54 protein-coding genes, 1 pseudogene and 1 riboswitch are annotated in these 56,738 nt (G+C 33.1%); of the genes and pseudogenes, 40 read left to right on the top strand and 15 right to left on the bottom strand.

Annotated features, from left to right (window positions below):
- A partial coding sequence (locus TA89_RS18575) for a diacylglycerol/lipid kinase family protein (protein WP_423219499.1) occupies positions 1 to 367 on the top strand: 367 nt, incomplete at its 5' end.
- 179 nt (positions 368 to 546) lie between these two features.
- On the opposite strand, the gene TA89_RS07800 is transcribed toward TA89_RS18575, so the two are convergent.
- Entirely contained in the window at positions 547 to 1,032 is a 486-nt protein-coding gene (locus tag TA89_RS07800; protein WP_040212293.1) for a hypothetical protein, read from the bottom strand.
- A 225-nt stretch (positions 1,033 to 1,257) separates the two neighbouring features.
- Here TA89_RS07800 and TA89_RS07795 point away from each other — a divergent pair, with 225 nt between their 5' ends.
- From TA89_RS07795 to TA89_RS07765, 7 genes are all read left to right on the top strand, one after another.
- Positions 1,258 to 1,764: a LytTR family DNA-binding domain-containing protein gene (locus tag TA89_RS07795; RefSeq protein WP_052447369.1), complete on the top strand. Its 507-nt coding sequence runs from the start codon at positions 1,258 to 1,260 to the stop codon at positions 1,762 to 1,764.
- 122 nt (positions 1,765 to 1,886) lie between these two features.
- Positions 1,887 to 3,908, top strand: coding sequence for a urocanate hydratase (locus TA89_RS07790; protein WP_040212292.1), 2,022 nt, complete (start codon positions 1,887 to 1,889; stop codon positions 3,906 to 3,908).
- Positions 3,909 to 3,926: 18 nt separating this feature from the next.
- On the top strand, positions 3,927 to 4,829 hold the full coding sequence (gene ftcD, locus TA89_RS07785; RefSeq protein ID WP_040212291.1) for a glutamate formimidoyltransferase: 903 nt from the start codon (positions 3,927 to 3,929) through the stop codon (positions 4,827 to 4,829).
- A 9-nt stretch (positions 4,830 to 4,838) separates the two neighbouring features.
- A complete protein-coding gene (gene hutI / locus TA89_RS07780) occupies positions 4,839 to 6,086 on the top strand; it encodes an imidazolonepropionase (RefSeq protein WP_040212289.1) in 1,248 nt (415 codons plus the stop codon).
- A gap of 112 nt (positions 6,087 to 6,198) precedes the next feature.
- Positions 6,199 to 6,918, top strand: coding sequence for an ATP-binding protein (locus TA89_RS07775; RefSeq protein ID WP_040212288.1), 720 nt, complete (start codon positions 6,199 to 6,201; stop codon positions 6,916 to 6,918).
- Positions 6,919 to 6,983: 65 nt separating this feature from the next.
- Entirely contained in the window at positions 6,984 to 7,178 is a 195-nt protein-coding gene (locus TA89_RS07770) for a hypothetical protein (protein ID WP_040212287.1), read from the top strand.
- Between the two features lie 112 nt (positions 7,179 to 7,290).
- Complete coding sequence (locus TA89_RS07765) at positions 7,291 to 8,271, top strand: NAD(P)/FAD-dependent oxidoreductase (RefSeq protein WP_040212302.1); 981 nt, start codon at positions 7,291 to 7,293, stop codon at positions 8,269 to 8,271.
- Positions 8,272 to 8,382: 111 nt separating this feature from the next.
- On the opposite strand, the gene TA89_RS07760 is transcribed toward TA89_RS07765, so the two are convergent.
- Both TA89_RS07760 and TA89_RS07755 read right to left on the bottom strand, forming a co-directional pair.
- On the bottom strand, positions 8,383 to 8,967 hold the full coding sequence (locus TA89_RS07760; protein ID WP_052447368.1) for a GDSL-type esterase/lipase family protein: 585 nt from the start codon (positions 8,965 to 8,967) through the stop codon (positions 8,383 to 8,385).
- 9 nt (positions 8,968 to 8,976) lie between these two features.
- A complete protein-coding gene (locus TA89_RS07755; RefSeq protein ID WP_040212286.1) occupies positions 8,977 to 9,600 on the bottom strand; it encodes a RusA family crossover junction endodeoxyribonuclease in 624 nt (207 codons plus the stop codon).
- A 163-nt stretch (positions 9,601 to 9,763) separates the two neighbouring features.
- Here TA89_RS07755 and tsaD point away from each other — a divergent pair, with 163 nt between their 5' ends.
- From tsaD to TA89_RS07740, 3 genes are all read left to right on the top strand, one after another.
- A complete protein-coding gene (gene tsaD, locus TA89_RS07750; protein ID WP_040212284.1) occupies positions 9,764 to 10,786 on the top strand; it encodes a tRNA (adenosine(37)-N6)-threonylcarbamoyltransferase complex transferase subunit TsaD in 1,023 nt (340 codons plus the stop codon).
- A 60-nt stretch (positions 10,787 to 10,846) separates the two neighbouring features.
- Positions 10,847 to 11,830 (top strand): alpha/beta fold hydrolase, encoded by a 984-nt coding sequence (locus TA89_RS07745; RefSeq protein ID WP_207642847.1) that lies wholly within the window; start codon positions 10,847 to 10,849, stop codon positions 11,828 to 11,830.
- Between the two features lie 97 nt (positions 11,831 to 11,927).
- Positions 11,928 to 13,127 (top strand): S1C family serine protease, encoded by a 1,200-nt coding sequence (locus TA89_RS07740; RefSeq protein ID WP_040212282.1) that lies wholly within the window; start codon positions 11,928 to 11,930, stop codon positions 13,125 to 13,127.
- A gap of 71 nt (positions 13,128 to 13,198) precedes the next feature.
- Here the strand turns inward: TA89_RS07740 and abc-f are convergent, their stop codons facing one another.
- Positions 13,199 to 15,115, bottom strand: a complete 1,917-nt coding sequence (gene abc-f, locus TA89_RS07735) for a ribosomal protection-like ABC-F family protein (RefSeq protein ID WP_040212281.1) — start codon at positions 15,113 to 15,115, stop codon at positions 13,199 to 13,201.
- Between the two features lie 185 nt (positions 15,116 to 15,300).
- On the opposite strand from abc-f, the gene TA89_RS17990 reads away from it, so the two are divergent.
- Both TA89_RS17990 and TA89_RS07730 read left to right on the top strand, forming a co-directional pair.
- Positions 15,301 to 15,453, top strand: coding sequence for a small, acid-soluble spore protein, alpha/beta type (locus tag TA89_RS17990; protein ID WP_082023875.1), 153 nt, complete (start codon positions 15,301 to 15,303; stop codon positions 15,451 to 15,453).
- Between the two features lie 118 nt (positions 15,454 to 15,571).
- Positions 15,572 to 15,738: riboswitch (Lysine riboswitch) on the top strand.
- A 103-nt stretch (positions 15,739 to 15,841) separates the two neighbouring features.
- Positions 15,842 to 17,380, top strand: coding sequence for a Na+/H+ antiporter NhaC family protein (locus TA89_RS07730; protein WP_040212280.1), 1,539 nt, complete (start codon positions 15,842 to 15,844; stop codon positions 17,378 to 17,380).
- Positions 17,381 to 17,410: 30 nt separating this feature from the next.
- Here TA89_RS07730 and TA89_RS07725 read toward each other — a convergent pair whose 3' ends face one another.
- Positions 17,411 to 18,076 (bottom strand): DUF4397 domain-containing protein, encoded by a 666-nt coding sequence (locus TA89_RS07725; protein ID WP_052447367.1) that lies wholly within the window; start codon positions 18,074 to 18,076, stop codon positions 17,411 to 17,413.
- Between the two features lie 11 nt (positions 18,077 to 18,087).
- A complete protein-coding gene (locus TA89_RS17670; RefSeq protein ID WP_052447366.1) occupies positions 18,088 to 18,672 on the bottom strand; it encodes a hypothetical protein in 585 nt (194 codons plus the stop codon).
- Positions 18,673 to 18,792: 120 nt separating this feature from the next.
- Here TA89_RS17670 and TA89_RS07715 point away from each other — a divergent pair, with 120 nt between their 5' ends.
- Positions 18,793 to 20,103 (top strand): aminotransferase class V-fold PLP-dependent enzyme, encoded by a 1,311-nt coding sequence (locus tag TA89_RS07715; protein WP_040212278.1) that lies wholly within the window; start codon positions 18,793 to 18,795, stop codon positions 20,101 to 20,103.
- Positions 20,104 to 20,144: 41 nt separating this feature from the next.
- Here the strand turns inward: TA89_RS07715 and TA89_RS07710 are convergent, their stop codons facing one another.
- A complete protein-coding gene (locus TA89_RS07710) occupies positions 20,145 to 21,365 on the bottom strand; it encodes a 6-phosphofructokinase (RefSeq protein ID WP_040212277.1) in 1,221 nt (406 codons plus the stop codon).
- Between the two features lie 289 nt (positions 21,366 to 21,654).
- Here TA89_RS07710 and TA89_RS07705 point away from each other — a divergent pair, with 289 nt between their 5' ends.
- Both TA89_RS07705 and TA89_RS07700 read left to right on the top strand, forming a co-directional pair.
- Positions 21,655 to 22,206 (top strand): manganese efflux pump MntP, encoded by a 552-nt coding sequence (locus tag TA89_RS07705; RefSeq protein ID WP_040212276.1) that lies wholly within the window; start codon positions 21,655 to 21,657, stop codon positions 22,204 to 22,206.
- 73 nt (positions 22,207 to 22,279) lie between these two features.
- A complete protein-coding gene (locus TA89_RS07700; RefSeq protein WP_040212275.1) occupies positions 22,280 to 22,696 on the top strand; it encodes a Fur family transcriptional regulator in 417 nt (138 codons plus the stop codon).
- Positions 22,697 to 22,706: 10 nt separating this feature from the next.
- On the opposite strand, the gene TA89_RS07695 is transcribed toward TA89_RS07700, so the two are convergent.
- Positions 22,707 to 23,504 (bottom strand): metal ABC transporter permease, encoded by a 798-nt coding sequence (locus tag TA89_RS07695; RefSeq protein ID WP_040212274.1) that lies wholly within the window; start codon positions 23,502 to 23,504, stop codon positions 22,707 to 22,709.
- A gap of 2 nt (positions 23,505 to 23,506) precedes the next feature.
- Positions 23,507 to 24,184 (bottom strand): metal ABC transporter ATP-binding protein, encoded by a 678-nt coding sequence (locus TA89_RS07690; RefSeq protein WP_040212273.1) that lies wholly within the window; start codon positions 24,182 to 24,184, stop codon positions 23,507 to 23,509.
- 191 nt (positions 24,185 to 24,375) lie between these two features.
- On the opposite strand from TA89_RS07690, the gene TA89_RS07685 reads away from it, so the two are divergent.
- The 4 genes from TA89_RS07685 to TA89_RS07670 all read left to right on the top strand — a co-directional run bounded on the left by TA89_RS07685 (position 24,376) and on the right by TA89_RS07670 (position 28,813).
- Positions 24,376 to 24,774 carry a DUF6762 family protein gene (locus TA89_RS07685; RefSeq protein WP_040212271.1) on the top strand — a complete coding sequence of 133 codons (399 nt, stop codon included), beginning with the start codon at positions 24,376 to 24,378 and terminating at the stop codon, positions 24,772 to 24,774.
- A gap of 19 nt (positions 24,775 to 24,793) precedes the next feature.
- Positions 24,794 to 26,593, top strand: coding sequence for an oligoendopeptidase F (pepF, locus tag TA89_RS07680; protein ID WP_040212270.1), 1,800 nt, complete (start codon positions 24,794 to 24,796; stop codon positions 26,591 to 26,593).
- A 116-nt stretch (positions 26,594 to 26,709) separates the two neighbouring features.
- On the top strand, positions 26,710 to 27,768 hold the full coding sequence (locus TA89_RS07675; protein ID WP_040212269.1) for an HD-GYP domain-containing protein: 1,059 nt from the start codon (positions 26,710 to 26,712) through the stop codon (positions 27,766 to 27,768).
- Between the two features lie 82 nt (positions 27,769 to 27,850).
- Positions 27,851 to 28,813 (top strand): rhomboid family intramembrane serine protease, encoded by a 963-nt coding sequence (locus TA89_RS07670; protein WP_040212268.1) that lies wholly within the window; start codon positions 27,851 to 27,853, stop codon positions 28,811 to 28,813.
- A gap of 17 nt (positions 28,814 to 28,830) precedes the next feature.
- Here the strand turns inward: TA89_RS07670 and TA89_RS07665 are convergent, their stop codons facing one another.
- Positions 28,831 to 30,588 carry an ATP-dependent metallopeptidase FtsH/Yme1/Tma family protein gene (locus TA89_RS07665; protein WP_040212267.1) on the bottom strand — a complete coding sequence of 586 codons (1,758 nt, stop codon included), beginning with the start codon at positions 30,586 to 30,588 and terminating at the stop codon, positions 28,831 to 28,833.
- Positions 30,589 to 30,820: 232 nt separating this feature from the next.
- Here TA89_RS07665 and TA89_RS07660 point away from each other — a divergent pair, with 232 nt between their 5' ends.
- From TA89_RS07660 to TA89_RS07645, 5 genes are all read left to right on the top strand, one after another.
- On the top strand, positions 30,821 to 31,828 hold the full coding sequence (locus TA89_RS07660) for a YkvA family protein (protein ID WP_040212266.1): 1,008 nt from the start codon (positions 30,821 to 30,823) through the stop codon (positions 31,826 to 31,828).
- 12 nt (positions 31,829 to 31,840) lie between these two features.
- Positions 31,841 to 32,458: a ribonuclease H1 domain-containing protein gene (locus TA89_RS07655; RefSeq protein WP_040212265.1), complete on the top strand. Its 618-nt coding sequence runs from the start codon at positions 31,841 to 31,843 to the stop codon at positions 32,456 to 32,458.
- A gap of 84 nt (positions 32,459 to 32,542) precedes the next feature.
- Complete coding sequence (locus TA89_RS18225) at positions 32,543 to 32,716, top strand: YtxH domain-containing protein (protein ID WP_147590094.1); 174 nt, start codon at positions 32,543 to 32,545, stop codon at positions 32,714 to 32,716.
- Between the two features lie 195 nt (positions 32,717 to 32,911).
- Positions 32,912 to 34,213, top strand: a complete 1,302-nt coding sequence (locus tag TA89_RS07650) for a helix-turn-helix domain-containing protein (RefSeq protein ID WP_040212264.1) — start codon at positions 32,912 to 32,914, stop codon at positions 34,211 to 34,213.
- Positions 34,214 to 34,232: 19 nt separating this feature from the next.
- A complete protein-coding gene (locus tag TA89_RS07645) occupies positions 34,233 to 35,492 on the top strand; it encodes a helix-turn-helix domain-containing protein (RefSeq protein ID WP_040212263.1) in 1,260 nt (419 codons plus the stop codon).
- 36 nt (positions 35,493 to 35,528) lie between these two features.
- Here the strand turns inward: TA89_RS07645 and TA89_RS07640 are convergent, their stop codons facing one another.
- From TA89_RS07640 to TA89_RS07630, 3 genes and pseudogenes are all read right to left on the bottom strand, one after another.
- Positions 35,529 to 35,711 carry an alpha/beta-type small acid-soluble spore protein gene (locus TA89_RS07640; protein ID WP_040212262.1) on the bottom strand — a complete coding sequence of 61 codons (183 nt, stop codon included), beginning with the start codon at positions 35,709 to 35,711 and terminating at the stop codon, positions 35,529 to 35,531.
- A gap of 139 nt (positions 35,712 to 35,850) precedes the next feature.
- Positions 35,851 to 36,824 (bottom strand): annotated as a pseudogene (locus TA89_RS07635) (P1 family peptidase).
- 60 nt (positions 36,825 to 36,884) lie between these two features.
- The gene (locus TA89_RS07630) at positions 36,885 to 37,475 is read right to left on the bottom strand and encodes an ECF transporter S component (protein WP_040212261.1); all 591 of its coding nucleotides are present in this window, start codon (positions 37,473 to 37,475) and stop codon (positions 36,885 to 36,887) included.
- 226 nt (positions 37,476 to 37,701) lie between these two features.
- On the opposite strand from TA89_RS07630, the gene TA89_RS07625 reads away from it, so the two are divergent.
- Complete coding sequence (locus TA89_RS07625) at positions 37,702 to 38,352, top strand: HDIG domain-containing metalloprotein (RefSeq protein ID WP_040212260.1); 651 nt, start codon at positions 37,702 to 37,704, stop codon at positions 38,350 to 38,352.
- On the opposite strand, the gene TA89_RS07620 is transcribed toward TA89_RS07625, so the two are convergent.
- Entirely contained in the window at positions 38,342 to 38,941 is a 600-nt protein-coding gene (locus TA89_RS07620; RefSeq protein WP_040212259.1) for a hypothetical protein, read from the bottom strand. The genes TA89_RS07625 and TA89_RS07620 overlap by 11 nt on opposite strands.
- A 182-nt stretch (positions 38,942 to 39,123) precedes the next feature.
- On the opposite strand from TA89_RS07620, the gene TA89_RS07615 reads away from it, so the two are divergent.
- Positions 39,124 to 40,263, top strand: coding sequence for a cysteine desulfurase family protein (locus TA89_RS07615; protein WP_040212257.1), 1,140 nt, complete (start codon positions 39,124 to 39,126; stop codon positions 40,261 to 40,263).
- Positions 40,260 to 41,411 (top strand): tRNA uracil 4-sulfurtransferase ThiI, encoded by a 1,152-nt coding sequence (gene thiI, locus TA89_RS07610; protein ID WP_040212256.1) that lies wholly within the window; start codon positions 40,260 to 40,262, stop codon positions 41,409 to 41,411. The genes TA89_RS07615 and thiI overlap by 4 nt, the downstream gene beginning before the upstream one ends.
- A 32-nt stretch (positions 41,412 to 41,443) precedes the next feature.
- Here the strand turns inward: thiI and TA89_RS07605 are convergent, their stop codons facing one another.
- Entirely contained in the window at positions 41,444 to 42,706 is a 1,263-nt protein-coding gene (locus tag TA89_RS07605) for a zinc ribbon domain-containing protein (RefSeq protein WP_040212254.1), read from the bottom strand.
- Between the two features lie 248 nt (positions 42,707 to 42,954).
- On the opposite strand from TA89_RS07605, the gene speD reads away from it, so the two are divergent.
- From speD to TA89_RS07550, 12 genes are all read left to right on the top strand, one after another.
- Entirely contained in the window at positions 42,955 to 43,758 is an 804-nt protein-coding gene (gene speD, locus TA89_RS07600; RefSeq protein WP_242850104.1) for an adenosylmethionine decarboxylase, read from the top strand.
- A 341-nt stretch (positions 43,759 to 44,099) separates the two neighbouring features.
- On the top strand, positions 44,100 to 44,711 hold the full coding sequence (locus tag TA89_RS07595; RefSeq protein WP_040212251.1) for a hypothetical protein: 612 nt from the start codon (positions 44,100 to 44,102) through the stop codon (positions 44,709 to 44,711).
- 107 nt (positions 44,712 to 44,818) lie between these two features.
- Positions 44,819 to 45,895 (top strand): DUF871 domain-containing protein, encoded by a 1,077-nt coding sequence (locus TA89_RS07590; RefSeq protein ID WP_040212250.1) that lies wholly within the window; start codon positions 44,819 to 44,821, stop codon positions 45,893 to 45,895.
- 26 nt (positions 45,896 to 45,921) lie between these two features.
- Positions 45,922 to 46,833: an N-acetylmuramic acid 6-phosphate etherase gene (gene murQ / locus TA89_RS07585; protein WP_040212249.1), complete on the top strand. Its 912-nt coding sequence runs from the start codon at positions 45,922 to 45,924 to the stop codon at positions 46,831 to 46,833.
- Between the two features lie 343 nt (positions 46,834 to 47,176).
- Positions 47,177 to 48,481 carry a murein hydrolase activator EnvC family protein gene (locus tag TA89_RS17665; protein ID WP_052447365.1) on the top strand — a complete coding sequence of 435 codons (1,305 nt, stop codon included), beginning with the start codon at positions 47,177 to 47,179 and terminating at the stop codon, positions 48,479 to 48,481.
- A 134-nt stretch (positions 48,482 to 48,615) separates the two neighbouring features.
- Positions 48,616 to 48,786: a hypothetical protein gene (locus tag TA89_RS18570; protein WP_187119278.1), complete on the top strand. Its 171-nt coding sequence runs from the start codon at positions 48,616 to 48,618 to the stop codon at positions 48,784 to 48,786.
- Between the two features lie 213 nt (positions 48,787 to 48,999).
- Positions 49,000 to 49,803, top strand: coding sequence for a hypothetical protein (locus TA89_RS07575; RefSeq protein WP_040212248.1), 804 nt, complete (start codon positions 49,000 to 49,002; stop codon positions 49,801 to 49,803).
- A gap of 116 nt (positions 49,804 to 49,919) precedes the next feature.
- Positions 49,920 to 51,212 (top strand): trigger factor, encoded by a 1,293-nt coding sequence (gene tig / locus TA89_RS07570; RefSeq protein WP_040212246.1) that lies wholly within the window; start codon positions 49,920 to 49,922, stop codon positions 51,210 to 51,212.
- 175 nt (positions 51,213 to 51,387) lie between these two features.
- On the top strand, positions 51,388 to 51,999 hold the full coding sequence (gene clpP, locus TA89_RS07565; RefSeq protein ID WP_040212245.1) for an ATP-dependent Clp endopeptidase proteolytic subunit ClpP: 612 nt from the start codon (positions 51,388 to 51,390) through the stop codon (positions 51,997 to 51,999).
- 33 nt (positions 52,000 to 52,032) lie between these two features.
- Positions 52,033 to 53,322, top strand: coding sequence for an ATP-dependent Clp protease ATP-binding subunit ClpX (gene clpX, locus TA89_RS07560; RefSeq protein WP_040212244.1), 1,290 nt, complete (start codon positions 52,033 to 52,035; stop codon positions 53,320 to 53,322).
- Between the two features lie 168 nt (positions 53,323 to 53,490).
- Positions 53,491 to 55,206, top strand: coding sequence for an ATP-dependent protease LonB (gene lonB, locus TA89_RS07555; RefSeq protein ID WP_040212294.1), 1,716 nt, complete (start codon positions 53,491 to 53,493; stop codon positions 55,204 to 55,206).
- A 149-nt stretch (positions 55,207 to 55,355) separates the two neighbouring features.
- Positions 55,356 to 56,738 (top strand): LON peptidase substrate-binding domain-containing protein (locus TA89_RS07550; RefSeq protein WP_040212242.1); only part of this gene is annotated, 1,383 nt, incomplete at its 3' end.

The raw sequence follows: 56,738 nt of genomic DNA, 5'->3' as shown, positions 1-56,738 counted from the left end.
ATATTTTATAAACATATCTTCTATTGGCTTTGACTCTGAAGTTACATATCAATCTAGGAGTTTTAAAAAGATTAAATTCATCTCCGGATCCTTTGCATACATATTAGGTATTATCAAAACTTTATTCAGTTTTAATTTTATTGATGGAGAAATTGAATTAGATGGGATAAAATATAATAAAAAGATATTATTAGCTGCTATAGCCAATGGAAAGTATTATGGCGGAGGTATAAAGATATCTCCTAAATCCGATATTTTTGATGGAATATTTGATGTCTGTATAATAGATAAACTGTCAAAGATTAAGGTTTTTCGGTTATTTCCTCAGGTAATAAAGGGAAGACATGAAAATATAAAAGAAGTTTAGTTTTATAAAGCAAGAAAGATATCTATTAAAAGTTCTAAAGATTTTATTATAAATGTAGATGGTGAAATTATAAAAGATAATAGTATAGTTTTAGACATGATTCATAAAGGTATTAGAGTTGTTGTTCCTTAAGACCTTATAATTTATCATCAATCTAATAAAAGCGGCAGACGCCGCTTTTATTTTTTAAAAATTACAATTACTCCAATGGCAATAAGCAGAATTGGAAATATTAAACTACCTGAAATCCATGGAACTAATCCTTTTAGTAAATTTGACAGGAAGGATACCATAAAGATTATTAAAAATACCATTCCAAAAAGAAGTATAGCTCTATCCTTCTTATAAAAAAAATAGTATTGAAGGAAACCTGCTGAAAGGGAAAATATATAAAAAGGCCAAATATATTGAGAAAATCTATAGCCTGTAATCTTTTGGAACGCCAGTACTAAACCAATAACCATGAATATTCCTCCAGGGATTAAATTTCCTCCCCAGCTTCTATCTCTAAAAAATTTTACCTCAAACATTACTCCTATGAAAAACACTATTCCAGGCCATAGAGTAGAAAAACTGAAGAAATTCAAATTTAAAGTAACTTTAAGGAAATAAGCAAATCCAATTATGATTAGCAATACTCCTAAAATAATATTATTTTTACGCATTTTTTTCCTCCTAGCTATTTTAAAGGAAGCATTTTTTACTCATGTCATGTATTTAGAAATACCCTTATTAATTCGATAGTATAAGTGATTAATTAAAATAATCTATTAGCATTTTAATAATTACTTATATGTTTATAATATCATTTTTGTAGCTTTTTTAATACATTATATAGTTTAAAAATAATTAGGTCAGTGGTAAGTAATAATATTTTAGAAGGTGGTACTATGCAAAAGATAATGGTGTTAAGTGTAAATGAAGAAGATATTAAATATGTAGAAAACCATAAGGAGATTAAGGATAAAATTGAAGTTCTCGGAGTTTATACCTACAAGAATCAAGAGGATAATTACAGGATTGAAAGTACAGAAGGGTTAATTAATAAAAATTTATCAGTAAAAGGTATAAATAAGCTGCCAATTTCAAAAAACGGAGAGGTATATTTCATAGATTATGAAAATATAATCTATGTAAGAGTCAAGGGAAGAGAGTCTGAAGTGATAACTCACAGCGGAGTATATTCCTTTGATGAAAGCCTGGGAAGAATACTAAATAAACTTAGAAGAGGTTCCTTCCTTAAATGCCACAGAAGCTATATAGTAAATTTAAATAAAATAGTTAAGATAACTCATTGGGTAAATGGGGTATATTTATTGACCTTAAAAGGGACGGATGAAAACATACCTGTAAGCAGGAGCTACTATAAGGATTTAAAGAACACTTTATTGTTATAAAGGGGGCTTATGCTTCCTTTTTTTTTGATTTATCGTAATAAAGTGATAACCTGGAAAAATATAGATTATTACTTAATTTAAAGGTACAATATAGATATAGTTAGTACAAAGGGGGATTAGGAATGATCAATAACAGTATTATAAAGGAAGCTATGAAAATAAAATTAGATCCTGTTCTTCCATCATATCCTAAATTTATTGAAGGGATAAGAAGAGCACCGGATAGAGGCTTTACCTTAAATCAAAGTCACACGGAAACAGCTTTGAAGAATGCATTAAGGTATATTCCAGAAGAATTTCATAAAGAGATGGCTGAAGAGTTTATGGAAGAGCTTAAAACCAGAGGGAGAATTTATGGATATCGGTTTAGGCCAGAAGGAAGGATTTACGGCAAGCCTATAGATGAATATAAAGGGAATTGTATTGAAGGTAAAGCTTTTCAGGTTATGATTGATAATAATCTTGATTTTGAAATAGCTTTATACCCTTATGAGCTTGTAACCTACGGAGAAACTGGACAGGTGTGCCAAAACTGGATGCAGTATAGGCTTATCAAGAAGTACCTTGAGAATTTAACTGAAAACCAAACTCTGGTAATAGAGTCGGGACATCCTGTGGGACTATTTAAATCAAGACCGGAATCTCCTAGAGTAATTATAACCAATGCCTTAATGGTGGGAATGTTTGACAATCTAGAGGATTGGCATTATGCAATGCAGATGGGAGTAGCAAATTATGGACAGATGACTGCGGGAGGATGGATGTACATAGGACCTCAGGGGATTGTACATGGAACCTTCAATACTCTTTTAAATGCAGGCAGAAAGAAATTTGGACTAAATTGTAATGAGGATTTAAAAGGGTATTTGTTTATAAGTTCCGGTTTAGGAGGAATGAGTGGAGCTCAGCCAAAAGCCATAGAAATAGCAGGAGGGGTTGGAATAATAGCAGAGGTTGATTATTCTAGAATACTAACAAGGTATGATCAGGGATGGGTAAAGCATGTGAGTTCTGACCTGGAGGAAGTATTTAGAATAGCACAGGAGTATATTGATAAGAAAGAAGCTGCATCTATTGCATATCATGGTAATATTGTAGACCTTTTAGAGTACGTTGTAGAAAAGGATATTAAGGTTCCTCTATTGTCAGATCAAACCTCTTGTCATGCTGTTTACGAGGGGGGATACTGCCCTCAAGGAATAACATTTGAAGAAAGAACGGAGCTTTTAAAGAAGGATAGAGATAAATTTGCGGAATTAGTAGATAAGACTCTTGTGAGACATTTTAATATGATTAAGATACTGGTAGAGAGGGGAACATATTTCTTCGATTACGGCAACTCATTTATGAAGGCAGTTTATGATGCTGGAGTTAAGGAGATATCCAAAAATAAAGAGGATGAAAAAGATGGATTTATCTTCCCTTCATATGTCGAGGATATAATGGGACCAGAACTTTTTGATTATGGATACGGCCCTTTCAGGTGGGTATGCTTAAGCGGTAAAAATGAAGATTTAATAAAAACTGATAAAGCAGCTATGGATTGCATAAATCCGGATAGGAGAGGACAGGATAGAGATAATTATGTATGGATAAGAGATGCAGAAAAAAATAAACTGGTGGTAGGCACAAAGGCAAGAATATTATATCAGGATGCCTGGGGAAGAACTAAAATAGCGTTAAAATTCAATGAAATGGTTAGAAATGGAGAGGTTGGTCCCATAATGTTGGGAAGAGACCATCATGATGTAAGCGGAACGGATTCTCCTTTCAGAGAAACTGCAAATATTAAAGATGGAAGCAATATTATGGCTGACATGGCTGTTCAGTGCTTTGCAGGAAATGCTGCCAGAGGTATGAGTCTTATAGCTCTGCATAATGGAGGTGGAGTAGGAATAGGTAAAGCTATTAACGGAGGTTTTGGACTTGTACTTGATGGAAGCTCACGAATAGATGAGGTTATTCAGTCAGCTATGCTCTGGGATGTTATGGGTGGAGTAGCAAGAAGAGCCTGGGCAAGAAATGAAAATTCTATAGAAACCAGTATAGAATATAATAGGACAAGAGAAGATTCAGACCATATAACTTTACCTTATTTAGTTGATGAAGATACCATTAGAGAGACAGTAAATAAATATTTTTAATATACTGAGGTGTTTATAATGTTGACAAATAAATTAATTGAATGTGTTCCAAATTTCAGTGAAGGAAGAGATCTTAATAAAATAGAAAGCATAATAAATGTTTTCAGAGCTAAGGAGGGAGTAAAACTTTTAGACTACTCCTCAGACAAGGATCATAACAGAACAGTGGTTACTTTAGTAGGAGAAATTGAACCAATTAAAAGCTGTATTATAGAATTCATGGAAAAAGCTATTGAGCTTATAGATTTAAGAACTCATCAGGGACAGCATCCTAGGATGGGAGCAGTGGACGTGGTTCCTTTTATACCTATTAGAAATGTTACTATGGAAGAAGCAGTGGAACTTTCAAAGGAAATTGCACAAACTGCTGCTGAAAAATTCAATCTTCCAATATTTTTATATGAAAAATCTGCATCTGTTCCTGAGAGAGAAAACCTTGCGGTGGTAAGGAAAGGAGAATTTGAAGGAATGGCTGAAAAGCTAAAGAAGCCTGAATGGAAACCTGACTTTGGCCCTGAAGCCCCTCATCAAAGCGCAGGAGTTACTGCCATAGGTGCCAGAATGCCTTTGGTTGCATTTAATGTGAATCTTGACACAGCTAATCTTGAAATAGCTTCAGCTATAGGAAAGAAGGTAAGATTCATAGGTGGGGGATTGAGATTCTGTAAAGCCATGGGAGTTAAACTTGAGGATAGGAATATAACCCAGGTATCCATGAATATGACTGATTATACAAAGACAGCATTATATAGAAGCCTTGAAATGATAAGAATGGAAGCTAAACGATATGGAGTAAATGTAGTAGGAAGCGAAATAGTAGGACTAGTACCTATGCAGGCTCTCATAGATTGTGCTGAATATTACATGGGCATAGAGAACTTTTCAATTAATCAAGTATTAGAATCTAAGCTTATGGAATAGGTAGAAAGCATGAGAAATAATTTAATTATTAAAAATATAGGAGAGCTTGTTACATGCAGCGGTTTTACTTCTAAAAAAGGAAGTGAAATGCAAGAGCTTCATATTTTAAAGGATGTTTCCATAATCGTTGAAAAAGGTGTTATAAAAGAAATAATAAGTTCAAAGGAACAATTAGGCTGTGACTTTGAAAATTATGAGATTATAGATGCAGAAGGCTGTTGTGTACTGCCGGGATTTGTTGATTCTCACACCCACTTTATTTTTTCTGGCTACAGAGAAGAAGAATTTTATCTAAGGGTTAAAGGTACAAGCTATATGGAAATAATGAAGAGAGGCGGAGGAATAGCGAATACAGTTAATAATACGAGAGAAGCCTCAAAGGAAGAACTTATTGAGCTTGGGAAAAGACGACTGGATGATATGCTTAAAATGGGAATAACCACTGTGGAAGGAAAAAGTGGCTATGGTCTAGATCTTAATACTGAGGTTTTACAGTTAAAGGCTATGAAGGACCTTGATAAATCTCATGCTGTAGATATAGTATCTACCTTCTTAGGAGCTCATGCTTTACCTAAAGAATATACAGGAAGAAAAAAGGAGTACTTAGACTTTATAATTAATGAGGTGCTTCCTATAGTAACCAATGAAGAACTGGCAGAATTTTGTGATGTTTTTTGTGAAAAGAATGTCTTCGAAGTTGATGAATCCAGATATCTTTTGGAGAGAGCTAAATCTATGGGGATGAAACTTAAGCTTCATGCCGATGAAATAGAAGGAATAGGTGGCACTGAGCTTGCCTGCGAATTAAAGGCGGTTTCTGCTGATCATCTTCTTCAAGCTTCTGATAATGGAATTAAGGCTCTGGCAGCTTCAAACACAATAGCCACATTGCTTCCATGTACAGCCTTTAGTTTAAAGGAAAGTTATGCAAGAGGAAGAAAAATGATAGATGAGGGATGTGCTGTAGCTCTTGCTACTGATTTTAATCCAGGCTCCTGCTTTACCCAAAGCATCCCACTATTAATAGCATTGGCATGCTATAATATGAATTTGTCTCTAGAAGAGGTTATAAACGCTCTTACCATAAATGGTGCAGCAGCCTTAAACAGAGAGAAAATCATAGGGAGTATAGATAAGGGTAAGCAGGCGGATTTAATAATTCTTAAATATCCAAGTTATAAATTTATGCTTTATAATCTGGGTACAAATATAGTAAATAAGGTTATTAAAAAAGGTGTTTTAGTTAAAGAGAATTAAATTTTATGTAACAGAGAATAATGCTTAATAGTGTAACTTAGGTTACTGAAATTATTTTGATAACTCATTATAATTTATCTGTAACCTAAGTTTTTTTGTGGGAGTAGATAATATGATAAGAAAGATAGTTAATATTGATAAAGAATTGTGTAATGGATGCGGAATATGTATAAATGCATGTCACGAAGCTGCAATTGTACTAAGGAACGGAAAAGCTGAGCTTTTAAAAGATATTTACTGTGATGGTCTTGGTGACTGTCTTTCAGGATGTCCTACCAGTTCAATAACCATAATCGAGAGAGAAGCTGATGAATATGACGATGCAGCTGTAAAGGAAAGAGTGGAAGGATTAAATAATAAAAAAAAGTATAATAAGACATTGAATTTAGGCTGCATGGGAGGTCCATCTCAAAGTATAAGCAGAGAGTATAAAGATACTGGAAACAAAAGCTTCGAACATAATACCTCTCAGCTTATGCAGTGGCCGGTTCAGCTCAGATTAGTTAACAGTGAAGCTCCATTTTTTAAAAATGCTGATCTGCTTATTGCTGCAGACTGCACTGCCTACGCTTATGGAAATTTCCATAATGATTTCATAAAGAACAAAATCACTTTAATAGCATGTCCTAAATTGGATAATAATGAGCACAATAAAGAAAAAATAACTGATATACTCCTTGGTAATGAAATTAAAAGCATTACTCTGGTAAGAATGGAAGTTCCCTGCTGCAGAGGATTATCAAAGGCTGTTAAAGAGGCTTTAGAGGAATCAGGAGACTTATTGGATTTTAAAGAAGCGGTAATTTCTTCACAGGGTGAAATCATAGATTAAATTCATAAGTTTCTTCAGGATAAATCTCTTCTAAATGGTAAAAATATATTTAAGGAGGGATTGCCGTGAAATTAAATACTGTAGATATTATAAAACAAAAGGTTTTGGATGCTCAGGAAAATGTAAGGGATTATGAGGAGTATTCCGATAAGGTAGATGACCAGGAGGTAAGGATTGCTTTTAAACATTTTGCAGAAGAATCTGCTCTTCAGGCAAGTAAGCTCCAGGAGCTCTTAAGCAAATACGAACCTCTAAAATAAACTGACATTGCTGTCAGTTTATTTTTTAAAATTACATCTTAACCGGCTTTATTATGGTAAAATAGTAATTGGGTTAGATTATTTTATCATTACGTAAAGTGGAGGGGATGACATGAAAAACTACGATATTATAATAATTGGTGGAGGACTCTCCGGTATGACTGCTGCGTTATCTGCTCGTGAAAAGGGCATAAAGGATATACTTATACTTGAAAGAGAAGATTATCTTGGAGGAATTTTAGTTCAATGCATTCATCACGGCTTTGGTGAAAATATATTGGAGGAAACCCTCACAGGTCCGGAATTTGCCCAGTATTTTATAAACAGGATAGAAGCAGATAATATTGAATATAGATTAAATACAATGGTATTGGATTTAAACAAAGATAAGGTAGTCACCGCTGTAAATCCAGAAGAGGGTATAGTAGAATTTAAAGGGAAAGCGATAATACTGGCTACCGGGTGCAGAGAAAAATATAATGGTAACATTAATGTTCCTATGAATAAATATGCAGGAATATATACCGTAGGATCTGCTCATAAATTTATTAATTTTCAGGGTTATCTCCCTGGTAAAAACGTAGTTATACTAGGCTCCAGCGATATTGCCTTAATCGTTTCCAGAAGGCTTATATTAGAAGGAGCAAAAGTAAAAGCAATAGTAGAAAAACAGCCATATATTCATTCTCATAGGAAAAACCTTGCTAAGTGCATTGAAGACTTTAACCTTCCCTTAAAGCTTGGCTACTCAATTACAGATGTATTAGGAAATGAACGCATAAAGGGAGTAAAAATAGCTGAAGTGGATGAAAACGGCAGGTTTATAAAGGATACAGAAGAATACATAGAATGCGATACACTGCTGCTTTCTGTAGGGTGGATGCCTGAAAGCGATTTGGCGGAAAAAGCAAAAATTAAATTATCTCAATCCACAGGAGGACCTGAGGTGAATGATAATTATGAGACCACCCAAGGAGGAGTTTTTGCTTGCGGAAATTTAATTCATACTTACAGCTGGGCAAATGATGTGGCTATAGAAGGCGGAACCACAGGTGTAAAGGCTGCTGATTTTATAGAAAATTACTTAAAATAATCCAAAGCTGAAGCATAGCTTTTATATGGGAAATAAAATAAGAATTTAAATTATATAAAAAAGGAGGAAACTATCTTATACAATAGATTTACCTCCCTTTTTATATTGGAACTATACATTAAAACAGCATTGTTTTATCCTTTCAAAAGTAAAAACAGCAATACGTTTGTGACCTGAAGAATTAAGATGTATTCCGTCAAGATAATATCTGGAAGGAATCTCTGTGTTCTCCGAAAACAAATCATAATAATCTAAAGTATTTATTGAATTTATGCTGCAGTAATCTTTCAACATTTCTCTCAGTTCATAAATCTTTTTATTTACCGTTAAATAATCAACATTAGAGTCCCATAACTTTGAAGCCATTTGAGGTATTATCTTAGGGGGAAAAGCAACAATAGGAAGAAGATTACTGGACTGAATATCTTCAATGACCAGAATTATATTTTCTGAAGTGTTTGACACAGACCTATTCATTATCATATCATTGGTACCTATGAATATTATTACTGCATCAGGCTTTACAGAGTCTATATCACTAGAGGATCTTGTTAGAAGCCCTATAGATGTATCACCGTTTACACCTCCATTAATCACATGAATTCCTGATATGGACTGAAGCACGAAGCACCAGCTTTCATTTCTTGAAACACCGTAGCCTGTGGTTAAGCTGTCACCTAAACATAAAATCTTCATTTGTCCTCCTTAAAAAAGCTTTTTAAAGCATTGCCTGCATATAAGTATTTTTCCTCTGTTAGCTGATACAGCATCTTCTTCCTTCAACGACGTTCCACAGATATCACAATACAGTTTTGATGAATCAGTTTTAGGCTTTGAAGATTCCTTTGTTAATGGGTTTTTCTTATTGCAGGGCGGAAGATATTCTATTTTTTTGTCTGGTTTGTCCCTTTTAAGTATGGAATAATCCATTGAATAAATGCTTTCAGCAAAGAGCTCTAGTTCAAACCTGGGATTCTCTCTGTCATAAAACTCTTCAATTATCAATCTCCTAACTTGAGCATCATTAACTATAACACCGCTTTTTTCTATACCATCAAATATACTTTTAGTTATATTGTTAGTATCGGGATGGCGTTTTTCACTTTTATAGTATACCTTTAGAACTGCTATTAAAGCTTCGCTGAGCACTGTGTCAGGGTTTTGAAGGCGTGCTTCATAAGCTATCTCCTCTTCATAAAGGGCGTACCTATCATGGTATTTTCCGGATTTATATGGAAGAATAGCTCTACCCTGAACATTGAAAAGCTTAAAGTTAGATTTGGATATGGGAGAACCTTTAACCACGATTTTGGCATAATTTTTAGTCATAGAAAATCTCCTCTTATAGAAATATATGTTCGCATAAATTATAACATTGTAATATACAAAATACAACTGAAGCAATTTTAAAAAAAGCTATAAATGCATTGAATATCAAAGGTTTATAAAGTATAATACTATGTGTTATGAAAACTGTTGGAGAGGCGATTTAATGATAGAAAACACTGTTATTTTAGGAATTGAAACCAGCTGCGATGAAACCTCAGCTTCAGTGGTTATAAATGGCAGAGAGGTATTGTCGAACATAATATCATCGCAGATAAATATACATAAAAAGTTTGGAGGGGTAGTTCCTGAGGTTGCTTCCAGAAAGCATATAGAAGTTATCAATGCTGTGGTGGAGGAAGCTTTAAAGGAAGCGAAAATAACCCTTAATGAAATAGATGCAGTGGCTGTAACTTATGGACCGGGGCTTGTAGGAGCACTGCTGGTGGGAGTACAGTATGCTAAAGGATTAGCTTATTCCCTGGAAAAACCTCTTATAGGGGTTAATCATATTGAAGGGCATATAAGTGCCAATTATATAGAACATAATAAGCTGGAACCGCCCTTTATATGCCTTGTGGTATCCGGAGGACATACCTTTATAGTTTATGTTAAAGATTATGGCTTATATGAGGTTATAGGAGAAACAAGAGATGATGCAGCAGGGGAGGCTTATGATAAAGTAGCGCGTTCCATAGGACTCGGCTATCCAGGAGGACCTAAAATCGATAAGCTTGCCAAGGAAGGAAATGAAAATGCTATCAAGTTCCCCAGAGCTAATTTCCATGATGATTCTCTGGATTTTTCCTTCAGCGGATTAAAATCAGCAGTTTTAAATTACCTAAACAAAGCTAAAATGACCGGAGAAGAAATAAATGATGCGGATGTGGCAGCTTCCTTTCAAAAGGCTGTAATTGATGTTTTATCAGATAATGTAATAGCTACATGCAAAAAATACCAGGTGGATAAGATTGCAATAGCAGGGGGAGTTGCTTCAAACTCAGCTCTGAGAAACCGGCTGATAAAGGAGGGGGGGGATTTGAACATTGAAGTTTTATTTCCTTCACCTATATTATGCACTGACAATGCAGCTATGATTGCAAGCGCAGCATATTTTAAATTTATAAAAAATGAATTTTCTTCTATGGATTTAAATGCAAAACCAAATCTCAAGCTGGGAGAAAAATAATTATAAAAGGTGAAAAGAATGAAATTATTAACCAATTCCAATTCGCTGCATAAAGTTAATATGAAGAAAAAAATAAAACCTAAAAAAATAATCAATACTATTTTGATATTTTTGCTTTTAGTTACCGCAGGAGGGTTTATTTACGAAAAAATCAGCTACTCAAAAGAAATAGGAGAATTAAAAACTAAAACTAAATATGCAACCCTTCATGGTAATAAGATTCATTATACTTTATCGGGAAAAGGAAAGTATACTGTGGTTTTTGAATCTGAGATGGGATATACTTCTTATGAATGGGAAAAGGTTATTAAGAATATGCCTAAAAATCTTGAGGTTAAAACCTTCACTTATGACAGATCCGGTTATGGTTATAGTGATAAAACTGACTATCAGAACCCGGAAAAACAAGCGAGAGATCTTCATCTTTTTTTTAGGAAGATAGGTCTGGAAGGACCGTATATTCTTGTGGGAGATGGATATGGAAGCCTTGTAATGAGCAATTTTGCTAAAATATATCCAGATGATGTTGCGGGTATGATACTCATAAGTCCTATTAATGAAAATAAAATGAAATCACCGGAATTTATTAAAGCGGTATCTAAAGGAAAAACATCAAAAAAAGTAGAACAGCTAGGGTCTTATGTTGGGCTGACAAGAGTACTGGACAACCTAGGGCTGGTAGATTATCCTCAGGGACTTTTAGATAAGGTTTCCGATGTTTATGCAGAAGATATAAAAGCACACAGGGTAGCTAATAATTATGCCACAGCCATTTGGAATGAAACAAAGGTGCTTATTGACGGAGACAGTACCTCTCAGCATCAGGGGATGCTGGGTAATAAGCCTTTAGCTATTTTAGTAAACGAAAACAGAAATGCTGAAAGTCAAAAAGAACTCGAGATGCTTTCTAAAGAAGATGTAACGGTAGTTCAGGAGCTAAAACCCCAAGGGGATGTTATTCCGTTAGAGTATTATGAAAGTATTCACGATGCGTTGAAGTTTGTAACAAAGCAAAGTGAAATGCAAAACGCAGCAAATAATTAGCTATTTATAGCTAATTATTTTTTTTGTCACAAATCTGTCACATTAATGTTTTATTATTTAATCAATGGGAAATATAATTTATGAAGGAGGAGATAATATGGAATTTAATAATGAAAATAAAACAAATACTGATAATACAGAAAAATCATATAACGAATATAAGCCTAATAGTGAAAATTCACATAATTCGTCACATCAAGGTAGAAAAAAAGGAAAAATGGGCAGGATTTTAGGTTTAACTGCATTAGCTTTAGTTTTTACCATTTTAGGAGGTGCAGTGGGAGCCTACGGGGTTCTCAAATTCACAAATAATAATATAAGCGAAATAAATAATAAATACAGTCAGTATTTAAATTATAATCCACCAGGCTTTGCTGAGAATAAGGATGCTTTATCCGTTACGGAAATAGTTAAGAAGGTGGCTCCTGCGGTAGTAGGTGTTTCCACAAAAAGCAGAGTGAACATGGGATTTGGTCAATCTATTCAGGAGGGCATAGGAACAGGTTTTATAATTAACGACGAAGGTTATATACTTACAAATCAGCATGTTATACAGGGAGCACAATCCGTTAAGGTTATTCTGGTAGATGGAACTGAAGTAAACGCTAAAGTCATAAATTATGATGCCAGTCAGGATTTAGCGGTTATCAAGATTACAGATGAGGTCAAGATACCGGGAAAAGTTGAGCTTGGAGATACAGACAGCATTCAGGCTGGTGAACAGGTAGTGGCTATAGGAAATCCTTTAGGAAAGGAATTCTTAGGAAGCGTAACTACAGGGGTAATCAGTGCAGTAAACAGAGAAATATCCATAGATGGTAAGACACTTAAATATATTCAGACAGATGCAGCTATAAATCCGGGAAACAGTGGAGGTCCTCTGGTAAATTCACGAGGTCAGGTTATAGGAATAAACACTGCAAAAATAAAGATGGAGGGTGTAGAAGGAATAGGCTTTTCCATTCCTATAAACAGCGTGAAAAATAGGCTCACAGCCCTTTCTAAACCAATATTGAGAATAGGGATTTATGCCAGGGATATAACAACAGAGGTTGCAAAAAAGAACAATCTGCCTGAAGGAGAATATGTATTAATCGTAGATGTTGTTGAATTCAGTCCTGCAGAAAAAGCTGGAATAAGACCTGGAGATATGGTAACAAAATTTGATGGAAAACCTGTTAAAACCGTTGAAGATATCAATAAGATTAAAGAAACCCATAATTCCGGTGATACGGTAAAGGTGAATGTAACCAGAGATGGAAAGGAAAAAGTTTTAGATCTTGTACTTTCTGAATAAAAATTAGCTAACCCCTTTATTTTTATTATGGCGGTAGTAGAAAAACATTTTCTACTGCCGCCATAAAATATTTATATATATTCTTCCCATTCACTATATAGCTTTTCAAGGATATTTTGCAAATGGGATATAGTCTGTTGTGTTTCCTGAGCTTTCTGAGGATCGGAATAAACCTCTTCTAAACAAAGCATTGCATTTAGTTTTGAAATTTCTGATTCTGTGTGAGAGATGTCGGCTTCTAGTTTTTTAATTTTTTCGGCTATAGCTTTAGCTTCTCTCTCTGCTTCCCTCTTTTTTCTTTTTTCTTCCTGAATTTGAGTTTTTGTTTTTCCGGATTTGTCCTCTTCAACACCTTCGTATCTGTTAGGATTTTTCTTTTTATCAACATAATAATTGTAATTTCCTAAATAGGTTTTTATTCCCTCTTGCTCAAGTTCAAATATCTTATCAACTACTTTATTTAAAAAATATCTATCGTGAGAAATAATTAAAAGAGTTCCATCATAGTTTAATATAGCATCTTCTAAGGCTTCTCTAGACATTATATCCAGGTGATTGGTCGGTTCGTCTAAAAGAAGAAAGTTTGATTTGGAAAGCATGAGTTTTAAAAGATTAATTCTGCATTTTTCGCCTCCGCTTAAAAGTTCAATCTTCTTAAATACCGAATCACCTGTAAAGAGAAAAGAAGCAAGAGCATTTCTTATCTCCGTTGTAGTAAGTTTAGGAAATGCGTCCCATACTTCGTTTATTATCTCCTTATCCTCGTCAAGGTCAGACTGCTCCTGGTCATAATAACCTGTAATTACATTTCTTCCTAAGGTTAAAGCGCCTTCATCAGCTTTAACCTTTCCAAGGATTATTTTAAAGAGAGTTGTCTTGCCTCTTCCGTTTTCTCCGATTAAAGCTATTTTATTTCCCTTTTTTATATCCATGCTCACATTTTCAAAAAGGAGTTTATCTCCATAGCTCTTTTTTAAATTTTCTGCCCACAAAACATCATTACCACTTTTAATTTCTGAATGGAACTGTATTCTGGAAGCTTTGGCTTCAGCATCGGGAGCGGATATTTTTTCCATCTTTTCCAGGGCTTTCTCTCTACTTTCTGCAGCTTTAATGCTTTTTTCTCTATTGAAGGATCTGAATCTTTCAATAATCTGTTCCTGCCTTCTAATTTCTGACTGTTGAAGATTGTAAGCTTTCAGCTGGACTTCATAATTCTGCTTTTTTAATTCTATGTATTTGGAGTAGTTTACATTATAGCAGTTTATATGTCCGTTAATCAGTTCAAAGGTACGGTTTGTTATACTATCTAAGAAATATCTGTCGTGAGATATTAAAAGAACAGTACCCTTGTAGTTTCTTAGATATTCCTCCAGCCATTCAATAGCATTTAAATCCAGATGGTTAGTAGGCTCATCCAGAAGCAGAAGTTCCGGCTTTTTTAATAATAGCTTGCATAACGCAACCCTGGTTTTCTGTCCTCCGCTTAAATTTTTAATATAAGAATTATAATCCTTTTCCTGAAATCCTAAACCCTTAAGCACTCGAGATATCTCACCTCTAAAGGTATAACCTCCTCTATGGGAATATAATTCCTGGCTTATGGTATAATCCTTTAATACTTTTTCGTGAAATGCCTTATTTTCTTCAGTATAAGGCATACTCATCTTTTCTTCCAAAGCCTGAATCTTATTTTCAAGTGCTATGAGGTCATTAAACACCTCAAGCATTTCATCATAAATAACATTCTCACTTTCCAAATCAAGACGCTGAGAAAGGTAACCTGTGCTATAACCTTTGTCCTGATATATTTCACCGCTATCAGCTGACAATTCCTTAATCAATATTTTAAAAAGTGTTGATTTACCTTCTCCATTAGCACCTATCAATCCGACTTTATCGCCTTCATTTATGTTGAAGGTTACATCCTTCAAAACCTCATGTATACCATAACTCTTAGCTATGCCTTTACCACTTAAAACAATCATATTATTACCGCCTTTACTTCTTTCTATAAAGGTTTATAGCTATTTTATTATACTATAAAAGTACAGAGTTTTGTAGTAAAGGAGAATTATGAATATACCTTCAGTTAATATATACCATGTATTAAAAGATAAGTATGTTTATATAATATGAATGATTCAATATACTTAAGGGAGGTTTATAAGTCATGGCTCATAAAAATAATAAAAACAGTAAAGATAACAAAAAGTCCAGACAGAAAACGCGAAAAGAAGTGGAAAATATGAAGGTGGAAACTGCAAATGAAGTGGGCTATTCAAAAGAATCCAGAAAGCTTGGGAAGGATAAACCAAGAGCCTAACTATATAATAAAAAGCTAAAAAAAACTTCGTGTTTTTGTTGACTCTTAAAGTCACAATATGCTATAATGAGTCGAAAGTAAAAATCTAATATTTATTGTTTTGAAGATTGATCTTTGAAACAATGATAGAGGCGCAATTATTAAGAGTAACTTAAAGCAATGCAGGCAGCAGTTTTAAGTGAAAGGGATAATTGCCGAAGTGTCAGCTTTATGCCTTAAGAGTTGATGCTGGACCGTTGTAAAATATGCAGCGGGCTGTCACTTATGTGGAGAGCTATCATTGGAGAAAACATCGTATATTTATTATGTGTATTAACCATGAGTGCATTCATACATTAAGTGCATTCATGGTTTTTTATTTATCACAAAAGAAAGGAAAGTGAATTTTATGGAAGGATTAGAGGCTATTAATTCAGGGTGGTTTTCAATACTGCCTCCGGTAATAGCAATAGTATTAGCACTTATTACTAAGGAGGTTTTTTCCTCACTTTTAGTTGGTATTTTTTCCGGAATGCTTATTTATACTGTTTTTACAGGAGAACATTTATTTAAATCCGTATATTATATTTTTCAAATGATGTCTGAAAAACTTGGTGATAATGCTTTTATGATATTATTTCTAGGGCTTTTAGGTGCTCTGGTAGTTGTTGTTACTATGGCAGGAGGTTCTCGTGCTTATGGAAAGTGGGCAAGCACTAAAATAAAGTCACAAAGAGGGGCTAAGCTTGCTACAGGAGCTTTAGGTATGCTTATATTCGTAGATGATTATTTTAACTGCCTTACTGTAGGTACAGTAATGAGACCTATAACAGACAAGTACAAAATTGCAAGAGAGAAGCTTGCGTATTTGATAGATTCCACCGCTGCTCCTATATGCATAATTGCACCGGTTTCAAGCTGGGCTGCAGCTGTAGCTTCTGATTTAGGAGATGGAGGAATAAATTCATTTGTTCAGACAATACCTTATAATTTATATGCACTTCTCACTATAGTTATGGTATTATATATTTCTTTTACTAATTTTGATTTTGGTCCTATGAAGAAGGCTCAACAGGAGGCTGAAGAAGGAAACACCATTGAAGAAATGCAGGGAAATGATTTTGAAGGAGTGAGCATTTCTGAGAAGGGACATGTTTTAGATTTAGTTATACCTATGATAGCTTTAATCATTTTTTCCATTATGGGAATGGCATATGTAGGAGGATTTTTTGATGGCGTGAGCTTTACAGCAGCAATAGGGGAAAATCCTTCAGCTGGTTTAACACTTGGAGCATTTGGAGCTTTAATAGTAGCAGGATGCATGTACATACCACGTAAGCTTATAAGCTTTAAAGATTTCATGGATGGGGTTACACAGGGTGTTAAATCCATGGTACCAGCTATTATGATTTTATTATTTGCATGGTCTCTCAGCGGAATCTGCAGAAATATGATTGGAACCGGTGAGTTTGTAAGCAGCCTGGTAGCTTCTTCAAATATTTCATTAGCACTGCTTCCGGCTTTAGTTTTCCTTGTAGCAGCATTCTTGTCCTTTTCTATGGGGACAGCGTGGGGAACCTTTGGAATCCTTATTCCAATAGTTACAATGATATGTGCAGGAGCTGAAGGAACTAACCTCTTAATAGCTGCTTTAGGAGCAACTTTGGCAGGGTCAGTATATGGAGATCACTGTTCACCGATTTCCGATACTACCATACTGGCATCTACTGGAGCAAAATGCGATCACATAAAACATGTTTCAACACAAATGCCTTATTCAACCTTAGTAGCAGGAATCTGCTTTATAGGATATTTATTCGCTGGATTTATACATAATCCATGGGTGCCATTTTTCATTTCATTAATCTTATTATTAGGTTCATTTATAGTAATTCAGTCATTACAGAAAAAGAAAGAGCACAGTGGAAAAAAAGTTTCAAAAGCATAGATGAAAAAAACCGTCACATTGACGGTTTTTTTATTTTATATAGCTTAATCCATCTAAAGCTTCAACAATCTGCAGGCCTGGAGTGCCTAGAGACAGTCCCACCATATACATTGTATAGAACCTGTTGGGTTTAATTATAACCTTTGGAACTGTAAGTATGACTTTTTCTGTATCTTCTACTTTAACTAAAAGTGTATAATTACCAGGAGGAAGTATCATATATCCGGTTATGTCTTTATACTCTAAATCTTTAAATAGTTTTTGACCGTTAGGAAGAGAAACATCCACCTCTGGAGCATCAGGAGAAAGCTGTACAAATCTCATAAAGGTCATGGTTGGATTTAAACTCATATGTGGTTCGAAAACAGGTAATAATGATAAGTTATCCACTTTATTTACAACTGCTGCGGTGAGTATAGAATTTGGAGGAATCTCTAAGGTGCGGTTTAGTATTGGTGAAGTAGTTTTTCCGGAAGGAAATACTTTTATAACATAATCTCCTGATGGAAGAGAAAGATAGTTTGTAAATTGCTTAAATGAAAGATTTTTGCCTATTAAGGCGTCATTAGCGTATATATCAAAGGCTGAAGAGTCAGGAGAAGCGTTAAACAGCCTTATATAGGAGACTAGCTTAGGCATCTCAGCTCTATACAGGCTTTGATTAAATATGTCACCATATCCATAATTATAAAACATATAATCCTCCTTTAATCCTTTAAGTTGATTCCATGAGACATATCAGAATAATAGGAAAGTGAAAGCCTGATTATTCTTTTAACTAATAATCTGGAAATAGGATATGGAATTTTATATGCACTTAAGGTATTAAATATTGCAGGATTATTATTTTCTATTTTTTTAAGTATACGTCCTATATTATCCTCTACATCCCGTGTGCTTTCAGCACAGGTATCCTCTTCAAGCTCCAGATCCAAATTTCTTAAAGCCTCCATAGGTGTGTGAATGTTGAAGGCTGGAGGGGATTCTGAACCGTATTGAACTCTTACCTCCTGATCCTTTGAAAATACCTCCGGCATAGGGAGAGGAGTATTAGGCATTAAGGAATATACATAAGAACCTGCAGGGATCATAGGTATAGAAGTGGATGCAGGAAAACTCATTGCTGGATTAATCAAAGGATTTACAGGCATTCCTATGCTGGGCTGAAAGCCGTAGCGGGGCATTATATTGGGGAAAACTGGATAATTAGTATATTGATATTGAGGTAAAGCTATAAAAGGTTCAAATCTGATATCGTCATAAGCATTAGCATCATCATGTTCTTTATGCATAAATAACCTCCATTTATAAAAGCACTATTATATTATATGACAATATATGTAAGGTGATACTTACATTATGACTGCACTCATTAATGAAATATTAATATTATATAAGAGGAGGGGTTTTTTATGAGAGAGGATATAAAGGACTATAGAGGGCTTTTTATGGGGATTGAGGAGCAGGTACCTTTAAAAGATGGAGGGTTTATAACGGGAATTAATTTCGATAATGCTGCCACAACACCACCTTTTAAAAAAGTAATAAAGAATATAGTAGACTTTTCTCCATGGTATTCATCTATACATCGAGGAAAAGGGTATAAATCGAGAATATGCGATGAGTTTTATGATAAGGCAAGACACACAATATTAAAGTTTTTAAATGGTAGTGTAAATAAATATAACGTTATTTTTGTAAAAAATACCACGGAAGGAATTAATAAGCTGGCTTACAGACTGATAGACTGCAAAGAGGGGATAGTTCTGACAACCAGAATGGAACACCATTCTAACGATCTTCCCTGGAGGGATAAATGCAGGGTAGAATATGTGGAAGTAGATAAACAGGGAAGGTTATCCGTTGAAGACTTAATTAATAAGCTGAGAGAAAATAGAGGAAATATAAAATTAGTTACACTTACCGGAGCGTCAAATGTCACAGGTTATGTTAACGATGTAAATCTATTAGCTTGTATATGCCATTCCTATGGGTGCAGAATAATGGTAGATGGAGCACAACTGGTACCACATAAAAAAATTAACTTAAATGGAACGGGAGAATATGATTATATAGATTATCTGGTTTTTTCTTCCCATAAGATGTATGCTCCTTTTGGAATTGGAGTAATTATAGTAGCTAAGGATTGTTTTCAAAAGGGAGATCCGGAGCATAAAGGAGGAGGAACTGTTAAATATGTTACTGATAATCAGGTCATATGGGATGATCCTCCTTATAAGGAAGAGGCAGGCACACCGAATTTTATGGGAATAGTGGCTTTACTTTCTGCAATAAGAGAGCTGAATATAATTACCATGGAAAATGTAAATCTTATGGAGGAGGAGCTTACAAGCTACTTAATTAAGGGTTTGAGTTCAATTAAAGAGGTTGATATTTATGGAGATTACGTGAATATAGGAGATAAATTAGGTATTACTACCTTTAATGTTACTGATATCAGTCATAGTGAACTGGCAGAAACACTTTCGGGAAATTACGGTATAGCTGTGAGGAATGGATGTTTCTGCGCTCATCCCTACGTTCAAAGGCTTCTTAAGTTAAGGGATGAGGATATAGAACAATACATTCATAATCCCAGTTATGAAAAACCAGGTATGGTGAGAATAAGCTTTGGTTTATACAATAATAAAAATGAAGTGGATTATTTTTTAAATGCATTGGAGCAGATAATCAGCTGCAGAAGTAAAAAAATATTTTATTAAAAGCTGTACCTTGGGGTACAGCTTTTAAATAAGAAGATTTATTATTTATTGAATACTTTATACATGGGAATATTATTTTCATAATAAAGTGCAGGAGTTCCCTCTATAAGGGGAGAAAAATACTCTTGGCACTCCGGATTTAAATTATTCCTTTCTTCATTTATCCAGCTAAGGGGTATATATTTAATATTATTGGCAACCCTAGCTGCTTTAACTAAAAAGGTTGAAGATTTGTATGGGGTATTAGACTCTCTTTTAATAGCTACCATATTTCCGCTGTTATTTCCCTTTGAATAGATTAAAGCATCGTATCCAACCTTGTAGGCCTCATCTATATCTAAAGAAGAGGAGCAGTGCATAGCGCATCTCTGCATTACACCTAGTTCCAGTACTTTTATTCTACTAGTTATTCCAGCTCTTACTATCATATTTTTTAAAACTGTGCCAACTCCGCCAAGCTGGGCATGTCCAAAGCTATCATGAGTCTGATAGGTTTCTAACTGGGATATAAATTTGTTATCCTTATCTTTAATCCCCTCTGAAACCACGATGTATACCTGATTCTTTTCTTTAAATCTTTCAGCGGTGTCCTTTAAAAACTTATCTTTATCAAATTCAACTTCCGGAAGATAAATAAAGTCAGCTATAGGTTGTCCATTTAATTTTGCTAAGCAGGCACTGGCAGCCAGCCATCCTGTATCTCTTCCCATGGTTTCTAAAATAAAAATCCCGTTGTTTGTATAAACAGATGAATCTAAGTAAGTTTCTAAAGCTGTAGTTGCTATAAACTTGGCGGCACTTCCGAAGCCGGGGGTATGATCCGTCACTGGAAGGTCATTATCTATAGTCTTTGGGATACCAATAAATTTGATATTTATATTCTTTTCCTCAGCATATGAGGACAATTTAAATATGGTGTCCATAGAATCATTTCCACCGATATAAAAGAAGGTGTTTATATCGTATTTTTTACAAATATTAATCAGTGCATTATATTCGTCCTCATTTTTATCAAAAGATTTCAATTTATATCTGCAGGAGCCTAATCCGGCAGAGGGGGTAAATTTAAATAAATCAAGTTCTTTTCTGCTAAAGCTGGTTAGTTCTATTATTCTCTCTTCAAGAATGCCTTCTATTCCATTAATACCGGCATATATCTTGTCATAAATTTTGTGTTCTGAATTACTAAAAACCAATCCGCAAACGCTGGCGTTAATCACTGAGGTTGGTCCTCCGGATTGAGCAATTATACAATTAGGCATCAAACATCTCCTCCAAACGCAAAGTATGATATACAAATTAAATATTTATGCACCATTTATTATAATATAATAAAGTAAATAACTTTTAAAGTATATTCTTATAATTTAAAGTATAGTACTAACTTTTAATGGCAATTATTTTATAATTAATCATATTAATTCATTTTATAATTAATTACATAAATATTCATTGAAAAAGAAAATAAACAATTATATATATAAGCGCTGAGGCATAAAATAACTTATGTAAAGAAATATAAGAGAAAAATTATTCAAAGGATTGATTTTGATGTGGATTTTGCAGGGGGTTATTATAGGCTCAGCGCTGGCGATGGACGCCTTTGCGGTGTCTCTTAGCATAGGTTTAAATAAGGGGGTTAGGCTGTATAACAAGATTATTTATTGCTTTTCATTTTCTTTTTTTCAATTTTTATTTTCTTTAACGGGAGGCCTTTCCGGTATTCTTTTCAATAAATATGTAGCAGCTATACCAAGCCTTGCAGGAGGGATAGTAGTGGCTGCAGTTGGTATTATGATGATACTGGACGGAATTAAGAAGAAAGAAAATTACCGTCTGCAGAAACAGGAGATGTATTATATATTAGGTATTTCAGTAAGTATTGATGCTTTGGTGGTAGGATTTACTACTTTAAATTCTATCAGCAAATTTTATCATCTTATGGAGTTTACTATAATTATAGGAACAATCACCTTTTTATTTTGTGGACTAGCCTACATACTGGCAAGATATCTAAAAAGGGTAGTTTTCATATGTAAATATGCAGATTATATAGGAGGTATTATACTTATAATATTTGGTTTAAAGATGATAATATTATAATTCTGAAATTTAGTTTATTATGTGTTATAATGAATTTATAAAAAAATTAGGTTTTGTTTAAGGGGTAATGTAGGTGAATATAGAAGATATTCTTAGACAAAATAAAATTAAGGTCACAAAGGCAAGGACGAGAATTTTATATATTATTTTGAACAGTGAAAACAGCATAAGTGCAGAGCAGATATATAATAACTGCATTAACTCAGGAGAAGATATAAACCTATCTACAGTGTACAGAACTCTTGAAGCCTTCGAAGAAAAGCATATTGTAGATAAGTTTGACTTAGGAGAAGGAAGATATACCTATTGTTTAAAGAAGAACTCTCATATGCACATTTTAAGATGTTCATTATGTAATAGAGAAATAGAAGTTCCATGCCCAATGCATCAGGTAGAAGAACTGGTTAAGAATAAAACCGGGTTTACTCTTACAGAGCATCACCTTATACTTAAGGGAATCTGTGAAGAGTGTAAAAATAAAAAGTCATAGCTTTTGCAGGCTATGACTTTTTATTTATGTTAGAAATAACAATAGCTATAATGAGCACAATCACTGAAATAACTGCTATGGTCCCTCCGGGAGCGGTATCCAGCATATAGGAAAGAACTAAACCGGACATAATATCTATCAATCCTATTATTATTGATATTATGAGGCTTCTTTTAAAGCCCTGTTTAAACTGAAGTGCTGTAGCTACAGGGACTATCATTACTGAGGATATAACCAGGATTCCCATAACCCGTATAGAAACAGAAATAGCTGCCCCTACCATTATAGTAAAGATATAATTTATAAGCTTAACCTGTACACCTAAAGTTCCGGAACCTTCCTCATCGAAGGTTACATATATAAGTTTATCATATAATATTCCAATTAATAAAAATGAAATAATAGTTACTGCTGCAATCATAATTATATCTGATTTAGTTACTGTAAGTATGCTGCCAAATAAAAAAGAGTTTATGTTGGCAGAAGCTTTACCGCTGCTTACAAGCATAATAGCTATACCAAGGCTGAAGGTGAGTATAATGGACATTACCATTTCAGCATATCTCTTATAGTAATTTCTTAAAAATTCTATAATGACTGCACACAGTGTAGTATATATAAATGCGACGATCAGCGGATTATAGCCCAAAACAAGTCCTATGGCTACTCCCGCAAAGGTTGAGTGAGACAGTGTATCTCCTATCATTGAATATCTTTTTAGAACTATAAAAAGACCTACTGTAGGAGACAAAAGGGCTACAAGAAAGCCCGCCATAAAAGCATTCTGCATAAATTCATATTCAAACATATTTAATCTACCTTTCTAATGTTGAATACATTGTCATTATTAAATCTGCTAATATATTCATCTATGGTCAGCAGTCTGGTATCTCCGCTTAAATCCAGTATGTGGGTGGAGTTTTTTAAGGCTGCGTTTAGATTATGTTCAACAGCCACAACAGTAATGTTTTTATTTACATTTAAATCCTTAATGATAGAATATATTTCTGACTGGCTGTTTATATCTACACCTGTGGAAAGCTCATCAAGGACTAAAAGTTCTGGATTACCCATAAGGGCTCTGGTTATAAAGACTTTCTGCTGCTGTCCTCCGGAAAGATTTCCAATAAGAGAATTCTTGTAAGAATTCATATTTATTAAACTTAAGCTGTCATCGATAATATTATTATCCGAAAGTTTTATCACCTTCATATGAATTTTTAATAGTTCGTTAACAGTAAGGGGAAACTGAGAATTAAAGCCTTCAAATTTTTGGGGAACATAACCAACCTTTTTAGTGGATAGGGATATAGTACCTTTAACAGGACTAAGTACTCCTAAAATTAATTTTATTAATGTGGTTTTACTGCTTCCATTTTCTCCTAATATGGATACATATGCTCCCTTAGGTATTTGAAGATTTAAATCCTCTAGAAGATAAGGGGCTTTTCCTGTATATGAAAAAGCTAAATTTTTTATTTGGATCAAATTATCAACTCCTAATGGATTACTATAATTATAATTATTAACTCATAATAAGTATATTATAATTATACTGTGAGTTGCAAATTATTTGCAAGAACAATAAATAGTAAAAATATTTAAAAATATGCTAATATATTAATATAAAGCTAACTATACTTTAAGAATATATTTAACAAAAAAAGAGGAGGGTATATATGGAATTTTCGTCTCTTGTACTTATGGAAGTAGATCCCATTGATAAGAAGTTTATCAAGGAAATAGGAAGCTTCAGTTTAAGTCATGGTGGAGAATATGTAAAAAAGTTTTATTGTCATAGCGGTGATGTATTCATAATCTTTGATATTAATAAGGATGTTGAGGATTGGGAGTACAGTGCCATTTTTGATTTGTTTGAAAAAGAAGATTTTATTAATAAAGGCTTTAAAATTGAAGATGTAGACAGTGAATTCAATCCTGCATGGATTATAAGCTTTCCTTTAATGGAGGAGAGAGAGGACTTACAGGCTTCTATAGAAGCAGCGGGAGAATTAATAGAAAGGGAAATACATAAAGTATTAGAAGTCATTAAAGGAAAAAAAGAAGAATATCAATAATGGATAAGGAGGAAATATGATGTCAGAAACTAAAAAACTTCCAAAGAGAACCGAGATATCAGATAAGTATAAATGGAAGGTAGAAAAAATCTATAAAGATATTGATGAGTGGGAAAAAGATTTTAAGGCTCTCAAGGAAAATGCTGCCATTCTGCCCGGTTACCAGGGAAAACTTAATAATCCTTCTGAGTTGTTAAGCTTTTTACAGGAGAGCGAGAAGGTAGACAGATTAGCTGAAACTCTCATGGTTTATGCACATTTAAAATCTGATGAAGATACATCAAATACCACCTATCAGGGATTAAAAAATAAGATTGACAGTTATCTGGCTGAGCTTGCCAGCTTGAGTGCATTCTTTGTACCTGAAGTTCTTTCACTTCCAGAGGATTATCCTGAAAGAGCGATGGAGGAGGTTCAGCAACTTAAGCTGTACGATTTTTTCTTAAAGGATATATTTAAATCCAAGCCTCATATATTATCAAAACCGGAAGAAGAAATTCTGGCCTCAATCTCAGATAATCTGCAGGCTCCCCATAATATTTTTAATATGCTTACCAATGCGGATATGACTTTTCCTACAATAGTGGATGAAAAAGGAGAAAAAGTAGAGCTCACAGAAGGTAATTACAATTCCTTTATTAAAAGTAAAGATAGAAGAGTTAGAAAAGAAGCTTTCAAAGGTTTGTTCGAAACCTATGAAAAATATAATAACACCCTGGGTACTTCATTAAGTTCTTCCATGAAGAATTTTATATTCCAAGCAAAGACAAGAAAATATTCTTCTGCACTGGAAGCATCTTTAAAACCAAACAATATACCTTTAGAAGTGTATGATAATGCATTGGAAACCATAAATAATAACGTGGACTTGCTTCATAGATATGTGAAAATCAAGAAGCAGCTTTTAGGCTTGGAGGAAATGCATATATATGATTTATATGTTCCTCTAATAGATATTCCCAAAGAGGAAATACCTTTTGAACAGGGAGTAGAACTGGTTAAAACCGCTCTGAAACCTTTAGGAAAGGAATATATAGATATATTCAGCGATGGAATAGAAAAGGGTTGGATAGATGTTTTTGAAAATAAAGGGAAAAGAGGTGGGGCATACTCCTGGGGAACATACGATACAATGCCTTATGTGCTTTTAAATTATAATGAAACCTTAAATGATGTTTCCACCTTAGCACATGAAATGGGGCATTCTATACATTCATTTTATTCCAAAAAAGAACAGCCATATATTTATTCGCAGTATACCTTATTCTGTGCTGAGGTTGCCTCTACCACTAATGAAATACTTCTTATACATTATTTAATAGATAACGAAAAAGACAGCAGAAGGAAATTATTCCTCATTAATCAAGAATTAGAGCAGATTAGAACCACTGTATTTAGGCAGCTGATGTTTGCTGAATTTGAAAAGATTACACATGAATTGCTGGAGGAAGGCAATCCTCTTACTGCAAAGGAATATTCTTCTATATGGCATGATATAAATGTTAAATTCTTTGGTGAGGATATAGTTGTAGATAAAGAAATAGACATGGAATGGGCAAGGATTCCTCACTTTTACAGAGACTTTTATGTATATCAGTATGCTACAGGATATGCTGCAGCATCAGCTTTTGCAAATTCCATTTTAACTGATAGTGAAAGAGGAGTTAAAGAGTACAAAAAGTTCCTGAAAAGCGGCGGAAAAGATTATCCTATAAATATATTAAAAGACAGCGGAGTTGATATGACCACGCCGGCTCCTTTAGAGGCTACACTAGAGAGGTTCAAAAGCCTTCTAGACATGCTAGAAAATATAAAATAATTAAAAACAAGCGGTTTTCTTGTATAACCGCTTGTTTTTTTTGCAGATGTGTATCAATTACTCTGTTATTATGTCGATAATATGAAGTAGAAATAATGAAGTAAATGGAGGACAATATGAGGTTAGAGTTTATTAACAGAGTCAGACCTGGTGAGATATTAGCTAAGAGCATTTTAACCAGCGATGGTAAAGTTTTATTAAACAACGGAGTTAAATTAACAGAAGTATATATAAGTAAATTAAAAGAACTAAACATATACTACCTTTATATTGAAGATGACAGACTGGATGACATAGAGGGAGAAGACAGCATTTTAAATGAATTGAAAATAGAAGCTGTAAAAAATATTTCCAACATATATAAAAGATTATCTCTTCATGGTCCCGTTGACATAAAAGAAACCTATAAAAGCATGGAAAATCTTATAGACTATATTATGAGCATAGACAGCATAAGTACCAATTTAATGGCTATTAAAACTCATGATAATTATACATATCTCCACAGTGTGGATACAGGAATATTATCTGGATTCTTAGGAAAAAATCTAGGTATGTCAAAGGAGGATTTAGTTAAACTGGGAATGGCTGCAGTATTACACGATGTTGGCAAGATTAAAATAAAATCCTCTATATTGAATAAGAGGACTCCGTTGACATCCAGTGAAGCAGGAGAGCTAAAGAAACATCCTGAATATGGGGAAGAGGTACTTAGAAGCTATTCAACTATTCCATCTGAGGTGATTACAGGGATAAAACAGCATCATGAAAGAGTGGACGGAAATGGTTATCCGAGAGGATTGAAAAAAAATGCTATCTCTAAAATTGCTAAAATAATAAGCATATGTGATGTTTATGATGCTGTATCCAGAGATAGAAGCTACAGAAAAAAATTCAATCCCTCCGATGCCTATGAGCTGATACTAGCAGGCAGCGGAAGCATATTTGATGAGAAGATAGTAAGCGCATTTAAAAGAACTTTTTCAGTATATCCCTTAGGAACTTGTTTAAGGCTGTCTAATGAAGTTGAAGGTTATGTAGTGAGACAGAATAAGAACTTTCCTGATAGACCGGTAGTCCGTGTTTTATATAACAGTAAAACTAAAGAACCTATATCCTTTTACGAAATAGATTTGCTGGAGCATACGGATTTAGTGGTCATGGATATCGTTTAAACACCCTTAAGGGTGTTTTTTATTTGTCATTATCTTCTGCTTAATTTATAATAAAATAAAATATCATTTTAAGGGTGAGGGCATGAAGGAGAAACTTGAAAAAAAGCTTTTTAATAAATTAATTGAATATTATGGCTTTGTAGTTGAGCAGTATATAAATCCAATAAACAGTGAGAGTACCTGGGCAGCTTTAAAATATACCAAGGAAGGGGTAATATCCGTTATATGTACTTTGGAGGCGGAAGAAGAAGCTGAGGTAAAGGGGCTTATTCAATATTTATATTCCAAGAATCAGCCTTTTAACATCAATGTAGTGGTTTTGACGGGAGAAACTGATGGATATAATCTGCAGGAGCATAATTATAACAGAATAGAAGTGGATAAATATAGCAATAAGGTTTTGAGATATCCTCAGGCATCTGAATTTATAGCGAATATATTAAATGAAAACAGCAGCAGAAGGAAGATTAATAAAAAAACTTCAAAGATAACTTTGATATTAATGGCTGTCAATATCGCTGTATTTATAGCTACAGCTATTTTGTCTAAGGATATCTTTGATATAAATACTCTTGTGCTTTATGCTTTTGGGGCAAAGGAAAATTACGCTATTGCCCATGGAGAATATTATAGGCTGTTAACTGCGGCTTTTCTGCACGGTGGAATCATGCATTTAGCGCTTAATATGTACGCACTATATATATTAGGAGATCTAATTGAAGAGGTATATGGAAAAACAAAGTATGTAGCAATATATATAATTTCTGCGGTTGCCTCCAGCTATCTTAGCTACAGGATGTCCCCATCACTATCCATAGGAGCTTCAGGAGCAATTTTTGGACTTATGGGAGCAGCTTTGATTTATGCTTTTAAAGAACGAAACAGTATTGGTAAATATTTCCTGAGAAATATTTTATCTGTTATTGCTTTAAATGTGTTTATAGGATTAACCATGTCTAATATCGATAATTATGGACACTTTGGAGGTCTTTTAGGAGGAATGCTTATCTCCTTTTTGTTATATCCATCAAAATATAAGCGGTAAAAATGCCCCTCAGAGCTTTATACAGCCTGAGGGGTTATTATGTTTGTTAATTTTGCAAGATCAGCTCCGTATAAGGTTTCTTTTTCCAAAAGACCTTCAGCTATACTTTTTAATATAGATTTATTATCCTGAAGCAGCATCTTTACCTCACTATAAAGGTTCTCTACCATGGCTTTGCATTCATCAATCACTTCTTTAGAAGCTTCACTGCTAAGACTTCCCAAAGAAGACTTTCTCAGAAGGCCTAAGGAGTTTCCCATGCCGTACTCTGTAATCATAGATTGTATAATTTTAGTGCTTTCATTAAGATCATTGTATGCACCGGTAGTAACCATTTTTTCTCCGAAGATTAACTCTTCAGAGGCTCTGCCTGCTAATAATACCATAATTTTATTTTTAAGATACTGCATATTTATATACGCACTGTCTGCAGGAATGCTTAAGGTATATCCTCCGGCACCCTTTGAGGTAGGGATTATAGAAACTTTTTCTATGGAATCTTCGGGAAGTTTCAAAAGGGAAACTAAAGCATGTCCAGCTTCGTGATAAGCAGTAATCTTTCTGTCTTCCTCTCTTAATGAATCTCTTACGATTTTATTATATCCTGCTATTGTAATAGAATATGCCTTTTCAATGTGTTCCTCAGTAATAAAATCCGAATCTGATTTTGCTGCAATGATAGCTGCTTCATTGATTAAACTTTCAAGCTTTGCTCCAGAGAAATAAGCGGTTTTATAGGAAAGACTCTTAATATCAATATCTCTGCAGGGCTTCTGCTCAAGGTATAAATTTATTATTTTTTCTCTGGCTGAAGCATCCGGTAGAGCCACTTCTACATGTCTGTCAAATCTTCCTGGACGCAGCAGAGCTGGGTCTAGTACATCTAACCTGTTAGTAGCTGCCATAACCACAATACCTTCATTATCATTAAAACCGGACATTTCTGTAAGAAGGGAATTCAAAGTCTGATCTCTTTCTTCTGAGCCGCCGATTTTTCCTGAACTTCTCATTTTTCCAATAGCATCCATTTCATCAATAAAGATAACAGCCTTACCTTTTGATTTTGCTTTTTTAAAGAGGTTTCGTATACGAGCTGCTCCTACCCCTACATATACCTGAACAAAGTCTGATCCGGATACTGCATAAAAAGGTACTCCTGCTTCTCCTGCAACTGCTTTTGCAAGAAGGGTTTTTCCTGTACCTGGTTCTCCATAAAGTATAATTCCTTTAGGCATTCTCGCGCCATACTTATTATATTTATCTGGGTTTTTCAAAAAATCAACTATATCATTTAAACTTTCTTTAGCTTCTTCATTACCTGCTACAGAAGAAAATTTGTATTTATTTTTAAATTCTTTTTCATTATTTAGAATCTCCATAGAGGTCATTGAAGAAGAAACCTTGATTTTTTTTGAAAGCATAATAACTATAGAAAATATGCAGATTATTAAAATAGAAGAAGGAATAGACTTATTTAAAGATACTACATTGCTTTCTTTCACCGAAATACCTGAAGTTAAAAGATCTTCTTTAAAGGTTAAGGTTCTTGGATTGTCCGTATAATAATCTGCTCCGTTTTTTAGTTTAATTTTTAGTGTGGAGGCATCGTTTATGGTGACAGCTTCAACATTGCCATTTTTTTTATCCTTTAAAAATTCAGTATAGTTAACATGTGCTGTTTTTTCTAATATGAAGGTTTGGTATATTAAATAAGAAATACAGATCAAAGAGATTAAAACAGGAATAATAAAGATTTTCTTTTTAAACCTATTCATCAATGTAAAATACCCCCTTAATAATATGAGATTATTAATAATCTACAATTAAATATTATATTAAGCTTAAGATTAAAGTCTAATGAAAGTCATAGTTTTTACCAATGTAAGTTATGGAATTCTTTTATGAAGATTTATATAATATGAATTATAGATAATAGAAGATATATAATGTATACTAAATTATGTAGAATCTTATAAAGTCCTATATTTAATAAAGGGGGAATACTCTATGCACATAAGCAATGTAGAAGCTAAGCTTACTGAAATGGATATCTTAAGCATTATAAATGACTTTGTAAAAATAGATAATTTAATTATAAAAACCGTAAAAATAGAGGAAAGCATTTATGTATCAGGAAGCTATAAATCTATAATTAAACTTAATTTTCATGTTAATGCTCAAGTGGTTTATTCTAAGGGAAAAATTATTAAATTAAAGATTAAGTCATTTAAGCTTTGGAGGCTTGGTATATTATCCTTTATAAGAAATATTGCTGCTAAGATTGCCTTAAAAAAATTAAATAAAGAGGGAATTAGATTTGAAGACAATAATATTGTACTGGAACTGGACAAGCTATTAGAAAAGGTGCCTTTTATTTCTTTAAACATTGGAGATTTAAATTTACAAAGTGGTGTTGTAAAGGTAGGCTTAGAAGATATCAGCATATCTATAGATAAAATATTCCCTTTAAAGGAAATGGCTTCTTCTGAGATAAAAGAAAGTATAAATGAGAATAATATAGATTCAACTGTGGAAGATAATATAGATAAAATAGAAGAGGAATATAATGGAGAAGTAGAAAAAGTAGAAGACTACTATTCAGATATTAGAAAATCCGTGGCGGAAAAAATACCTGTAAAATATGAGAAGTACAGTGACTTTGCTTTTATAGTTCCAGATATTCTCGCTCTTTTAATCAGGTTATTTAAGGATAGAAGAGTGAAACTTAAAACAAAAATCACATTAGGTATTTGTGCATCCTATATTGCTTTGCCTTTAGAAATAATACCTGATAAAATCCCTTTCATTGGAAAGTTGGATGATTTAGGCGTTGCAGTATTTGGTCTTACAAGAGTTATTGAAGAGGTGCCTAAGGATATAATTTTATCCAACTGGGAAGGAGATAATGACGTTTTAAAGGTAGTGGAGACAGCACTTATGTATATTAAGAATTTTACAACAGGGGGGAAAATTGATAAGGTATATAACTTTATGGAGGAAATGATTACTGTTTAAAGGAGAATGGAAATGGCTAAGTATTATGCTGTAGCAAAAGGCAGAAGCGGAGAATCTAATATATATACGAGCTGGGATGAATGCAAAGCAGATGTAATAGGATTTAAGGGAGCAGTGTATAAAAGTTTCGGCGCATTGGTGGAAGCTGAAAATTATTTAAAGCTTCACAGCGGCAGCGGAAAGGATTTATCAGGATGTGCTGATGAGTCAGATTCAATTTTAAAAATTTATGTAGATGGCAGCTATAATCATAATAAAAAACAGTTTTCCTATGGGTTAGCTGCTGTAAAGTGCAGCGAAGTGATTTTTAAGGATAAAGGAAAAGGTGAAGACCAAGAGGCTGTTGCTCTTAGAAATGTGGCTGGGGAGGTTTTAGGAGCTATGAAGGCCGTAGATTTTGCAATTAATAATGATTATAAAGATATTGCTATATACTTTGACTATCAGGGTATAGAAAGCTGGGCTTTAGGAACATGGAAGAGGAATAATAAAATTACTGAAAACTATCATTTATTTATGCAGGAAAAAATGAAAGAAATAAAAATAAAATTTATAAAAGTAAAAGGACATTCAGGAGATAAGTTCAACGACTTGGCAGACAAACTTGCAAAAGCTGCTTTAGATGACTAGTAAAACCAATAATTACATGGTTTAAATATAGAAAGACTGTATATTCTAATGATATAAGGACATTTATAATAAGGAGTGATGTAAATGGGTAGATTTATATCAGGAATGACTGCAGGTGCTTTAGTTGGAGCAGCTTTAGGTACAGTTATCCTTTCTCAAATGGATAGAAGAACCCAAAGGATGATAAGAAAAGCTGGAAAGAGAATGATGAGTACTATGGGGGATACATACGATGATATGATGCACTGGATGCGATGAAGTTTTCTTAAGTCAGGTTTAAGCCTGACTTCTTTTTTTATTGTTTAGGAAATAGCTTTTTAATTATTTTAAATTTTCCTATAAAATAATTTAAAATTGTTCTTTAAGTAAAAAATATGTTATAATATAGTAAAAAAATGTAACAATTATATTAATTTTATTAATACTTATATAGGTGTAAAGGAAGAGTGGCTTATGGAAATTTTGTCCTTAGGAGAAAAAATTAAACGTAAAAGAAAAGAACTAAATATGACGCTTAAAGATTTAGCTGGTGAAAGAATAACCCCCGGGCAGATAAGCCTTGTAGAATCTGGAAAATCAAATCCTTCCATGGATCTTTTAGAGTATTTGGCTGAGGCTCTAAAAACCACTGTGGAGTATTTAATGGAATCTGAAGAAAGCCAGGCAGAAAAGATATGTACTTTCTATGAGCAGATAGCGGAAGGATATATAAACAGCGGTGATTTAATTGCTGCAGAAAAGAAAATAGAAACTGCATTGTATTATGCAGAAAAATATGATTTAGAATATAGAAAAGCAAGAAATCTATTTTTAAGAGCAGAAATTTATATGTCAAAGGGTGATTATGCATTGGCACAGCAGTTTTTTTTATCTGCCAATGTAATATTTATTAAAAATAATAAAAATGAAGAAATAATAGAAACATTTCTTCATCTTGCAAAGATTACCTATATGCTTAAAGCTTATCATTCTTCTAACAGTTATCTTCAGCAGGCGGAAAAAGTCTTTATCGACAATAATATAGGTAATGACTTTTTGCTGGGCAAAATTTATTTTTATATAGCAAATACATTTTTTAAACTTGATAATTTGGATAAAGCCATAAACTATTCTTATTTAGCAAAACAAAAGTTTATGCAAATCGGTAATCGTAAAGAATACGCAAAATCCTTACTCCTGATTTCTGAAGAGATAAGCAGGAAAGGAGAACTGGATTTAGCTATAGATTACTCCACAAAAGCTTTAGAAGTATATAAAGAGTTAGAGGACATGGACAAGATGTCTAATATAGAAAACAGTTTAGGAAAGTTGTTCTATGAATTTGACAATATTGAAGAATCCTTTACTCACTATGAAAAAGCGATAGAATTAAGAAAGAAAAATAAAGATAGTAAACTTATAGAAACATTAATAAACATCTGCGAAAACTACATAAAATTAAAAGATATAAAAAATTGCAACAAGATACTGGATGAAATTTTAGAAAATATAGAAGATAATAAAGTATCTGATATGATTGAATACTATATGCTTAAATACAGGATAAGCCTTTTAAAAGACGATACTTCTGAGGCGGAAAGCATCCTTCACATAGCCTTTAACTATGCAAAAAGCATGGATTATTACAAAGACGCTGCTGAGATTGCCATTATGCTTGGTAAATTTTATATGGATAGAAAGAATGACACTGAGGCGGCAAAATTCCTTGATGAAGGTGTTAATTTATTTAAAAAGACCGGAATATTAAGAAAATAGATTGAAATAGGTGAACGTTATGGAGATATTATCAACAGGGGAAAAGATAAAGAGAGCAAGGATATATAAGGGTATTACTTTAAAGGAATTATGTGATGAGAAAATATCTATATCCAAAATGAGCTGTATAGAAAATGGAAAGGTAAAAGCGGAAGACTGGATATTGGAAGAGGTTTCTAAAAAGCTTCAGCTGGATATAGATTATCTTAAACAGGATGTTAAAGATCAGATAGAAAGCAATATAGAAAGATTAAAAAACACTAAAAGAGACGAACAGCTGGAAAAAGATATACTATACTCTTTAGATTATGCCACAGAATATAAATATTACGATAAAGCCTTTGAACTTATGCATTTGCTTTTTATATATTATCTTGATATAGAAAACTATGATAGTATTCAGGTAAATATTTCACAGTATCACTATTTTCTTCAAAAAGCTTGGTCGGAGGACAGAGTTCTTGTTTATAGTTTAGATGCAGCAAAATATTTTTTTGCAAATGAAGAGTATTCAGAAGCACTTATATATTATGAAAAGGTTAGAAAGCACTTAAGTGATGAAGCTTCTGAGGATAAGACCCAGCTTGCGGAGGCTACCTATAATGTTGCTTCTTCCTATATAATGCTGAAAAGGTATGATGAAGCTATGGAGTTAATAAAAGATAATCTTAATCTAATAAATTATCTTGGAACCGATGAGAAAAAAGGTGAAGTTTATGAGATGCTTGCAGCGCTGTATGCTGCCTGTAATGATGACAGGTATAAGGAATATGAAGACAAGGCGTTGCAATTACTTAAGAATAACGATAAAGGAAAAGCAAGATTATATTTAAGACTTGCTGATGCTGTATTTAAAAGTGGTGAGAAGGAAACTGCTTTGAATTACATCACAGAAGCCTTGAAGCTTATTCCAGAAGAGGCTGATAAGACTTATGTTAAATACTTAATAAGCTGTATAGAGACATTGGTTGAGAATAATTGCTACGAGTATGCTGAAAACCTTGGAGAAACAGCATTAGATAAGGCGATAAAGACTAATGATATCAAATTTATAGAAAAAGCTTATTATTATAAGTCCGTTCTTCTTCAAAGGAAAGGGCGATACTCCCAATCTGAAATGTATATGAATCTTTCACTGGATGCCTTGCTGAAATTTGGCGGAAAGGAAGAAAGGTATAAGAGATATTTAGATATGGGATCAATGTATTATGAACTTGGAGAATCAAAGGATGCATTAAAATACTTTATGCTTGCTCTTTCAGAAGAAAAAAAGATGTAAAATAAAAGGTGCTTGTAGAAGCACCTTTTTTATATATTATAATTTACTTTCGTATTGATGAACCATTCTTTTAACCATTTCTCCGCCGACACTGCCGCATTGTTTGGAGGTAAGTTCACCATTATAGTCTTTAAATGGTACTCCCATCTCATTAGCTACTTCTTGTTTAAACTTATTTAAGCCATTCTTAGCTTCAGGAACTAATTTAGAATTTGTCATTTTACTTCCTCCTTTTGATAAACTATAGTTGGTTGATACTGTACTAATATTTTGTACCATAATAATATAAATAAACTATAATTTTTTTAGCAGGGGAGGAAATAAGGCTATAATAAAGTAAATCAATCCATGAATAAATTTATTTTTTATTTTTTAAATCTTTAAAGGATTTAAATCCATATAGGCTATCTGCGGAAGTAACAGCATTTATTATAGCTTTTTCCATAACCCTTGCTGCAAGCATTCCAACAACATTAATATCTGATTTTACTTTATTGGTGCCCATAGTAAATATAGTATCTCCGTCCAACATAGTATGAACAGGTCTGATGGCTCTTGCAAATCCGTTGTGTGCCATAGAAGCTATCTTATTGGCTTCTGCTTTGTTGATTTCTGCATTGGTTATTATGGCACCGATGGTGGTGTTTCCTTTGAAAGCCTTTTGAATTTTTTCATATGCTTTTATCATGTATTCTTCAGTGTTTAAAAATCCGCTTAAATCTTCATTTAAAGCTCCTGCTAAAATATTTCCCCCATGGGAGCTCACCACATCTCCTAAGCAGTTTACCGCCACCAATGCACCGACTTTAAGGCTGCCTACCTGTATACAATAAGAGCCTAAACCGCCTTTCATGGCATGTTCTGGACCTAGGATTTTTCCTACTGTAGCACCGGTTCCAGCACCATGATTTCCGTTTTTATCCTCAGTGGATTTTTCTGAATTAATACAGGCTTCATAACCCATAGCAGCATCAGGTCTTATGCTGGGATCTCCTGCAGTAAGATCAAAGAGTACAGCCTGACAAACAATAGGTACCTTTCCAATACCAACATCAAAACCTGAATTTTTTCTTCCAGGTATTTCATAACTCCTGAAGATGCATCAAGCCCGAAAGCACTACCACCGGACAGAACTACCGCATTAACTTTTTGAACAAGCTCAACAGGATTTAAAAGATCTGTTTCTCTGGTTCCAGGCGCACCTCCTCTTACGTCTACTCCTCCGGAGGCGCCTTCTCTGCAGATTATAACGGAACATCCAGTACCGGACTCATAATTTTCCATATGTCCTATTTGTATACCTTCAATATCACATAATTTTATTTCTTTCATTATAAACACTCCTTTATACTAAATATCCCAGTTTAGTAGAAAACTAAACTGGGAAAATTACTATCTTCTAATCTTTAAAAGCGCTAACACTACAGGAATACTGATAAGTGCAGATATAGCAGCTTCCGGAATGCCATTAGTTAAGGCTATTGTCAGCATAAATTTAGGCACAGCTGATGCGGATGTATTAGTTACTTCTGCTATTTTTTCAAAATAAAAGAAATATGAGAGAAGTAAAACTCCAATGGTATTTGTCAGAGTTCCTGCTACGGAAGCAGCACCAATACTGAAGGATTTATACCTTCCCTTAAAGAGCTTGTAGACATAATAGGTAGATAAGACTATTAACACTCTTGGAACCAAAGCTATAATAGGATTCCAAAACCAAAAGGATAATAAGCTGGGAGCGGTAAAAGCCTGATACATACTGAATAATCCAAATGCAAGTCCAATAATGCTGCCAACTAAAGGGCCCTCAATTATAGTACCTATAATTACAGGGAGATGCATTATTGTAGCATTTACTCCAGTAGGTAATGGGATAAAACCCAGCCTTGTAAGTCCCATAAAAAATGTGATTCCAGATAGCATGCCCACTACTGCCATCTGTCTTGTACTTAGACGAGATGAACCTTTAAATTCACGTTCCATTAATAAAACCTCCGTTCTTATTCCAAAAGGATATAATTCGGGCTAACCTTGGAAAATTAATAATGTTCGGTTTCATAAGAATACCGACAATGTAATTTTAGCATGTTATGAGCATAAATCAATATAAACAAATAAAAAAACATAGGATTGTTTATAAAAAAGTTATAAATTATTTCTTTAAATTTAAGCTATACTATGTTATATACTAATGAAAAAAGGAGGAGCTATGGATAAAAAAGAAATTTTTATGGAAATAGAAAAGCATTTACTGGAAGACGAGAGACCCTCTTTATTTTTAAAAAGATTTCTAGAAAATAATAAAATAGATATAAATCCCTATAATATGATTACGGATTTAAAAGAAATTCCTCAAGAGCCTAAACATCATCCTGAAGGCAGTGTTTTCAATCATATAATGATGGTAGTGGATGAAGCGGCAAAAAAGAGAAAGCTGTCAAAAAATATGAGGGTGCTCATGTGGTCTTCTCTTCTTCACGATATAGGTAAAACTCCAACCACTAAAAAAAGAAAAGGAAGATGGACATCTTATGATCATGATAAAGTTGGAGAGAAAATGGTTATGGAATTCTTTCAGGAGCTGGGATTTGAGAATAAAGATTTAGCTCTGAAAATTTCTAAGATGGCTAGATGGCATATGCAGGCCCTTTTTGTAATTAAGAGCCTTCCTTTTGCTGACATAGAAACTATGATAGAAGAGGTAGAGGTTGAAGAGCTGGCCCTTCTCACAGTAAGCGACAGACTTGGCAGGGGGAAGCTCACTGAAAGTCAGAGAAAGCAGGTAATAGATGATATAAATAAATTTCTCATTAAGGTTTCTGAGGTAAGCGGAGAGAAATACAGCAAAATCAATTATTAAATTTAACTATATATAAAAAAATAAATATTAAAAACAAGAGCTTTACAGCGGTAAAAAAAATCCTAAAACTATTTAAAGGAACCTTTATGTGAAGTTCTTTCCCTATGTAATATGAACCTAAAACAGGAGAATGGAAGCTAGGGCTGACATATATAAAGCTACCCTGAGGAGTAATCAGACCAGCTTTGTCTTTTTTTATATCCAAAACAATGCCTTCACTATTTAGACCTTCACAGTTTGAAGGCATTGATACATAGGATTTTAAAAATGAATATTCGCTTCCTCTAAAAATCAGTATCAAAGCCAGAATATAAATCCTCCATTGTTTAATAAATCTTTTCCTATGCTTTTTTTTATGTGAAAGATACTTTAAAGGAATAGACTTTTTTACCATAATTATTTTCATTAATTCTTTATCATTTACAGAATTCTGAGCTATATTAAAAAGCTCGTCTTTAATATGCTTTATTCTGGGAACTGAATTGCATAGCGATTCAAAAGAAATATTAAATTGATCCAGTTCTTCAAGATAATTTAAAACCTCTTTTTTTAAGGTTATATTATCCTTTAGAGAAAAATTCCTTTCCATCACAATCTCTCCTATATAATTTATACTTTTTATTTTACCATTAAAAGTAAATATATAAGAAAAATTTATACTGATTAATTATTACTCTATGCTACAAATTATGAGTAATTCTTTGCAGAATAAAGCATATATGGTAAATTAAATAGTAGAATATCAAATATACTGTAAGAAGGTGAACTGATTTGAGTGTTTACTTTGATAATAGTGCTACCACTAAGCCTTTTAAGGAGGTTATAAAAAAAATCTCTGAAGTTATGGAAAATAATTATGGAAATCCTTCCTCTGCACATAAGTTTGGACTTATGGCTTATAAGGAACTGCAAAAATCCAGAGAAATTCTAGCAGCTTTAATAAATTCCTCTCCAGATGAGATAATATTTACTTCAGGAGGAAGTGAAAGTAATAATATGGTTTTAAAGGGTATAGCTAGGCCTGGACTTAATATAATAACTACTTCTATTGAACATGCCAGTATTATGTCAACCTGCAGGGAGCTTGAAAATAGCGGTGTAGAAATTAAATATTTACCAGTAGATTCTTTAGGGAGAGTAGATTTAAAGGAATTAGAAAACTCTGTTAATAAAGATACTGCATTAGTGAGTATTATGCATGTTAACAATGAAATAGGGACTATACAGGACATAAAAGCTGTTTCAGAAATAGTAAGAAGTAAAAGTACAAGAGCAAAGTTTCATGTAGATGCAGTGCAGAGTTTTGGGAAGCTTCCTATTGATGTTAAAGAATTTGATATAGATTTTTTATCTGCCAGTGCTCATAAAATACATGGACCAAAAGGAATAGGTCTATGCTATATACGTAAGAATATCAGATTAAGATCATTAATAACAGGAGGAGAGCAGGAACTTGGAATAAGAGCAGGCACGGTAAATGTTCCTGGGGCTGCAGGATTTGCCGCAGCGGGAGAAATTATAAATAAGAGCATGGCTTCAAATTATCAAAAGGTATGGGAACTTAAAGAGTATTTTATCCAAAGGTTGAAAGAAATACCTGAGGCAATAGTTACAAGCTACTTAACACAGGATTTCACTCCTTATATACTTAATGTTCAGTTTAAGGGTATAAGGGGAGAAATTCTCTTAAGAATGCTGGAGGAAAAGGATATATTTGTTTCCTCAGGAGCTGCCTGCTCTTCAAAAAGTAACAAGGACAGTCATGTGCTGAAGGCTGTAAATATAGATCATGAGGGGATACTAAGCTCTGTTAGGTTCAGCTTTAATCCATATAATGATAAGGAAGAGATAGACAAAGTGGTGGATGAACTAAAGAAATCCCTAATTTTTTTAAGGAGAATGAAGAAATGAGAAAACTTATACTGATAAAATATGCCTCAGAGATTTTTTTAAAGGGGTTAAATAGAAATAAATTTGAAAAAAAATTAAAAGAAAACATAAAAAACGTCTTAAAGGGAATGACTTATGAATTTTTTATAGACCAAAACCGATGGTTTGTTTATGGAGAGGATCTTGAAGAGCTGGCAGCAAAGATTAGAAGGGTTTTTGGAATTAAAGAAATATGCATAGTAAATGAAGTAGATGCTGAAATGCAGTTTATTAAAAAGGCTGCATTGGAGCTTTATAATAAAGTAAGACCTGTAGATTTTAAAATTGAAACAAACAGAGCAAATAAAGCTTTTCAGCACAATTCCATGGAAACAAGCCGGGAAGTAGGGGGATACATACTTGAGAATTCAGAGGAGGCAAAAGTAAATGTAGTTAACCCTCATTGTAAAATACTTGTTGAAATAAGGAAGAAAGCTTATGTTTATACCGATGCTAATAAGATTGAGGCTGTAGGAGGAATGCCTTACGGAATGAACGGAAGCACTATGCTGATGCTTTCCGGAGGAATCGACTCTCCGGTAGCAGGTTATATGATGGCCAGAAGAGGTGTGGAATTATCCTGCGTATATTATCATAGCCATCCATATACCAGTGAAAGAGCCAAAGAGAAGGTAATGGATTTGGCAAAAATTCTTTCCGGTTATACAGGAAAGTTAAAGCTTTATGTAATCCCTTTTACAGAAATACAAATGGAAATAATGGAAAAATGCAGAGAAGATGAGCTTACTATAATAATGAGAAGGTTTATGATGCATGTAGCTTGTAATCTATCAAAGAAGCATGGTATAGATTCTGTAACCACCGGGGAAAGCATAGGCCAGGTTGCAAGTCAGACTATGGAGGGGCTGATTGTAAGCAGCGATGCTGCTGACAGACCAGTATTTAGACCGCTAATAGCCTTTGATAAAACGGATATAATGGATATATCCAGAGAAATAGGAGCGTATGAAACATCTATACTTCCTTATGAAGACTGCTGCACTATATTTACTCCTAAGCATCCAAAAACTAAACCAAGATTAAAGGAAATTTTAGCTTCAGAGTCAAGTTTAGAGGTAGATGCATTGATAGAAAGAGCTGTTGAAGGTGTAGAAATCTATGATTTTTAAAATAAAAAGCGAAGGGTCTTCTCCTTCGCTTTTTATTTTGAAATTTCATTTACTTCTGAAACAAACCATCTATTATTTTTCTCATCATAGGATAGTATAGTTTGAAGAGAAAGAGACTCCGGTTTTGTTAAAAATGGAAAGCCAAATATATTTTTTTGTTTATCAAATTCCAAATTTATCACTGCATTCGCTTTGTAAACAGTATTTTGGGTTTTTACTCCTATAGCATTTTGTTCCCACTGTATGCTTTTCATTTTATATGAATCCTTTAAGATTAATGCTGTGTTTTTATACCTGTTAAACACAGATTGAGATACTTCCGGAGAAGAATGTTTAATAAGGGATACATCATTTTGGTTTAATGCTATAAAAAAGCTTTGATAAAATTCTGTATATACCTGTTCTAATGTAGCTCTTAATTCATCGGTAAGAGGGTTGATATCCAGCCTTAGCTCTGGCAGCTGTGAAAATGTCTTTTTTTCACTTATGGTTTTTCCCCATGGAAAGGACATCTCAGCATGCACTGTGAAAGTATTGTTTATAGGTATTGGACCTATGTTTTTAAAATCCTTAATCTTTATAGATGTAGGCTTATCGTTTATATATACTTCTGCTTCAGGATAATTACCTTGAAGGTTTACCATTGCTGCAGGAGGAGACAGTGAAACAGCTATAAGTCCACTTAAAAGCTGGATTTCTTTTTCTGCTTTACTGCTTCCGTATTCATTGGTGAGCACAGTTGCTATTGAGTACTTTCCAGGTATTATAGGTCCTAATTTATTAGAATAGCCGTCAGTATCGCTCTTGTCAAAAAGTATATTATTTAGATATAATTCTGTATTTTTAAATTCTGTAGAAAAGGATAAATACACCGGTTGTAATTCGATTTTCCATTTTTTAAAAGGCCAATTTCCAACTGTCTTCAATATTACCATGTTACCTTCCTTTAAGGATTCATTACTGTTTAAATAATTTATTAAATTTTTTCTTCTTTCTGGGCTTGTATTTATATAATCCAAAAAAGGCTGAAGGTTATCCTTAGTTAAGTTTATTTCATTATCCTTAAAGCTTAGATACTTAAGAGCTGCTCGGCTGTCATTTTTAACTAAGGCTTTTTCAAATTTATTAATGGAATAAGCTTTGTCTGAATTTAATACACCCAGATAAAAACCGAAAAGACCTATGATTAATACAAATAATAAAGAAATAATTATAAATTTTAAATATGAGTATTCATTTATATACTCTTTTATTTTAAAATAAGTAGTGTGTAAGTATTTATTTATATTGTTCAAATTCATCTTCCTTTCATGGAGTGTATTATTATTATATCAAAAAAAAGGCTATGAATTAAAATAAAGATTATGCTTGAATAATATTATATACTTTGGTATAAGTATATTTATGATGAATATATGCTTAAAATAAAATGCCGATATTTATATTTTTTTATGCAAAACTTTACCGAAAAAGGTGAATTTTATACAATTTTATTTAAGTTTATTTAGGTTGTAAGAAAAGGGGAATGAAATTGGAAAATGATATAAATAATAACAAGCTGAAACTGTATGGTTTTAACAATCTAACAAAATCATTAAGCTTTAATATATATGATATTTGTTATACTAAAACAGAGGAAGACAGACAAAAATATATAGAATATATAGATGAGCAGTATAATTCTGAAAGATTAACTAAAATACTTACTGATGTAACAGAAATAATAGGAGCCAGCGTTTTGAATATTGCAAAGCAGGATTATGATCCTCAGGGTGCAAGCGTTACTCTACTGATATCCGAAGAGGAGGTTCCTCTTTATGTTCTAGATCCCTCCTGCAACAGAGGTATTTTAACTCCTGCCAGAGAAAATGTGGTAGCTCATCTTGATAAAAGTCATGTTACAGTACATACTTATCCTGAAAGTCATCCACAAAATAATATAAGTACTTTCAGAGTTGATATTGATGTTTCCACCTGCGGAACTATTTCTCCTTTAAAAGCCTTAAATTATCTCATTGGATCTTTTGATTCGGATATAATCACTATTGATTACAGAGTGAGGGGTTTTACAAGAGATATTGACGGAAAAAAGCACTTTATAGATCATGATATAAATTCAATCCAAAATTTTATAGCTGAAGATACCATTGATAAGTATAATTTAATAGATATGAATATTTATCAGTCAAATATATTCCATACTAAAATGAAGGTAAAGGAGTTAGATATCCCTAACTACTTATTTGAATTAAAGGAAGAAGAACTCTCTAAAGAAGAAAGAGAAGAAATAATAAAGAAGTTAGATATTGAAATGACAGAAATTTTTTATGGAATTAATGTGATTTAAATAAGCCGGAAGCGGCTTATTTTTTATTGTTTTTAATTATTTTGCTATATAGTATGGATTGAAAAGTAAAAGAGCCTCTTTTGCAAGAGGCTCTTTTGGTAAATATTAAGGAATTGATTTATGGTAAATATTATAAGGGTTAACAAATTTATTAATTATCTTGTGTATGAATTTATTTTAACACCAAAAGTCGAAGTTTGCAATAAAAAGTTCAAAAATTTTTTAAAAAATATAATTTAATAATAAAATATCTTTAGGGGGTTTCTTTAGAAACTTTTGTTCAAGTATTCTCATTTTATTTTTTACAGCATATTAATTACTATCAATTACTGGAGGATGCTATGAATAAAAGTATTAATATAAAGACCATACTGTTTTTTTTGTTTTTAGCAATAATTCTGCTGTGGGTTATATCTTACATGGGTTGTGATATTAGATCCCAGCCTTCAGATATAAGAGATAACGTTTGGAATTACTCAAAAAAGACCGTTAAAATCATAAATTCAGGAATAGAGGATTTTCAGAAGTTAAATCCGGTTGTATCAAATGGAATGGTCACCTTCAATGAAATTGGTAAGGAATCAATAATTATCAATTCTAAAACCCAAAAAAAATTGTATAGGCTGAATGATGATTATGTAAAACTGCTGAAAATAAACAATAATGAATTAACAGAATCGGAAATGAAATTATTGTCAAAAACGCTGGAATTGGTTAAGATATATTATAAGCTGGATATATTGGTAAAACAATATGACATAATTTGCCTTCAAATAAAATCTGGAATAAAATTTGAAGAGGACAATGATAAATATCTAAAAAAGAAGAGAGAAGAAATCATATTCAGCTTGGATGAAATGAACAGGCATAGTGTCATATTTAAAGAGTTATTTAATGTAAGATTTGATACAAGCATTAATAAGATAAAGAACAGGATTTCTGATTTAAAATAACTGATTGTCCATTGATTTATTAAAAAATAAGTAGTAAATTTATAATTGGTTATATTTAGCGGGAAGATTTGTTCTTTAAATATTATTTTAATCACAGGAGGTAAATTATGAAAAAAGGTATTTCAGTCTTTACTGGAATGGATTATAGTTTAGAAGAGAATCTTGAGTATATAAAAACCGCATCTCAATTAGGTTTTACAGAGGTTTTTACCTCTCTACATATTCCTGAAGCGGATTATGAAAAGGCTTTAAATGAATTTAAAGAGATGTCCAGCCTGTGCAAATCTTTGAATATGACCCTTATAGTAGACATATCTCCTCGTGCTTTTAAATATTTAAATATAAGACAGGATGATTTAAAAGCTATAAAGGACTTAGGTGTAGATGTACTAAGAATAGATTTTGGATATTCAGTAAAAGAAATCGCTGATTTTACTAATAACAAAGAGGGGTTAATGATAGAGGTAAATGCAAGCACCATTACTCCCGAGATATTAGAAAGTTTATCTAAGGAAAAGGCTGATTTCAGTAATCTTCAGGGATGTCACAACTATTATCCCCGATTAAATACAGGAATAAGCGTTGAGTCCTTAATAGCTAAAAATAAAATGCTAAAAGAAAAAGGTATAAAGATATCTGGTTTTATACCCTCACAAAAGAAGAGAAGGGGGCCAATATATGAAGGACTTCCAACTTTAGAAATCCATAGATTCATCTCTCCTGAGGCTTCTGCAAAGCATCTCTTTCTATTAGGCTGTGATACAATTATATTTGGTGATGCTATAGCTTCCAATGAAGAAATGAAGTCTGTAGGAGATATAGAAAAAGATGTAATAGAATTAAGGGTTATACCCTTTACCAATGATGAGTTGGAAAAGAAGATTATATTTGATGGGGTGCATGAAAATAGGACAGATGGAGCCGAAGATGTAATAAGGTCAACAACCTCAAGAGAAAATATAAAAGGCGTAATCCCCTGCAGCAATACGGTAGAAAGGAAAAAAGGAAGTATAACTATTGATAATATAGGATATAAGAGGTATAGCGGAGAACTGCAAATATGCAGAAAAAAACTTCCTGCGGACTTTAGGGTGAATGTGGTAGGAGAGGTTGTGCAGGAAGAACTTATGCTCATTGATTATATAAAAGACGGCAGCAAATTTAAGTTTAAAAATATATTATAAAATAAAAACTGAAAGCGGAGGTTCTAATGAATATAGAAAGATTATCCAAATTAACTACCGAGGGAAGAAACCCCAATACAATGAATATTGACAGTGTAAGCACTTTAGAAATGATTACAATGATTAATGAAGAAGATAAAAAGGTGGCTGAGGCAATAGGAGCTGCAAAAGAAAATATTGCTAAAGCTGTAGATATAATTGCAGATAGATTTTTAAAAGGAGGCAGACTCATTTACATCGGTGCAGGCACCAGTGGAAGGCTAGGAATACTTGATGCATCAGAATGTCCACCTACATATGGAGTAGATTTTGAATTAGTACAAGGTATTATTGCAGGGGGACGTACAGCTATATTTAAAGCTGTAGAAGGTGCAGAGGACGATAGAGAGTTAGGCAAAAATGATCTTATAGAAAAAAATCTTACTGAAAATGACATAGTTTGCGGAATAGCAGCTTCAGGCAGGACTCCATATGTAATCGGAGCTATGGAATATGCAAAGGAAATTGGAGCAGCTGTTCTTTCTGTAACTATGAATGAAGAAAGTGAAATGGCAAAAATAGCTGATTGTCCTATTTCCGTAGTGGTTGGTCCTGAAGTGGTTATGGGATCTACAAGAATGAAATCAGGCACAGCTCAAAAAATGGTGTTAAATATGCTTTCTACCGGTGCTATGATTAAACTTGGAAAAGTTTATGGAAATCTTATGGTGGATGTTCAGCCTACTAATGAAAAATTAAGAGTTAGAGCTAAGAGAATAGTTATGCTTGCTTCTGAAGTGGACGAAAATAAAGCTGAAGCATTACTTAAGGAAACAAATTATAATGTGAAACTAGCTATATTTATGATTGAAAGCGGATTAGACAAAGAGGAAGCTGAAAGAATTTTAGACAAAAATAACGGATATATAGCAAAAGCTTTAAAAGAGGTAAGAAAATAGAACCATTCTGATATAAAAAAAATCTATTAAAAGATCTAAAGTCTGGTTTCTAAAACTTTAGATCTTTTATATTTTAAGGATTATTAAAATATTTTGATGATAAATAAGCAGAAAAAGTAAAACAGGAAACAAATTAGTGGTAAAATATATGAAATTGTTATAATAAGTTCAATAACATGTTAATTTTACATACAGTATATTCCAATATTGTGCATAAAATTTAAATAAATTATTAAAATCTTATTTAATTTCTATAAAACTTCACTAATTAGCCAAAAATGTTGTATAATTGTTTTGGGGAATAAATCCAAAATTTAAAGTCTAAAATAAGGGGAAATTAATCATGAATAAAAAAAGATTATCATTATTGATAACTTCGATATTATTATGTACACAGCTAAATATTGTACAAGCTGCGCCAGCTTATGTGGAGGATAGACAGGATACTATAAACCAAAATAAGAACAAAATAAAGGAATTAGAGACAAAAAAAGGCGAAGTAGGCAGCAATAAAAAAGTTATAAAAACAGAAATTAATTCTTTAATGAAGGATATTGAGAGCAAAGCGGTTCAAATTGCTTCACAGGAAAGCAAAATATCTGATTTAGAAGGCAAAATTAATGACTTGCAGCGTAAGATAGATATCGTGCAAAGAGACATAAACAGCACAGAGGATAAGATAGATACAATAAAGAAAGAAATTGAGAAAAAAGAAATAGAAAAGAAGGAAAAGGAAGAACTTCTGGGAAAAAGACTAAGAAACATGTATAAAGACAATCCTTATGATAAATTCTTAGTTATTCTTTTAGACAGTGCTGATTTAGGAGATTTAATTGCAAAAGCTGCTTCAATAGGCAGAATAATAGGCAGAGATAAATCTCTCATAGATAAGGTTACAGAGATTAAAGAAGAATTAGATAGAGACAATCAATTATTAAATAAGCAGATGGAAGCTTTAAATTCTAAGAAAGTACAGATTTCTGCAGATCAAAATACTGTTCTGGCAAGCAAGGCTCAAGTAGTCAGCGAGAAACAGGCTCTCAACGTAAAAATGGACGAGCTTAAAAATTTAGAAAATCAAAAACAGACTAAATATTCCCTGCTGACAACAGAAGAAAAAAAGCTGCAAAAAGAAATTGCTTCTCTTGATAATGTAAATGATGAGCTACAAAAGCAGATGGACGATTTTATTAAGAATTTAAATAATAAAAATGAGCAGGAGAGTAATAAAGGCCAAAGACCTTCTATACCCCAAAATAATAACAGCGGATTTTTACGTCCTACTAACGGTGTTTTAACTTCACCTTTTGGAATGAGAATGCATCCTGTATATAATGAAATGAGAATGCATAAAGGTGTAGACTTAGCTTCACCTAAAGGTACTCCTATAAAAGCATCTAAAGCTGGAGTTGTTGACTTTGCAGGGGTGCAGAGAGGGTATGGTAATGTTGTGATCATCAATCATGGAAATGGTGTACAAACCTTATATGCTCATGCAAACTCTTTATTAGTTAAAGAAAATCAAGTGGTTTCACAGGGGCAGATCATTGCAACTGTGGGTAATACAGGAGTTGGAACAGGAGATCACCTGCACTTTGAAGTTAGAATAAATGGCACTGCGGTTAATCCAATGAACTATATTAATTAATTACATATAAGATAATGATACCCGTGTAATAATATTTAATATCAATGTTATTGCACGGGTTTATTATTGGTTTAATTTTATTGTTGTATGGCAGTATAGTATATGTTAAATTAAATTAAAGGATGTGATATTATATGGAAGATAAAAAATCCTTACTAAAGGATTCTCCGGAATATGAGGATTATTCTGAAAATGTGCATTATGAAGCAGGATGCTGCGCTAAAAGCAGAGATGGTAATGGCTGCTGTGGTTCTAAAAATTCAAAATCATGCTGCTGCAAAAATAAATCACAACAAAAGAGATAATTTTATTAATTGATGATTACTACCTTAACAATTAATTTAAAATATCAAGTTTCTTGAAAAGATTACGTGAATTAAATTAGCAAGAATTTTATAATGTAATTTTGTTAAAATAACTTTAAATAATTATTTTATTGCAAAAAGAGTTACTAATTTAATAAAGATTACGTTATAATATATAATAGTGCAAAATAAAAACTAGGAGGGAATTATAACATGGGAAAGCCTAGTATTTTCAGCAAGGAGTACGAAAGAAGAAAAAAGAAAAGGAGAAAGAGAATAGCTTTCCTGGTTCTTCTCGTAATTATTTCAACTTTTAGTTTGTTATATTGGAGTCCTGTTTCCAAATTTTTTACAAACAGCCAGCTTTATAAAGAGCTTCAGGCCAAGTATAAAGATAGTGAAAAAAATCAAAACCCGCCATCAAATGAGCAAAATAATAATCTTTCTGGAAATAAAGATGCTAAAAATGAGGAAGAAAATAATACTAAAAAATCTGAAGAAAAGTACTTTGAAATAAAGCTCCCAGACGGTACAAACGCAAGAGCTGTATATGAGCAGGATGATAGCAGCATTAAATTTAAATATCTTACTGGTAATGATAAAACTTCCTTTGATATAAGTCCATCAGGGAAAAAAATGATCATTTTAGACGGTACTACCCAGGATTTAATTGAACTGTCCATTGATAATTCAATTAAAGATTTAACTTACAAAGTTTATACAACCCGTAATAAGTCTAAAATATATAAAGATAAAAAATTATCACAGAATCCTCAGTTTCAATGGCATAGCAGTCCTAAATATGTCAGTGAAGAAACCATAGCCTATGTAAGCCAGATGCCGTGGTTTAAAACGGAAAAATATGTATGGCTGGTGGACAGTACAGCAGGTAATCACAGATATGTAAAAAATATTAAAGGCAGCGAAATAAAATTTGGCAATCTTACTAACAAAGGATTAGAAGTGATAATTGACGGCGAAACTATAATTATCGACTCAGAAGGGAAAACAGTATAACAATTTAGTATAAAGGTATTAATACTATTTGAAAATAAAACAAATATTGTGATATAATAACGTAGTTAGTAAATTATATTACTTATTAACTTAACGGATTTAGGAGGAGTCTTGTAATGAATGTTAAAATGCAAAAGGTAGAGACGAATGTCGTTGAATTAGAAATAACAGTTGATGCACAAAAATTTGGTGAAGCATTAAAAAAGTCATACAATAAAAATGCAAGAAATTTTAATGTGCCAGGATTTAGAAAAGGTAAAGTTCCAATGAACATAGTTAAAAAATATTATGGTACAGGTGTTCTTTTTGAAGATGCCATAAATTTTGCTATAGAAGAATCATATCCGGAAGCTTTAACAGAAAAGGATATTCATCCTGTGGATTATCCTGAGATAGACATAGTTGAAGTTGATGAGGATAAGGACTTTGTTTATAAGGCTAAAGTTGTTGTGATGCCTGAAGTAGAGCTTGGAGAATACAAAAATGTTGAAGTGAACAAAGTATCCTATGATGTATCAGATGAAGACATAGAAAAGCAGCTTAAAGCTATGCAGGAAAAGAATGCTAGGGTAGAAGTTAAATCCGAAGGTGCAGTAGAAAAAGGAAATATAGCTGTAATAGATTTTAAAGGATTTGTTGACGGAGTTGCTTTTGAAGGTGGCGAAGGACATGATTATCCTTTAGAAATAGGTTCAGGTACTTTTATTGGTGACTTTGAAGATCAGTTAATTGGTGCAAAGGCTAATGAAATGAAAAATGTTTCAGTTACCTTCCCTGAAAATTATGGAAAAGAGGAATTAAACGGAAAACCAGCAACCTTTGAAGTTACTGTAAAGGAAATAAAGGTTAAGGAGCTTCCAGAGCTTGATGATGAGTTTGCTCAGGAGGTTTCAGAGTTTGATACCTTAGATGAATTAAAAAATGATATATCAAATAAGATGAAAGAATCTAATGATTTAAGAGCAAAACGTGAATTTGAAGAAAGCATAATAAACAAAGCCGTTGATAATGCAAAAGTTGAGATTCCTCAGGTTATGGTGGATAAAGAAGTTGATGCTATGCTTAAGGATTTAGAGGCAAGATTACAATATCAGGGTCTGGATCTGGAATCTTATTATCAGTTTACAAACAACACTGAAGAAAAGATGAAAGAATACATGAAAGAAAATGCTGAAAGAAAAGTAAAAACAGACTTAGTTCTAGACAAAATTGCTAAATCAGAAAGTATAGAAGCTTCCGATGAAGAGATTAAAGAAAAAGCTCTAGAATTAGCAAAGCAATACGGTAATGATGATCCTGAAAAAATGGCTGAGCTTTTATTAAAATCTCAAGAAAGAATTATAAAATTAGATGTAGTTACAGAAAAAACTATAAAAATGCTAGTTGAAAATGCTAATATAATAGAGTAAGATATTCAGTATAGTGATTGCCAGAAACTTTTCTGGCAATTATTTTACAATTAATTTATGGTTATTCCATTAACAAAATAGAATATATTATATATAATTTAAGTATAATTACATTTATTTTACCAAGTATGATATATAAATGTTATATTTAATTAGTATTTGAGGAGGTAATTTTATGAGCTTAGTACCTATGGTTATTGAGCAGACTAATAGAGGAGAAAGATCTTATGATATATTCTCAAGATTATTAAAAGATAGAATAATAATGATCAGCGGAGAAATAAATGATGTGACTTCTAATTTAGTAGTAGCTCAATTATTATTTTTAGAGAGCGAAGATCCGGATAAGGATATATATATTTATATTAATAGCCCAGGAGGATCTATAACTTCTGGAATGGCTATATATGATACTATGCAGTATATTAAGCCGGATGTATGCACTATATGTATAGGTATGGCTGCTTCTATGGGATCATTCCTTTTAGCAGCAGGAACCAAAGGAAAAAGATATGCACTGCCTAACAGTGAAATAATGATCCACCAGCCTCTTGGAGGATTTCAAGGTCAGGCAACAGATATAGATATCCATGCAAAAAGGATATTAAGAACTAAGGAAACACTTAATAGAATATTAAGTGAAAAAACAGGAGTACCACTGGAGAAGATAAACAGGGATGTAGAAAGAGATTACTTCATGACTGCTGAAGAAGCTAAAGAATATGGCTTAGTGGATTCTGTTATTGAAAAGAATACAGTGGCAAAACCTAATGAAAAATCTGAATAGATTTTATTCTAAACCCTGAGTGAGGTGTGTTTAATGGCGAAATATGACGATAAAAAGCAACTTAAATGTTCTTTCTGTGGCAAAAATCAAGATCAGGTTAGAAGATTAATTGCTGGCCCAGGGGTTTATATTTGTGATGAATGTATTGAATTATGTTCTGAGATTATAGCAGATGAATTTGAAGAAGCTTTACAATTTGATTCAACTACGCTGCCGAAGCCTGCAGAAATAAAGACATACTTAGATCAATACGTTATAGGACAGGAGAATGCAAAAAAATCCTTAGCAGTAGCTGTCTATAATCATTACAAACGTATTAACTCAAATGATGATGAATCAGATGTAGAATTACAGAAAAGCAATATCCTTTTGTTAGGACCTACCGGTTCAGGTAAAACTCTTTTAGCACAAACATTAGCAAAATTCTTAAACGTTCCCTTTGCTATTGCTGATGCTACTACTTTAACTGAAGCGGGATATGTAGGTGAAGATGTAGAAAATATTCTTTTAAAGCTTATACAAAATGCTGATTACGACGTGGAAAGAGCTGAAAAAGGGATTATTTATATAGATGAAATTGATAAGATAGCCAGAAAATCTGAAAATCCATCTATTACAAGGGATGTATCCGGAGAAGGCGTACAGCAAGCTCTTCTTAAAATTCTTGAAGGCACTACAGCTTCAGTACCTCCTCAAGGGGGTAGAAAGCATCCTCATCAAGAATTTATACAGATAAATACCACCAATATACTTTTCATCTGCGGCGGTGCTTTTGATGGAATTGATAAAATTATTGAAAGAAGAACCAGAAAAAGCTCCATAGGTTTTGGTGCAGAGATTCAATCCAAACATGAAAAAGATATAGGTAAGATATTAAATGAAATCATGCCGGGAGATCTGTTAAAGTTTGGGTTAATACCAGAGTTTGTTGGAAGACTTCCTATAGTGGTAACTTTAGAGTCCTTAGGCAGAGACGTATTGGTTAATATTTTAAGCGAGCCTAAAAATGCTCTAGTGAAACAATATAAAAAGTTATTTGAACTTGAGAATGTAGAGCTTGAATTCACTGTAGAAGCATTAGAAGCTATAGCGGATGAAGCTCTGGCAAGAAATACCGGTGCTAGAGGGTTAAGGGCTATAATCGAAGATATAATGAGAGATATTATGTTTGAGGTTCCTTCTAACGAAGAAATTGTAAAAATCATTGTGAATAAGGATACAATAACATCTAAGAAGCCGGAAGTTATATCAACTGAAGGTGAAAAGCGACCTCAGCTGAAAGCAAAAAAGAGCAAAAAGAAAAAAGGCATAGAAAGTGCATAAATAAAACTGCTGACTTTTAATTAAAAGTCAGCAGTTTTTGTTTTATGACATTCAAATCATTTATTGTATGTAATTATAGGGAATATAATACATGAAACCTGTTAATAATATGGATTATGGAAATCATTAATGAAGGGAGGCTTGCATTTATTATAAATGCATACAGTTATGACTAATTTTCTATTGATATTAATACTAGGTTTTATCATAATTATAGGGATAAATTTAATAACTGTCTCTAAGACTCAGCAATCCAATAAAGTAGTTATTGACAGGGAAAATAAAAAGGAAATGGAGAATTTAAGAAAACTAAGGAGTATAAAACTCACGGAACCTCTTACTGAAAAAAGCAGACCTTCTTCACTTAGTGAAGTAATAGGGCAGGAAAAAGGTATATTAGCACTTAAAGCGGCTTTGTGCGGACCTAATCCTCAACACGTTATAATATATGGACCTCCAGGAATAGGTAAAACTGCAGCAGCTCGTTTAGTATTGGAGGAAGCTAAAAAATCTGCCAATTCTCCCTTTAATAAAAATGCCAAATTTGTTGAAATTGATGCCACCACCGTTAGATTTGACGATAGAGGTATAGCAGATCCTCTAATAGGTTCTGTGCATGATCCTATATATCAGGGGGCAGGAGCCTTAGGCATAGCCGGCATTCCCCAGCCTAAGCCTGGAGCAGTTACCAAGGCTCATGGAGGTATATTATTCATTGATGAAATAGGTGAGCTTCATCCCATTGAACTGAATAAGCTTCTGAAGGTTTTAGAGGATAGAAAGGTTTTTTTAGACAGTTCTTACTATAGCTCTGAGGATCCCAATATGCCTGCATATATAAAAGAAATTTTCGATAACGGACTACCTGCTGATTTTAGGCTTATAGGAGCAACTACCAGAAGCCCGGAAGAAATAGCTCCGGCTATAAGGTCAAGGTGTGTTGAAATATTCTTTAGAGCTTTGACGCAGGAAGAAATTAAAGCTATTGCTGAAAACTCTGTAAAAAAAGTTGGACTAATAATAGAGGGTAAAGCCTTAGATTTAGTAAGTAAGTACTGCGGTAATGGAAGGGAAGTAGTAAATCTTATACAGCTTTGTGCCGGTATGAGTATAAATGAAAAAAGACAAAATATAATAACTGAAGATGTTGAATGGGTCATTGAAAATGGTTACTATAGCCCAAGATTAGAAAAACTAATACCCTCAGAACCGCAAATAGGCATTGTTAACGGTCTTGCGGTTTATGGTGCTAATATGGGAACCATACTAGAAATAGAAGCCAGTGCCAGAAGAATTTCACATAGAAAAGGCGAACTCAGGATTACTGGAATAATAGAAGAGGAAGAAATAAGCAGCTCTAACAGAAAAGTAAAAAGAAAAAGCACAGTATACTGCTCTGTAGAAAATGTTATTACAGTTTTAGAAAACTGTTTTAATTTAAACTGTGATGAATATGATATACATTTGAATTTTCCAGGTGGAATACCAATAGATGGTCCATCGGCAGGAATAGCTATCGCATGCAGTATATATAGTGCCGTTAATAAGATACCAATAAATAATAAAATAGCGATGACAGGAGAAATTTCTCTTCAGGGAAGTGTTAAACCTATAGGTGGTGTAATAGCAAAGATTGCTGCAGCAAAAAAAGCCGGTGCCAACACTGTTATTATTCCTAAAGAAAACTATGAAGAGTCTTTTAAAATGGATGGAGATATAAATATAATACCGGTGGAGGATATCAGGGAGACTGTAAGGTTATCTATAATGACAAGCTATTCTGAAGCTATAGAAGGTGATAAGGAGATTCCCCCAAATATACTGTCAGCCAGCTCTTTAAACAGTGAGACAAATAATAATAACAATTTTAATTACAATGCATAAGAGTCTATTATTGTTTAGTGTTTTCATGTATTATAATAATAAGCATTTATATTGAAAATTGCCATTATTATGTGTATACTAAATTAGTCTAACATACACTTTATGAAATTATATGCTGGTGAAAAATAGTAAAAAAGAGGGGGAGAAATATGGAAAAAGAGATTAAAATTCTTCCTTTGATTCCTTTGAGGGGAATTACAATATTCCCTTATATGGTTTTACACTTTGATGTCGGAAGAGAAAAATCCATAGCTGCCTTAGAGGAAGCTATGCTGAATAATGCTGAGATATTTTTATCTGCACAAAAGGATGCGAAAACTGAGGAGCCAAAAGAAGAAGATATATACGATATAGGTACGGTATGTTCCATAAAACAGCTGTTAAAGCTTCCTGGAGATACCGTCAGAGTTCTTGTGGAAGGAAAGGCTAGAGGAAGAATCAATGAGTTTGTTGATACTGACAAATTTATTAACGTTAAAGTCGAGCTTGAAGAAGTTTCTGATGAAGAGCCTACAATAAAGTACGAAGCTTTAATAAGGAGACTTAAAGATACCTTTGAAGAGTTCGTATCATTATCAGGTAATCCTCAGATAGAAACTTTGATTGAAGTTGATGATATCGAAGACGGCGGAAGATTAGCTGATACAATAGCATCCTTCCTTATATTAACTCAAAGCTCACGTCAGGAGCTCCTGGAAGCACTTCAGGTAGAAGAAAGAATAGAAAAGCTGTTAGTTATACTTCTGAGAGAAATGGAAATCCTTAAGGTAGACAAAAAAATCGGCTCCAAAGTAAAAAGGAAGATTGATAAAGTCCAAAGGGAATATTATTTAAGGGAGCAGCTAAAGGCAATACAGGAAGAGTTGGGAGAAGAAGACGAGGATCAGAAGGAATTAAAAAACTACAGAACCAGAATTAATAAAGCAAAACTGCCAAAAGAAGTAAAAGAAAGAGCGTTATATGAATTAGAAAGATTAAAGTCCAGCGGTGCTTATTCTGCAGAAGGTGGGATAATTAAAACATACCTGGATTGGCTTATAGAGCTTCCATGGAATAAGGAAACTAAAGATAATTTAGACATAAAAAAAGCTCGTGAAGTGTTAGAAGCTGATCATTATGGATTAAAAGATGTTAAAGATAGGATAATTGAATACTTATCAGTAAGAAAGGTAAGCAATTCCCTTAAAAGTCCAATTTTATGTCTGGTAGGTCCTCCTGGGGTAGGTAAAACTTCTATTGCTAAGTCCGTAGCCAGAGCGCTGAACAGAAATTTTGTAAGGATGTCCTTAGGTGGAGTGAGAGATGAAGCAGAAATAAGAGGTCACAGGAAAACTTATGTGGGATCAATACCAGGGAGAATAATCTATGGTATGAAGCAGGCTAAATCCAGAAATCCACTATTTTTATTAGATGAGATTGATAAGATGAGCAGCGATTTTAAAGGAGATCCTGCGGATGCGCTCCTTGAAGTGCTGGATTCTGAGCAAAACAGTACTTTTAGAGATCATTATCTGGAATTAGAGATGGATCTT

This window comes from Clostridium polynesiense, assembly GCF_000820705.1.
GTDB classification, from domain to species: Bacteria; Bacillota; Clostridia; order Clostridiales; family Clostridiaceae; genus Clostridium_AA; species Clostridium_AA polynesiense.
This window is presented reverse-complemented; position numbering and strand designations above follow the sequence as displayed.

Excerpts from the sequence above, each read along its gene's own strand:
- TA89_RS07800 (WP_040212293.1), bottom strand. The coding sequence starts at position 1,032 with ATGCGTAAAAATAATATTATTTTAGGAGTATTGCTAATCATAATTGGA.
- TA89_RS07795 (WP_052447369.1), top strand. The coding sequence starts at position 1,258 with ATGCAAAAGATAATGGTGTTAAGTGTAAATGAAGAAGATATTAAATAT.
- TA89_RS07790 (WP_040212292.1), top strand. The coding sequence starts at position 1,887 with ATGATCAATAACAGTATTATAAAGGAAGCTATGAAAATAAAATTAGAT.
- ftcD (WP_040212291.1), top strand. The coding sequence starts at position 3,927 with ATGTTGACAAATAAATTAATTGAATGTGTTCCAAATTTCAGTGAAGGA.
- hutI (WP_040212289.1), top strand. The coding sequence starts at position 4,839 with ATGAGAAATAATTTAATTATTAAAAATATAGGAGAGCTTGTTACATGC.
- TA89_RS07775 (WP_040212288.1), top strand. The coding sequence starts at position 6,199 with ATGATAAGAAAGATAGTTAATATTGATAAAGAATTGTGTAATGGATGC.
- TA89_RS07765 (WP_040212302.1), top strand. The coding sequence starts at position 7,291 with ATGAAAAACTACGATATTATAATAATTGGTGGAGGACTCTCCGGTATG.
- TA89_RS07760 (WP_052447368.1), bottom strand. The coding sequence starts at position 8,967 with ATGAAGATTTTATGTTTAGGTGACAGCTTAACCACAGGCTACGGTGTT.
- TA89_RS07755 (WP_040212286.1), bottom strand. The coding sequence starts at position 9,600 with ATGACTAAAAATTATGCCAAAATCGTGGTTAAAGGTTCTCCCATATCC.
- tsaD (WP_040212284.1), top strand. The coding sequence starts at position 9,764 with ATGATAGAAAACACTGTTATTTTAGGAATTGAAACCAGCTGCGATGAA.
- TA89_RS07745 (WP_207642847.1), top strand. The coding sequence starts at position 10,847 with ATGAAGAAAAAAATAAAACCTAAAAAAATAATCAATACTATTTTGATA.
- TA89_RS07740 (WP_040212282.1), top strand. The coding sequence starts at position 11,928 with ATGGAATTTAATAATGAAAATAAAACAAATACTGATAATACAGAAAAA.
- abc-f (WP_040212281.1), bottom strand. The coding sequence starts at position 15,115 with ATGATTGTTTTAAGTGGTAAAGGCATAGCTAAGAGTTATGGTATACAT.
- TA89_RS17990 (WP_082023875.1), top strand. The coding sequence starts at position 15,301 with ATGGCTCATAAAAATAATAAAAACAGTAAAGATAACAAAAAGTCCAGA.
- TA89_RS07730 (WP_040212280.1), top strand. The coding sequence starts at position 15,842 with ATGGAAGGATTAGAGGCTATTAATTCAGGGTGGTTTTCAATACTGCCT.
- TA89_RS07725 (WP_052447367.1), bottom strand. The coding sequence starts at position 18,076 with ATGTTTTATAATTATGGATATGGTGACATATTTAATCAAAGCCTGTAT.
- TA89_RS17670 (WP_052447366.1), bottom strand. The coding sequence starts at position 18,672 with ATGCATAAAGAACATGATGATGCTAATGCTTATGACGATATCAGATTT.
- TA89_RS07715 (WP_040212278.1), top strand. The coding sequence starts at position 18,793 with ATGAGAGAGGATATAAAGGACTATAGAGGGCTTTTTATGGGGATTGAG.
- TA89_RS07710 (WP_040212277.1), bottom strand. The coding sequence starts at position 21,365 with ATGCCTAATTGTATAATTGCTCAATCCGGAGGACCAACCTCAGTGATT.
- TA89_RS07705 (WP_040212276.1), top strand. The coding sequence starts at position 21,655 with ATGTGGATTTTGCAGGGGGTTATTATAGGCTCAGCGCTGGCGATGGAC.
- TA89_RS07695 (WP_040212274.1), bottom strand. The coding sequence starts at position 23,504 with ATGTTTGAATATGAATTTATGCAGAATGCTTTTATGGCGGGCTTTCTT.
- TA89_RS07685 (WP_040212271.1), top strand. The coding sequence starts at position 24,376 with ATGGAATTTTCGTCTCTTGTACTTATGGAAGTAGATCCCATTGATAAG.
- pepF (WP_040212270.1), top strand. The coding sequence starts at position 24,794 with ATGTCAGAAACTAAAAAACTTCCAAAGAGAACCGAGATATCAGATAAG.
- TA89_RS07675 (WP_040212269.1), top strand. The coding sequence starts at position 26,710 with ATGAGGTTAGAGTTTATTAACAGAGTCAGACCTGGTGAGATATTAGCT.
- TA89_RS07670 (WP_040212268.1), top strand. The coding sequence starts at position 27,851 with ATGAAGGAGAAACTTGAAAAAAAGCTTTTTAATAAATTAATTGAATAT.
- TA89_RS07665 (WP_040212267.1), bottom strand. The coding sequence starts at position 30,588 with ATGAATAGGTTTAAAAAGAAAATCTTTATTATTCCTGTTTTAATCTCT.
- TA89_RS07660 (WP_040212266.1), top strand. The coding sequence starts at position 30,821 with ATGCACATAAGCAATGTAGAAGCTAAGCTTACTGAAATGGATATCTTA.
- TA89_RS07655 (WP_040212265.1), top strand. The coding sequence starts at position 31,841 with ATGGCTAAGTATTATGCTGTAGCAAAAGGCAGAAGCGGAGAATCTAAT.
- TA89_RS18225 (WP_147590094.1), top strand. The coding sequence starts at position 32,543 with ATGGGTAGATTTATATCAGGAATGACTGCAGGTGCTTTAGTTGGAGCA.
- TA89_RS07650 (WP_040212264.1), top strand. The coding sequence starts at position 32,912 with ATGGAAATTTTGTCCTTAGGAGAAAAAATTAAACGTAAAAGAAAAGAA.
- TA89_RS07645 (WP_040212263.1), top strand. The coding sequence starts at position 34,233 with ATGGAGATATTATCAACAGGGGAAAAGATAAAGAGAGCAAGGATATAT.
- TA89_RS07640 (WP_040212262.1), bottom strand. The coding sequence starts at position 35,711 with ATGACAAATTCTAAATTAGTTCCTGAAGCTAAGAATGGCTTAAATAAG.
- TA89_RS07630 (WP_040212261.1), bottom strand. The coding sequence starts at position 37,475 with ATGGAACGTGAATTTAAAGGTTCATCTCGTCTAAGTACAAGACAGATG.
- TA89_RS07625 (WP_040212260.1), top strand. The coding sequence starts at position 37,702 with ATGGATAAAAAAGAAATTTTTATGGAAATAGAAAAGCATTTACTGGAA.
- TA89_RS07620 (WP_040212259.1), bottom strand. The coding sequence starts at position 38,941 with ATGGAAAGGAATTTTTCTCTAAAGGATAATATAACCTTAAAAAAAGAG.
- thiI (WP_040212256.1), top strand. The coding sequence starts at position 40,260 with ATGAGAAAACTTATACTGATAAAATATGCCTCAGAGATTTTTTTAAAG.
- TA89_RS07595 (WP_040212251.1), top strand. The coding sequence starts at position 44,100 with ATGAATAAAAGTATTAATATAAAGACCATACTGTTTTTTTTGTTTTTA.
- TA89_RS07590 (WP_040212250.1), top strand. The coding sequence starts at position 44,819 with ATGAAAAAAGGTATTTCAGTCTTTACTGGAATGGATTATAGTTTAGAA.
- murQ (WP_040212249.1), top strand. The coding sequence starts at position 45,922 with ATGAATATAGAAAGATTATCCAAATTAACTACCGAGGGAAGAAACCCC.
- TA89_RS17665 (WP_052447365.1), top strand. The coding sequence starts at position 47,177 with ATGAATAAAAAAAGATTATCATTATTGATAACTTCGATATTATTATGT.
- TA89_RS18570 (WP_187119278.1), top strand. The coding sequence starts at position 48,616 with ATGGAAGATAAAAAATCCTTACTAAAGGATTCTCCGGAATATGAGGAT.
- TA89_RS07575 (WP_040212248.1), top strand. The coding sequence starts at position 49,000 with ATGGGAAAGCCTAGTATTTTCAGCAAGGAGTACGAAAGAAGAAAAAAG.
- tig (WP_040212246.1), top strand. The coding sequence starts at position 49,920 with ATGAATGTTAAAATGCAAAAGGTAGAGACGAATGTCGTTGAATTAGAA.
- clpP (WP_040212245.1), top strand. The coding sequence starts at position 51,388 with ATGAGCTTAGTACCTATGGTTATTGAGCAGACTAATAGAGGAGAAAGA.
- clpX (WP_040212244.1), top strand. The coding sequence starts at position 52,033 with ATGGCGAAATATGACGATAAAAAGCAACTTAAATGTTCTTTCTGTGGC.
- lonB (WP_040212294.1), top strand. The coding sequence starts at position 53,491 with ATGACTAATTTTCTATTGATATTAATACTAGGTTTTATCATAATTATA.